Consider the following 53,046-nt stretch of genomic DNA (forward strand, 5'->3'; position numbering starts at 1 on the left):
GAAATGGAGGGTGTGGTGGGCCTGGTCGGGCAGGGGCGTGTCGAGCCCGAAGTGCATGACCAGGCAGGACGGTGAGTAGCGCGGGGTGCGCAGGCGCCAGTCGGCCGTCTTCTCGGGGAGGAGTCCGGCGTGTGCGCGCGGGAGGTCGCAGGCGACGACGACGTGGCTGGCGGGCAACCGTTCGCCCGTCTCCAGGCGGACGGCCGTCACGCCCGAGGTGTCCGTCTCCACCCGCTCGGCCATGACTCCGTATCTGAAGGTCGCGCCAGATTTCTCCGCGACGTCCGCCAGCGCCTGGGGAATGGCATGCATACCGCCATGGGAAGGGAAGAAGACGCCATTCACCGTGTCCATGTGGGCGACGATCGCATAGATGGCCAGCGCCTGATGGGGGGCCAAGCCCAAATAGAGAGATTGAAAAGTGTGTGCCTGTATAAGGCGCTCGTCGGTCAATTGGTCGGAGACCCATCGGTCCAGTCTCCGGAACCCGCCTGCGGCCGCCAGTTTCAGCAACGCGTAAGGGCGGGCCATGCTGCGCAGCCGTGTCATGTCCGCGTCGATGAACGAGGACCATTCCGCCTCGAAAAGTCTCCCGAGCCGGCGCCGGAAACGCAGGTACCGGGCGGCCTCGGCGGGGCCGCACAGCTCCCGGACGTTCCCGGCCATCCGCTCCGCGCCGGCCACCACGTCCAGCCGGGAACCGTCGGGGAACGCCAGCCGGTAGGACGGATCCAGCCGCCGGAGCGGCAGCACGCCGTCCATGTCCACGCCCGCGGCGCCGAACGTGGCGGCCAGCACGCCCGGCATGGTCAGGACGGACGGGCCGGTGTCGAACCGGTAGGGGCCGGAGGTCGCCGACCCGCAGCAGCCGCCCGGTGCGTCACGACCCTCGACGACCAGCACGTCACGGCCCCGCGCGGCCAGGTGGAGCGACGCGGACAGGCCGGCGAGGCCCGCCCCGACGACCACGACGGGATCGCGGGCCGTCATCGTCGCCACGCCGTCCTATGCCGGGAATCCACCGCTTCCTCCATGCACCGTCCTTCGAGACGTGGTGGCCGGGCGGTTGCATCCGCCCCGCGGCGCGGGCTCCGTCAGCGGGCCGCGTGTGCCTCCCGGCCGGCGACGCGCTCGTCCATGTCGTCGCGCCGCCCGAGCATGCCGATCGTCTTGTCGCGCATTTCCTCCATGCGCAGGGCGATGCCTATGGCGAAGAAGGTCGGTGCCCATTCCCCGACGAAGATTCCCCATCGGTCGGCCCGTTCCAGGCCGGCGTCCTCCAGCCGGTTGGACATCGCCCACGAGGCGAAGGCCAGCCCGATCGATCCGATACCCGCCATGTACATCATGTTCGACTTCAGGCCCCATTTGTGCAGTGTGTCGATCATTTTCCCTCCTTGGTTCGGTCGCCCCCGTACCCGGGGCCGGTGCACGCAAGCACGCCTTAACGGGATTTTGCCCGCGGTGCGGAATGTCGGGTCTCGCCCGGGTGTGGGTGTGGCATCGCGCGGGCACGGGTAGAGTCGACGCGGAAGTTCCGCCCTGTGTCCGCGGATCAGCACTGATGGCTGCCCGAGGTGACGATCTTGGCGAACGATCCCGGCACCGGTTTCTCCGGTACCGACCACAGCCTGTTCCTGGCGGGGAGACGCCTGTCCAGCGCGCTGCGCTCGATGGCGGCGATCTCGCGGGCCGACGGCGCGGCGCTGATGCTGGACGACCCGCGGGCCGGGCTACGCGCGGTGGCCGGGTCCACCGCCGAAGGGCTGGAGCTGGAGTACGCCGAGCAGTCCGAGCGGGACGGCCCCGCCCACGAGTCCGTGGCCGCCGACCACCCGGTCGCCGTGGACGACCTGGAGGGTCGCGGCGGCACCGCCTACGCGAGGCTGGCGCGCAGGGCCGCACCGGTCCGGGCCGTGCTGGCGGTGCCCGTGCACGCCGGCGGTGCGGTCATCGGGGCGCTGAACTTCTACCGGAGCACGCCTGGGGCGTGGACGAGCGACCAGATCGCGGTCGGGCAGACCCTGGCCGACACCGCGGCCGACCTTCTGGTCCGGCTCACCGTGCCTCCACCGGCGCCTGACCAGGACGGCCGCGGCGCCATGACGTCCCATTAGCGGGCATCCGAGAACGGGGAACACCGTGCAGATCGACAGCGAAGCATTGGGGGCGAGCCTGAAGCGCCTGCGCAAGGCTCCGCACGAACCCGATGTCGTGCGCGCCCTGCAGCGGGTGGTCAGCTCGGTGGACCGCCTGTTCGGCTACGACGGCGCGGGCATCATGCTCATCGACCAGGAGGAGCAGCTCCGCTACGTGGCCGCGGCCGACGAGGCCGGCCGGTCCCTGGAGGAGGCGCAGGCCCGCGCCGAGCAGGGGCCGTGCTACGACACCTACGTCGTGGGGCGCCCGGTCACCACCAAGGACGTCCGCTCGGACGCCCGGTGGCCCCAGCTCGCGGAGGTGCTCGACGAGCGGGTGCGCGCCGTGGCCGGCGTCCCGATCCTGCTGGGCGGCAGCCCGGTCGGCACCCTGAACGTCTACCAGTCCGAGCCCGCCGAATGGGACGACTCCGACATCATCGCGCTGCGCGCCTACGCCGACCTCACCGGGGAGCTCGTGGCGGCGGCGCTGGCGTCCCAGGAGCACAACGCCACCGCCGCCCAGCTCCAGTACGCGCTGGACTACCGGGTGGTCATCGAACGCGCCATCGGCTACCTGATGGCGACCCACGGCGAGGACGCCGTCGCGGCCTTCAGCCGGCTGCGCCGGCGGGCCCGGGACAGCCGCCGGCGCGTCGCCGACCTCGCCGCCGAGATCCTGAGCGGGGGCGACGCCTGAAGCTGCGCACGTGCCGACCATCCCCGACCTGATTCTCGATCTTCGCCTTCTCGATGGTCCGGCCCATGCCCCCGTCCGGCCCCGAGATTCCATGCAGCCCTTGGAGGCTCAGTGACCTCGGCCGACCGTTCGACCGCACCGCCCGCCACAGACAGCATCAGCTGCGCCGGCGGCCTGCTTCTGCTCGACATCCTCGTCCACCCCGACGAGCTCACCACCGAGCTGCGCCTCACCGGCGAGCTCGACTGCTCCACCGCCGACGACCTGCGGCACCACATCGCGGTCGCCATCGACGCGCACGACCCGCACCGGCTTCTCCTGGACCTCTCCGAACTGGCGTTCATCGACTCCAGCGGGCTGTCGGTCATGGTGCGGGCGCACCAGCTGATGGCCCGGCGAGGACGGCGGCTGTCCCTGTGCGATCCGCAGCCGCGGGTGCGCCGTATCCTCCACGTCGCCGGGCTGCACACCCGGCTCCACATCACGAACGGCAAAGCGCCTTAAACGAGATCTTTGCCATGCATCAACCTTTCTCAAAGGGGCACACCCGGAGCGCTGGACGCACCCCCCCGAGGAGGCCCCCGATGCCCTGGTTGATGATCCTGGTACTGCTGCTCGCGCTGATCCTGTTCGGGATCGGCTTCACGCTCAAGGTCCTGTGGATCGTGGCCGCCGTCGTCCTGCTGGTGTGGCTGCTGGGCTTCGTGGCCCGCGGCACGGGACCGTCCGGCCGGCGGGGCCGCTGGTACCGCTGGTGAACGACGGCTGGCGGCGCCGTCCCGTCCCACCCGGACGGGGCGGCGCCGCCGCCTCGACCGCGCGCGGACGGCGTCAGCGGCGGGCCAGGCGGCGCTCGCTCGGGCCCGCCTCGTACGGGATGTCGTAGTGGGAGAAGACCGCCGGTTCGGCGGCGGCGAACAGTTCGCCGTCGGTGTCGATCGACGGGGCGTCCCTGACGTGCTTCTTCGGGTAGGCGAGCCGGAGGTGCTCCGGGCCCAGCGTCGCGCCGTCCAGCGGCGCGAACACCAGGCGCTGCCGGGTCGGCAGCCCGACCTTCACCGTGGCGAAGAACGGCTCGTCGGTCAGCGTGTCGACGTAGATGGCCTCCAGTTGGCCGATCTTGCTCCCGGACGCGTCGATGACGTCCCTGCCGCGCCACTGCCTGATGTCCTCGATCTGAAACATGATTCCGTCCAGCTTCCGGGTCATGGTGCGTCTACCCAGCTGCCGCGACTTATGCGGCCTTACGGGTGCGTGAAGGTGCGGGTCTGACCTGGGGCGACGTAGGCGGCTCGGTCGGATGACCCGCGGCGTTCCAGTTCCCGCCGGAAATCGTCCAAAGGCGAGGTCATCACGGTGTAGTCCTCGTAGTGGATGGGCACCGCGGTCGCCGGACGGATCGTCTCGATGAGATCGGCGCCCTGGACGGCGTCCATCGTGACGAGAAGGCCGCCGGGCAGCCTGGTGCCGCCCAGATGCAGAACGGCCACATGAATGTCGCGATGGCGCCGGGCTATTTGTTCGATTCCGTCGAACATCAACGTGTCACCGGTGATGTAGAGGCGGAACTGCACGTCGCCGGTCGCGGGTCCGAATTCGAGAAGGCTGCCCATGACCGGCGGCAGCATGTACTGGACGGGGCCCGGAGCGTGCCGGCCGGGCATGGACGTGATGCGCAGCAGCGCCCCGTTCTTGACCAGCGTGTGCGACTCCCAAGTGCGCAGGCCGACGGTGTGCCGGAAGCGGTGCCAGCCCTGGAGGCGGCGCGCCGCGTGGGGCGTGGTGACGATCGGCAGGCCCCGGTCGAGCTTCGCACGCGCGACCCGGTCCCAATGATCGCCGTGCAGGTGGGACAGGACGACGGCGTCCAGGTGCGGCAGGTCGCCGATCCGCACCGCGGGATCGGTGAGCCGCCGCGTGGTCAGGCCGAATCCGAGATAGGCGCGCTGCCCCCGGTGCAGGAAGTTGGGATCCGTCAGCAGCGTGAACGGCCCGCAGCGCAGCAGCATGGTCGCATTGCCGACGAACTGCATCGTGAGCTGGCGCAGGGCGAGTTCCGGCGCAGTCTTCATATTTTCCCCCTTTCGCCTCGCCCATGCCCGGGGAACGGGAGGCGAACCCTGGACCGCCCTTGACCGAAACATCGCACGGTCAAGGGCCTTGCTTCATAATTCGTGCATCACAAGTTGCGGCAATGGAGGCGAAACGGTGAGCGGCACGGAGAAGGCTCCTCCCGGGGTGGACACCACCGTCCCCAGCCCGGCCCGGATGTACGACTACATCCTCGGCGGAACGGAGAACTACGAGGTCGACCGCAAGGCCGCGGAGGCGGTCCGGACGAACATGCCCGACCTGGAGGACGCCGCCTGGGCGAACCGCGGGTTCCTGCAGCGGTCGGTGCGCTGGCTCGCCGAGCAGGGCATCCGGCAGTTCGTCGACATCGGCGCGGGCCTGCCGACGCGGAACAACACGCACGAGGCCGCGCAGGCGGTCGCACCCGACACCCGCGTCCTGTACGCCGACAACGACCCGATGGTGGCGGCGCACGCGAAGGACCTGCTGGCCGGGTCGTCCGGGACGGCGTTCATCACGGCCGACTTCCGCGACCCGGACGGGCTGCTCGGGCACGAGGAGGCCCTCGCCCTGATCGACTTCACGAAGCCCGTGGCGCTGCTGCTGGTCGCGGTGACCCACTTCGTCCCGGACGAGGACGACCCGTGGGGCGCCGTCCAGAAGTACATGAGCCGGCTGGTGCCCGGCAGCTACCTCGCGCTGTCCTCCATCACCAGCGAGCGCCAGCCCGACAGGGCGGTCGACACGGTCGAGGAGGTGTACTCCAGGTCGTCCAGCGGCGCGGTCCGCGTCCGGGCGCGTGCCGACATCGAGCGGTTCTTCACCGGGCTGGAGATCGTCCCGCCTTATGAAGGAGGCCCGGCGCGGCTCGCCTACGTTGGGCAGTGGGGTGCCGAAGACCCTGACGCCGCCGACAGTGATGGGTCGCGGTGGGGATACTGCGCTGTGGCGAGGAAGCCGAAATGAGGAAACCCTCGGTCGAGGAACTGGGCGTCGATCCGGACGCTCTGGACTGGAAGCGGTCGGAGAGCGACGAGGGCGCCATCGAGGTGGCGTTCGTCGGGGAGTGGACGCTGCTGCGCACGTCCGGTGACCTGATCTCGGTCTTCGACGAGCACGAGTGGGCGTGCTTCCTGGACGGTGTCAGGAAGGGCGAGTTCGATCGCGCCGCTTCCTGATCCGATGGGATCTGTGATTCACAAGTTCGGAAGGCGTATGCTGATGGCGGCCGGATGTCAAGGGAGGTGGTTCCGGTGAGCGAGGCGTACGGGGCCACCATCGCCAAGCGGGGGCTGGCGCGCCGTTTGAAGGAGCTGCGCGTCGAGGCGGGATACACGGCCAACCAGGTCTGCGACCGGCTGAACTGGGGACGGGGCAAGGTCGGCCGGTTCGAGGCCAACAGCTGGGTACGGCCCGAGCTCAGTGATATCCGCGATCTGGCGCGCATCTACGAGGGCAGCGATCTCGACGAACTCGAAGAGCTCGCCGCTCGCGCGCGCCAGCGGGCCTGGTGGCGTGACTACTCGGATGTGTTCGACAACGAGTTCCCCGGGTTCGAGGGAGACGCGTCGAGCATCCGGGTGGTCATGCCGCTGGTACTCCCGGGGCTGCTGCAGACGTTGCCGTACATGCAGGCGCTCCTGTCGTCCGGCACCAGAACGCCCGAATGGCGCGAGCGCGCCTTGCGGGCCCGGCTGAGACGGCAGCAGATCCTCGACCGGGACGAGCACGCCCCGGAGCTGATCGCGGTCATCACCGAGGCGTCGCTGATGTACGAGTGGGGCGACGCCGGCGACCGGCGGGCCCAGCTCGCCCATCTGCTGACGATGTCCCGGCGTCCCAACGTGGAGCTGCGGCTGCTGCGGCTCGCCGACGGGCTGCACCCGGGCATGTCCACGCTGGTCAACATCTTCCGGTTCCCCGGCGACGAGCCGCCCATGGTCTTCCTCGAGAACGACGCGGCGATCCAGGAGATCGACACCCCCGGCGACGTGGAGGCCTATGACGCCATCTTCGACCAGATCCGCCAGGCCGCGCTCGGCCCCGCCGACACCGCGGACCATCTGCAGAAACTGATCTCAACGCTGGAGTAGACCGGTATGGATCTCTCTCAGGCACGGTGGTTCAAGGCCACCGCCAGCGCGAGCAGCAACGGAGGCTGCGTCGAGGTCGCCGACCTCGGGACGGCCACCGGGCTGCGTGACAGCAGGACCCCGGAGGCCGGGGCGCACGTCGTCGCCCGGACCGTCTTCGCCTCGTTCCTCGAAGACGTCCGCGCGGGACGCTACGACCGCTGACCGGGCCGCACACAGATCCCCCAGGGCTGCACCCCTGGGGGATCTTCATGTGTGCGGCCCTCTCTCAGGCGACGTCCACGCTACAGCGGCACGACCGCCCGGTCGCCTGTCCGCCGGTACACGCTTCAGGCGCTCCCAGGCGATGTGGTTTGGACCATTTCGGGCGCATCGGTGAACGTCTCACTTGTGGGTGAATGATCCTTGCGGTCCGCTGCCCGAGGTGGCCGGAAATGTGCGAGGCTTGGATCTGTGATTCACACATAGCGAGTCGCGAACCATGAGGACGCATGTCGCGAATGTCTGGATCCGACCGGCTCCGCTAACGACCCCTGTGAGGGTGGGCGTCATGACGAAGGCCGCAGCGATGTGCGGGATCCCCTGGAGGCTGGAGAACGGCGGCTGCGCCGCCCTCCCCCTGCCCGCGGACACCTCCATCGCCAGGGTCGCCCGCGCCCACGTCACCGGCCTCCTGCCCGCGCTCGGCCTGTCGGTCGGCGACGTCGACGACATCACGCTCATGGTCAGCGAGCTGGCCACCAACGTCCTGCAGCACGCGACGTCCCGCGACGGCTCCCCGGGAGCCGAGCTCTGGGTCTACCAGCGCGACGACGGGCACGGACGGGACGAGCTCGTCGTCAAGACCTTCGACACGCTGCGCGGATGGCGCCCGCCCGCCGGCCCCGGCGACGACGTCCTCGACCACGGCCGCGGCCTGGAGATCGTCGAGCTGCTCGCGCGGGGCCGGTGGGGCCACCACCCCACGCGGTCCCGGCTGCGGACGCCGGCCGTCCCCGGTAAGGCGACCTGGTTCGCCCTCCCGCTCCCGCACACCGTGCGCCGCCGCCATGTCTGGCGGGTGGACGGGCCGCACGCCACGCGGGACCTCCACGCCCTGATCGTCCGGCGCGGGATCGTCCACCTCACCCCCACCGAGAAGTCCGGTCAGCCCGTCCTGCACGGCCAGGGCGACCTGACCGTCTGGTGCGAGGCCGCGTCGTTCCGCTGGTGCGCCCGCTCCGGCGCGGTCGGATGCCTGCCCATCACCGACATCACCGAAGCCTGCGAACAGATCGTCCAGCTCTGCGAGACGCTGGACGACCCTGAGCGCGGGTGACCCCGCCCGGCGTCGCGTGGCCCGGCGGGGGGGGCGGGCCACGCGACCCCCGGGCGTCAGCCCGCGATCTCCTTCCGGACGCGCCGGGCCGCCGTGACGAGGTTGCGCAGGGACGCCTCCGTCTCCGGGTAGGCGCGGGTCTTCAGGCCGCAGTCGGGATTGACCCACAGCCGCGCGGGCTCCACCGCCCGGAGCGCGCGCCGCAGGTTCTCCTCCATCTCCTCCGCGGACGGGACGCGCGGGGAGTGGATGTCGTACACGCCGGGCCCGATGCCGTTCTCGTACCCGGCGGCGCGCAGGTCGCCGACCAGCTCCATGTGGGAGCGGGCCGCCTCGACGCTGGTGACGTCGGCGTCCAGCTCGCCGATCGTCCCGATGATCTCCCCGAACTCCGAGTAGCACATGTGCGTGTGGATCTGGGTGGTGTCGGCGACCCCCGAGGTGGCGAGCCGGAACGCACCGACCGCCCAGTCCAGGTAGGCGGGACGGTCGGCGGCCCGTAGCGGCAGCAGCTCGCGCAGCGCGGGCTCGTCCACCTGGATGACGCGGATCCCGGCCGCCTCCAGATCGGCGATCTCGTCCCGCAAGGCGAGGGCGACCTGGCGGGCGGTGTCGGCGAGCGGCTGGTCGTCGCGGACGAACGACCACGCCAGCATCGTCACCGGACCGGTCAGCATCCCCTTGACCGGCTTGCCCGTCAGCGACTGCGCGTACGTCGCCCACTCGACCGTCATCGGACGGGGCCGCGCTACGTCGCCGTGCAGGATCGGCGGGCGGACGTACCGCGACCCGTACGACTGCACCCACCCGTGCTCGGTCGCCGCGTACCCGTCGAGCTGCTCGGCGAAGTACTGCACCATGTCGTTGCGCTCCGGCTCGCCGTGCACGAGGACGTCCAGCCCGAGCTCCTCCTGCAACGCGATGACGCGGGCGATCTCGTCCTTCATCGCCTTCTTGTAGGCCTCCTCGCTGATGCGCCCGGCACGGCGGTCGGCGCGGATCTTGCGGATCTCGGGCGTCTGCGGGAACGAGCCGATCGTGGTCGTGGCCAGCGCGGGCAGCCCCAGCGCCTTCCGCTGGGCGGCGAACCGGGCGGCCCGGTCGCCCCGCCGCCCGTCGCCGAGCGCCTTCACGCGTTCGCGGACGGCCCTGTCGACCGCCGGCCTGGTCGCCGTGGCCTCGGCGGGCACGTCCTCGCGCAGCGCACGCCCGAGCCCGACGACCTCACCGACCTTCTGCCGGGCGAACGCGAGCCGGCTCCGGACGTCCTCCGCCAGCGACGTCTCGGCGTCCAGGTCGATCGGGACGTGCATCAGCGAACACGACGTGCTCACCACCAGCCGGTCGACCAGCCCGAGCAGCGAGGCGCAGGTCGCCCTGGCCCGCCGCTGGTCCGTCCGCCAGACGTTGCGCCCGTCGACCACGCCCGCGACGAGCGTCTTGCGAGGCAGCCCACCCACCGACGCCAGCACGTCGACGTTCTCGGGCCCCGCGACGAAGTCGAGCCCGACCGCCTCGACACGGCTCTTGGCGAGAACGCGCAACGCGTCCACGCCGACTCTGCCGAAGTAGGTGGCGACCATCAGCCGCGGCCTGCTGGTGAGGCGCCCGAGCCCCGCGTAGGCGCGGGCGAGCGCGTCGATCTCCTCGGACGTCCGGTCCTCCACGAGCGCGGGCTCGTCCAGCTGCACCCATTCCGCGCCCGCCCCGGCGAGCCGCTCCAGCACCTCGGCGTACACGTCGAGCAGCCCGTCGAGCAGGCTCAGCGGGCGGAACCCGTCCACCGCGGGCTTGGCCAGCAGCAGGTACGTCAGCGGCCCGACGAGCACGGGCCGCGTCTCGATCCCGAGCGCCTTCGCCTCCCGGTACTCGGCGAGCGGCTTGGCCGCCGCCCCCTCCGCCAGCCGGAACCGCGTCCCCGGCCCCACCTCGGGCACGATGTAGTGGTAGTTGGTGTCGTACCACTTGGTCATCTCCAGGGGCGGGACGTCCTGGACACCGCGCGCCATGGCGAAGTACCGGTCGAACCCGGTCAGGTGGCGATAGCGGTCGGGAATCGCATCGACCCACACGCTGGTGTCGAGCACGTGGTCGTAGAACGAGAACGTGTTGGACGGGACGCTGCCGAGCCCGGCGTCGCGCAGCCGCGTCCAGACGTCCGCCCGAAGGCGGGCACCGGTCTCGGTGAGCGCGCCGGCGTCGATGCGTCCGGCCCAGTGGTTCTCGGTGGCGACCTTGAGTTCCCGGTTCGGGCCTATCCGGGGATATCCGAGGATCGTGGTGTTCATGGCGGCTTCCCTCGCTCTGCCACGGGCGGACACGCGGGAAGGGCGCACGGCACGGCGTCGCCGTGGCGCGGACCGTCCCACGAGGCCGCGGACCACCGCACGCCGGCCGGCGCGCGGGCGGAGGCAGGTCTTCGGACTCGCGGGCATCGCCTCTCCGAGGCGTCCTACTGGCCGTCGCTTCCCAGGCCGCGTGGCCCAGTGCGTGATGACGGCGGTCGTTCCCGCTCACCGCTGCGGGGCAGTCCCGGACTCGCACCGGGTTCCCTCTTACGACGCTCACGCAGAACGCGAGCGAACCATCCGCACTCCCACCCTACCGACCCCCAGGCAGGTCGCCTGACCGATGATTCCTCCGCGCCGTGCCCGCGCCGAGCGTGGCAAGTCGGTCGGTGGTCCGCGTACGTTCGGCTGGCAGGAAGACCGGATCAACCTCGAACCCGAAGAGGCCGGCCTCTCCGCACCGAGAAGAACAAGGCCGAAGCTGCGGCGGACACCCGACGCAAGCGCGCTTCGACCGACATCGCCGACATCCGGCGGCGCTGGTACCTGGCTGAGGTAGACGGCGGGCTCCCGCTTTCCGTCAAGCGCACGTACGTCCGGGAAGCGTTCCACGCGGTGATCGTCCACCCGCAGGCAAGGGACGGGCGACCTTCAACCCCGACCTCCTCGAACCGGTCTGGCGGGACGACTGAGGGAAAGAGGAGAGCCCCTGTCCGCTGCTGGCTGATGGACGGGGGCTCTCTATGCCTGTGGGGGTAGCCCTATTAGGGCACGTCGTGGGCGCCGTGCTTGATGGCCTTTGCTAGCTGGCGGAAGAGCTCGGCCGGAAGCGTGATGTGGGGGCCGCTCGGGTCCTTGCTGTCGCGCACGCCGATGTTTCCAGAGAGGTTCGCAACCTCCACGCAGTCGGACTGCGCGCCCGTACCGCTGCGCTTCGACTTGCGCCACTGGGTCATGTGTACTTCTCCAATTCGGCCTCCAGGAGGGCCCGAGTCGGGCCGACCGGGGCGGCGATGTCGCTAACCAAGTCGTACCTTACTGCCACCTCTTGGACGTCGAACGGGTCCATGAGGAAGCGGCCACGCGTCGCCGCTTCGGTGTAGGCGAGATCCCGGTCTCCGACCGTGAGGATCTTGAAAGGGCCGTCAAGCCCTGGATGCGCCCCCGCGCTCTTCTCCACAACTCGGACGCTGACGTGGGGAAGCTCGCTCAGCTCGATCAAGCGGGCGAGTTGGCCGCGCATGACGTCAGCGCCCCCCACCACTTGTTCAACCGCTGCCCAGCCGAGCAAGGCCGCCACCCTCGGGGGCTTCGGCTTGTCGAACACGGCTGCCTGTCGTGCCAGTCGCCGCTCAACGGTTGCTCGGGGGTCGTCCGCCGTTCCAGCGTTCAGCGCGGCACTCGCGTACTCCGGCGTCTGGAGCAGACCGGGGACGACTGACGCCTCCCACATCCTGATCCGTGTTGCGCGAGCTTCGAACTCGGCGAGTTCCAACAGCCAGTCACCATCGTCGGCGCGCTCGGCGAACCCGATCAGGGCCGTGAACATGCCGTCCGTGTTCCACATGCGATCGATGATCTCCGCGTGCTCCCGTTTGAGCCTGAGCCGGTCGGACTCGTACCTGGAAACAGTGGAACGGTCACACCCAAGCAGGTCGGCGAGAGCCTGCCCGGACAAATGGTGCGCTTCGCGATAGCGGCGCAGGTGGACCGCAATGAAGTGCCAAAGCGACCTCGTCGAGTCGAGCGATTCCCGCGCGTGCATGACCCCTCCCACATGTTGCGGACCGTTCCGGAACGTAGCGAGCGTAGCCCGATGCGGGCACGCTTGACAGCCGAAGCAACCGGAGACGTTCCGAAGGTCGTAGCGATGTCCGCACCCGCCCCCGAAATCCCGACACTCCTTCTCGACCCCGACGACTGCGCGCCAGCACTAGCGCGAGACTTCCTCGCCGCGCAGTTCCGCGAGTGGGGTTCCACGGACGACTTCGTGGGGCGGCTGGTCGTGAGTGAGTTGGTGACCAACGCATGGCGGCACGGCGACGGTCAGATCATCGTGCGGATCTTCCGCGACGTCCGTGCGGCCTTGGCGGTAATCGAAGTGTGGGACCAGGGGGAGGGGCTCCCGGCGGTCGGCCCCGAGGACTTCGAAGCGACCTCGGGACGGGGCCTCCTACTGATGTCGCAACTCGTGCACGACTGGGGAACCCGACCGATTACGGAAGGCGGAAAGATCGTATGGGCCAAGTGCGCCCTCTGAGCGCTCAGGTTGAGCGGTACGTCTTGCGTTGGCGGACGTGCCGAGGCGGCGCTACGGGGGAAAGGTTCCTGAACCTGTTGGTCGTGGCCCTGGAGCCTCGGGGCTGGCGGCCCGTCCGGCTCTATCGCGCACAAGGGTTCACGCTGCCGCTGCTATGGGTCTACGTCAGCGGTCCAGACGATCACGTCGGGCTCGGGGTAACCGCGCTGGCTGTTCCCGGCGGCATGTGGGGCTACCACGTTGCGGAGCGCGGGCGGTGCGGCTACCTGGCGCCCTGCGGCGATGCCAAAGCGGCGGCCGATCAGGTCGAAGCCCTTCTCAGGCACCGCATGTTCCCCGGCACCTGGTAGGCCACAGGGGGACGATCCCATGGGGTGGGCTTAAGGGTCGTCCCTCGTTTCCGGCGGTGACGCGCGGCCCTGGCTGGGGAGTTCGGGCCGCCGCTCGTCACCTGCCGCCCCGCCTCTCTGTTTCGCCCCCGTGGCAGAGAGGCGGGGCCTCCTGACGATTGCCGCGCGGCTACTTGAGGGCCGCGGCCTCCCTTGAGTGCTGACCGGGTCGGGGCCGGCGGAATGGCCGCAGGCCACCCCGTAGGGGCGACCGTGAGGGAGTTCGGGCCGGCGCCGTGTCGGCAATTCCGTCTTAAGCGTCGCCCGACCTGGAAGCCGCTGCCCGACAATTCTGTGCCTGCCGTGCGCGGGGCCTGGCTCAGCTTGCGCGGTGCGGTACGTGCGGGCCGTCCACGGTGGGGCGGCCGTCCACGGTCCCGCCCTGCGGTGGACGGGCCCAACCACGCACCCGCCCCGCGCCCACATCAGAGCATGAGACCCGAAACCGTCCATGGCCCGCAGATTGAAGCTGGTCGGGTCCGGACTTGCGCGGGGGCGGGGCCTCGTAGCCTCGATCGGCGGACGGGCAGCACCTGCCTGCCCGCAAAAGCCCGTCCCGAGGCCCCGCGAGGGGCCCCCGCGCAAGTCCGGAACCGGCCAGCGGACACGAGTGTTTCTGTCCGGCTCATCTGGTCTAGCGTCACCAATTAGACTGTATTGACCGGCTAAGCTATATTCGAGAGAGGTATTGGGATGTCTTTCAAAATCTCTCAGAGCTTGATTGATAAATACTCGGCTGGACCGCCTGATTGGAAGGTGACGCAGGCGAAGAATCTACACGAGAATATTCGTAAAGCGCTCGACAATAGCGACGGGAGTAAGTTCGATACCTTCCTGCAAGGATCTTATCGAAACAATACCGCAATCAAAGAGATCAACGATGTCGATATCGTTGCACTCTATGATCCTTGGAGTTCCCCCGAGTCGGACGCTCGCTGGAACGGCTGTTTGAGCGTATTGCGACCATCATCGGTCGCAGCAACCTTGTATCAGGGCGAGTAGAATTGGGGGATAAGTGCGTCAAAGTTCTGGGACCTCTAAATGCGGATATAGTCCCTGCTATCAGCCGCACCCCATACAGTTCGAAGGACCCGATCAAAGTCTACTCCAGGCGCGAGCGTTCAGAGCGAGACAACTATCCGCGCACTCATCGCCAAAACGGCGTGACAAAGCAGTCTCGGACTGACGATACCTATAAGGCTACAGTCAGGCTGTTTAAGACCTGGGCTCGTCAATACGAGTCGATGACCGCGCCATCCTTCTATATTGAATGTGCTGTTCATAGTGTCGCAAACTCTGAATTCAACACCTATCTTCCACTTTCATTCGCCAGTGTGGCCATGCAGTTGATTGGCTATACAGCGAATACGGTCGTCCGCTCCGTAGCCGGTGACAAGGATATTCTTACGCAACAGGAGTGGCGATACACGGATTTTGCGGACTTTCAATCTCGATTGCAGGATGACGTTCCAAGGGTCCTCGCTGCTATACGCGCTGAGACACAGGCAGAAGCAAACGCTAAGTGGCGAGCGGCCTTCGGGGACTTTTAGTATATATGCTTACCTGTGTTTACATGCGCGAAACCCTCACTGTGCCATAATTTCCATCTCGATGTCTATTGGTTTCATACTGCCCACTTAGAGAGTTCTTATCCTCGGATAGTATAAGCTCCACTATGCCTGAATGTGGGGTCATGGTAGGTCGGGCGGCAGTATTTGGTTCGTTGGAATAGGCGTAGCGCAAACCCTGAGATCGCCCTAGCTCGGAACATGCCATCGCCATATTGGAGTATGACGTTGACGTTTCCGTGCTTAGTTTCACAAGAATTCGACTAGCGGTTTGCTTGATGATTATCCGACAAGGAACAGTTGTTCCGCCACTGTAATTGCTGTGCAGGCTCCCGGACCATTCGCCGGAGAAATCGATGATTCCGGAAAGTGTTCCGCCAAAAAGCGTCCAGCGCCATGCCTTCAGATCATAGATGCGCCAAGCTATCGCATAGCATCCGAAAACGGCTGGCGCGTCGAGCCACCATGGGGGACTAAAGCCTAAAGTGGTGTAAAGGACGCCGAGTAGATACGCTAGGCCGATGCCGATTAGAACGCAACCGGCAATGGCTAGACGGTGTCTTTCCAGGGTGTCTATGGAATAACTGTGCATAACATTCCTTAGTCTTCTGCGGTCAGGTGCCATTTTATGCCACCGTTGACCTCTGTAGGTGGACTCTCGTCGGGAGAAGGTCCGGGCGGACGGACGGCACACGCGGCCCGGACCGATCGACAGGCGCCCGCCGTGGCGGGCGCCCTTGACCCTGTAATGAATTTCCTCGACGCCCGAGGGCTCGGTCAGCTTGCCTTCTGGGACTCGTCACGCTCTGTGTGGTGGCTGCGGATGGCTCTGGCCTGCTGGATGCGGGTGCGGGCTTGTTCGGCCCAGAAGTGTTCGCCGTGGAGTAGGCCGCTGCCGAGGTACTTCCATTGGCCTGTGGTGACCGTCGTGCGGTCGGGGTCTGGTTCGGGTTGTCCTGCGGCTTGGCGGGCTGCTTGGGCAGCGCGGTCGGCTCGGGCCTGACGTAGCTCGGCCAGGGCGAAGCACGTCCAGATCATGCGTCGGGCGTGGTCGGAGACCTTGAGTGACTCGATCTGTGTCGCGTAGCGGATGGGGCGGTCTACGGTGCCGGAGTCCTCGGCGCCCTTGGTGGCGTACTTGGCGATGTAGCGGGAAGGAGGGGGCCGTCAGAGTCAGGAACACGCGGGGGCGGTCGTTCCCGCTCACCGCTGCGGGGCAGTCCCGGACTCGCACCGGGTTCCCTCTTACGACGCTCACGCAGAACGCGAGCGAACCATCCGCACTCCCACCCTACCGACCCGCAGGCAGGTGACCTGACCGATGATTTCTGCGCGCCGCGCCGGTCTTAACTTCCAGTACCGACTCGACAGGAGCCTGACGCGATGCGGAAACTGACCTTCGGCATGAACGTGAGCCTGGACGGCTACGTCGCCGCGCCCGGCGACGACCTCGGCTGGAGCGTGCCGAGCGACGAGCTGTTCCAGTACTGGTCCGACCGGGTGGGGGCGACCGGCCTGTCGCTGTACGGGCGCAGGCTGTGGGAGACGATGAGCTCCCACTGGCCGACCGCCGACCAGCAGCCGGGCGTCACGCCGGCGGAGGTCGAGTTCGCCCGCCGCTGGAAGGACATGCCGAAGGTGGTGTTCTCGTCGACGATCGACAAGGTCGACTGGAACACCCGCCTGGTCAGCGGCGACGCGGTCACCGAGATCGCCCGGCTCAAGGCCGAGGACGGCGGCTCCATGGACATCGGCGGCGCCACGCTCGCCGCGGCGGCGATGCGGGCGGGGCTGATCGACGAGTACGTGCTGGCCACCGCACCGGTCCTGCTGGGCGGCGGCACACCGTTCTTCACGGCCCTGGACAACTGGGTGAACCTGACCCTGGTCGAGACCCGGACGTTCCCCGACGGCGTCCTCCTGACCAGGTACGAGACCAAGCGCTGACCGCCCGGCCTCGGGCCTGCCGGCGCCGCCGGAAATTGGGTCGGATTCAGTGGTTGACGATCCGGCCTGTCCGGTGACTGTTGTTCATGGTGACTCGCTGGCCGAGTTTGGGAGCACGGATCGCGGTCACTTCGCTGGTCCCGCCTCTGCCTTGTTCTCCGTGGGCGCAGGGGCGGGATCACGCCCTTCCCTATTAGCCGGCGTGCGCCTGTGGTGTCGCGGCTTCGGCTACGCGCATTTCTTTGACTGTCTCAGCGTCGGGAAACGGCTCTTTGCCCAGAGTCTTTCACTGAGGGCGACGAACTTTCGTGCGTCTCGGCTCTCGCGGCTGAAGACGTTTCGCATGCGGCGGATCATGCAGGTCGCCGGGCTCGGTGAGACCGTCGTGTGGATCCGGCGAGAGGAAGGTGTGTGCGGTGGCTGAGTCGTATGTCGTGACCGGCGGTGGCCGGGGTGTGGGGCGCGCGATCGTCGAGCGGTTGGTGGCGGATGGCGGGCGGGTCGTCGTCATCGAGTTCGACCCGGAGGCCCTGGCGTGGACGGAGGACCATCCGGCCGTGAGCCCGGTCGTGGGCGATGCCTCCGAGGAGGCGGTCGCCGAGCGTGCGGCTGATCTCGCGCAGGAGGTGGGGACGCTGGTGGGGTGGGTGAACAACGCCGCTGCTTTTCGGGACGCCGTGAACCCGTCTGCGCGGGAACTCCTCGGGCTGGTCGCGATGAACTTCGAACCGGCGGTGGTGGGGTGTGTAACCGCCGTGCGGCGGTTCGTGGACGCCGGGACGGGTGGCGCGATCGTCAATGTCTCGTCGCATCAGGCGCAGCGGCCGGTGCGCGGGGCGCTTCCTTATGCGACGGCCAAGGCGGCCATTGAAGGTTTCAGCCGGGCCCTGGCCGTTGATCACGGGCCACACGGGATCCGCACGAATGTCGTGGCGCTCGGTTCCATCACGACCGAACGGTACGAGGCCTTTCTCGGACGGCAGGCGCCCGAGGAGGTCGCGCGGATCGAGAACGAGATGCGGTTGCTCCACCCGGTGGGGCGGGTCGGGCGGCCGGACGAGGTGGCGGCGGCCGTGGCCTTCCTGCTGTCGGACGGGGCGAGTTTCGTCAACGGGGCCGTGGTCCCCGTGGACGGCGGGCGGCACGCGGTCGGGCGGGATCCCGAAGAGGTCTGAGGCTTTTCGCGGACAAGTGCTCGTGGGGGAAGAAGGGCTCGTCCAAGTACTGCTGACCGGGCCGGACGGTGGCAGAGTTGAGGCGTGCGGGTTGGGATCCTGGGGCCGCTGGCGGTCACCGACGGCGGGCGTGACGTCGCGGTCGGCGGGGCCCGCCTGCGGGCGCTGCTGATCAGGCTGGCGCTCGAACCGGGGCGGGCGGTGACCGCCGAGTCGCTCGTCCGGGCGCTGTGGCCGGACGGCGGCCCCGGCGATCGGGTGCACGCGCTGCACGCGCTCGTCTCGCGCCTGCGGCGATGCCTGCCCGCGGGGCGGATCCGGTCGGTTCCCGGCGGTTATGTCCTGGACGCGGAGGTGGACGCGCCGGAGTTCGAGCGGCTCGCCCGGGAGGGCGGCCGGGCGCTGCGCGACGGGGACGCCCGCCGCGCCGTCGACCGGTTGCGCGAGGCGCTGGAGCTGTGGCGGGGCGACGCGCTCGCGGACGCCTCCGGGCTGCCGTTCGCGGACGCGGCGGCCGTCCGGTACGAGGCGCTCCGGCTCTCGGCCACCGAGGACCGGATCGCCGCCGACCTGGCCGCCGGTGCCGAACCGGCCGGGCTGGTCGCCGAGCTGGAGGAGCTGGCGGCGCGCCACCCGCTGCGCGAGCGGCCCAGGGCCCTGCTGGTCCAGGCCCTGCACCGGGCGGGACGGCCGGCCGAGGCGCTGGCGGTGTTCGAGCGGTTCAGGGGCGTGCTGGCCGAGGAGCTGGGGACCGATCCGGGGCGGGAGCTGCAGGACGCCTACCTGGCCGTCCTGCGGTCCGTCCCACGGGATCGGCCGCGCGGCAACCTGCGGGTACCGCCGACCAGCTTCGTCGGGCGGGAGGCCGAGTGCGCGTGGATCGCGCGGCGGCTCTGGGAGGGGCGCCTCGTCACGCTCGTCGGGCCCGGCGGGGCGGGCAAGACCCGGCTCGCGACGAAGGTCGCCGGCGACCTGGCCGGGCGGTATCCGGGCGGGGTCTGGCTGGTGGAGCTGGCGGCGATCGACGGGCCGGACGAGGTGGTCCACGCGGTCGCGGGCGTCCTCGGCCTGCGGGACGGGGCGGGCCGGCTGGTGGAGGCGCTGTCCGCCGACGAGACGCTGATCGTCCTGGACAACTGCGAGCATGTCGTCGAGGCCGCGGCCCGGCTGGTGGACGGCCTGCTCACCGCCTGCCCCGGCCTCCGCGTCCTCGCGACGAGCCGGGAACGCCTCGGCGTCGACGGCGAGGCGCTCTGCCCGGTGCCGCCGCTCGACGTCCCCGAACCGGGGGAGGACGGCCAGGCGTCGGCGGCGGTGGAGCTGTTCGCCGAGCGCGCGGCGGCCGTCCGGCCCGGGTTCACGGTGGAGGGCGACGTCGTGGGCGAGATCTGCCGCCGGCTGGACGGGCTGCCGCTGGCGATCGAGCTGGCCGCGGCGCGGCTGCGGTCCATGTCGCCCGAGCGGCTGGCCGAGCGGCTGGACGACCGGTTCCGGGTGCTGACCGGCGGGCCGAGAACCGCCCTGCCCCGGCACCGGACGCTGCGCGCCGTCGTCGCCTGGAGCTGGGATCTGCTGCCGGACGGGGAGCGCCGGTTCGCCGAGCGCCTCTCGGTGTTCCCCGGGACGATCACGCCGGAGAGCGCGGCCCGGGTGACCGGGGCCGCGCGGTCCCTGGAGCTGCTCGAATCGCTCGTGGACCGTTCGCTCCTCCAGGTCGTGGACGATTCCGAGCCGCGCTTCCGGATGCTGGAGACGATCCGCGAGTACGGGCGGGAGCGGCTGGCGGACGAGGCGGACCGCGTCCGGACCGACCATGTCCGGTGCTTCCTCGACCTGGCCGAGCGAGCGGAACCGCACCTGCGGGGCGCCGGACAACTGGAGTGGGTCCGCCTGCTCACAGCGGAGCGCGACAACCTCCATGCCGCGTTGCAGCACGCCGTGGACGCCGGCGACGCCGAGTCGGCCATCCGGCTGGGAGCCGCGCTCGCCACGTTCTGGATGATCCAGGGCGACCACGCCGAGGCGGCGCGCCGGCTGCGGCAGGTGCTGCGGGTGCCGCGGCGGTCGCCCGTCCCGGGGGAGGACGCCGCGCTGGGCGGGTACGCGTTCAACACCGTCCTGGCAGGCGGCGACGCCAGGGACGACCCGCTGCTCGGTGAACGGCCGCGGGATGCGCGCCACCCGCTGGCCGCGCTGGCCGAGCCCGCCGCCGCCCTGCTCACCGGCGACACCGCCGCCGGGGTGGCGGCGCTCGACCGGCGCCCGCCGGACGGCGACCCGTGGACGCGGGCGGCGCTGCGGCTGACGCGGGCGATGCTGAACGGCAACCGGGGCGAGATGGAGCAGGCCGGTGACGACATCGCCGCCGCCCGGCGGGCGTTCCGGGAGGCCGGAGAGCGGGGCGGGCTGGCGCTCGCGCTCACGTTCGAGGCCGAGACGCGGACCGTCGCCGGGGACTTCGCCGGGGCCGCGACCGCGCTGGAGGAGTCGATCGGGCTGCTGCGCGAACTGGGGCAGGACGACGCCGCGGGCATGCAGCGGGTGATGCTCGCCGTGGCCCGCGCCCGGTCCGGCGACGTTCGGCGCGCCCGCGACGAGCTCGCCGCGATGATCCGGCCGGGCGCCGGGACCCCGTCCCGCCATCTCGTCCCCGCCCGGCTGGCGCTCGGCGACCTCGCCCGCCACGCCGGTGACGTGGACGAGGCGCGCGAGCACTACGCCGCCGCCGGACAGGAGATCGGCCGGGTGCGGACCTATCCGCAGTACCGCTCGCTGCTGGAAACGGCGCACGCCCAGATGGCCATAGGGCGGGGCGAGCCGGACGCGGCGCGCGACCATCTGCGCAGGGCGCTCGCCCTCGCCGTCGACTCGCCCGACATGCCGATCGCCGCCGTCGCCGGATACGCGGTGGCCCGGCTGCGCGCCGCCGACGACCCGGAGGACGCGGCGGAGGTGCTCGGCGCCGCGTCCGTCCTGCGCGGCTCGCCCGACGCGCACAACCCCGACGTCGCGCAGGCGGCCGGGCACATCCGGAAGGCCCTGGGCGAGCGCGCCCACCGCGCCGCCTTCGACCGCGGCCGCAAGCTGGACGTGGCCGGCGCGCTCGCCCTGCTCGACGATCAGCTGCGCCGCCGGTAGGCGTACACGGCGAGCGGCCCGAAGACCACCAGGAAGCCCGCCGACCACAGCAGCGTCATCGTCGCCGGATGCGCGACCGGCCCGCCGAGCAGCAGCCCGCGCGCGGCGTCCACGGCCTGGCTGACCGGGTTGACCTCGACCCAGGCCCGCAGCCAGCCCGGCAGCGTTTCCGCGGGGACGACCATGGTCGTGCCGAACGCCAGCGGGAAGATCCCGAGGAACGCCACCGACTGCACCATGGCCTCCTCCCTGATCAGCACGCCGACGAGCACGTTGAGCCAGCCCAGCGAGAACCCGAGCGCGGTCGCCAGGCCGGCCGCGGCGACCGCCGACGCCGCACCGGTCTGGACGCGGAAGCCCATCACGTAGCCGGTCGCGAACAGCGCCGCGGCGGCGACGACGTACCGGAGCATGTCGCCGAGGACGATGCCGATCAGCGGCGCGGAACGCCCGATCGGCAGGCTCCGGAAACGGTCGAAGACGCCCTTCTTGATGTCGGTGTTGATGCTCAGCCCGGTCGCCAGCATCCCGGCGAGGAGCATGGTCATCACCAGCACGCCCGGGAACACGTACTGCAGGTAGGCGTGCGTGGAGCCGGACACGGCGCCGCCGAACAGGTACACGAACAGCAGCAGGAAGATGATCGGCATGAACAGCGCGTCCAGGAGCACGCCGGGGTTGCGCCGCGTCTTGGTCAGGCTGCGCCCGGCCAGCAGCAGGCTGTGCCGGACGAGCCGGTGGCGGGGCCGCGGCGCCGCGCCGACCGCGCGCCGCAGGGCGATGTCGGTCATGCCGCCTCCCTCTCCGCGTGGTGACCGGTCAGGGTGAAGAACACCTCGTCGAGGCTGGGGAGCCGCAGCGACAGCTCGGTGACGGAGATCCCGGCCGCCTCCAGGCGCCGCACGGTCTCGGTGAACGCGGCGTCCCCGGTGACCGGCACGGTGACGACGTCCCGGCGGGGCGGCTCGACCTCGCGTCCCGACACCTCCCGCAGGATGGCGGCGACCTCGGCGAGCCGGCCGGGGTCGCGCGGCCGGACGGCGATCGTCTGCCCGCCCGCGACCCGCTTCAGCTCGGCCGGTGTGCCCGCGGCGATCACGGTTCCGCGGTCGATGACGGTGATCCGGTCGGCGAGTGCGTCGGCCTCCTCCATGTACTGGGTGGTCAGCAGGACGGTCCCGCCGCCGTCGGTCATCGACCGGATCAGCCGCCAGGCCTCCTCCCGCCGGCCCGGGTCGAGTCCCGTGGTCGGCTCGTCCAGGTAGATCACGGCGGGACGTCCCATCATGCTCGCGGCCAGGTCGAGGCGGCGCCGCATGCCGCCGGAGTAGGTGGACACGCGGCGCCCGGCGTCCTCGGCCAGCTCGAAGCGGTCCAGCAGGTCGGCGGCGCGGGCCCGCGCCTCCGCCTTGCGCATGTCGAGGAGCCGCCCGATGAGGACGAGGTTCTCCGTCGCGGTGAGGTCCTCGTCCACCGACGCGTACTGGCCGGTGAGGCCGGCGAGCTCCCGCACCTTGGCCGCGTCGCGGACGACGTCGAGCCCGCAGACCTCCGCCCTGCCGCCGTCCGGCCGCAGGAGCGTGGCGAGGATCCGCACGGCGGTCGTTTTGCCTGCGCCGTTCGGGCCGAGGACGCCGAGAACCGTGCCGGGCCGTGCGGCCAAATCCACCCCGTCAAGCGCGGTCGTCTTTCCGAATCGTTTGACCAGGCCCTCCGCCTGGAATGCGTAGTCCATGGCGGTGAGGGTGCCGGGGCGCGCTCACAGACCGCTCACACGGCCGCGGCCCGTCCGCGGTCAGATCGTCCCGGCGGCCTCCAGGGCGGCGATCTGGTCGGAGGCCAGGCCGAGGCCGCCGTAGATCTCCGCGTTGTGCTGCCCGAGCGCCGGGCCGAGGGAGCGGACCTCGCCCGGCGTCTCGGACAGCTTCGGGAAGACGTTGTGCATCGGGAAGTCGCCGAACTCGGGGTGCGCCATCCGGATGATCGCCTCGCGGGCCCTGTAGTGCGGGTCGGCGAGCATGTCCTTGGCGCGGTAGGTGAGCCCGGCCGGGATGCCGTTGTCGTGGAGGAGTTCGAGGAGGGGAGCCGACTCCTGGCCGGCCGTCCAGGCGCCGATGAGGTCGTCCAGTTCCTCGGCGTTGGCGCCGCGGGCTCCGTGCGTGGCGTAGCGCTCGTCGTCGGCCAGTTCGGGACGTCCCATGAGCGCGGCGAGCCGGCACCAGATGGTGTCCCGGTTCGCGGCGATGAGGACGGGTCCGTCCTTCGTCGGGTAGACGTTGCTGGGCGCGACGTTCGGCAGCACGGAACCGGTGCGCTCCCGCTGGTAGCCGGCGATCTCCCATTCCGGGACGAGCGACTCCATCATCGCCAGCACCGCCTCGTACAGGGCGGAGTCGACGATCTGGCCGCGTCCGGTGCGGTGCCGGGCGTGCAGCGCGACGAGGGTGCCGAGGGCGGCGAACGTGCCGGCCAGCTCGTCCCCGAGGGAGATGCCCGCGCGGGACGGCGGCCGGTCCGGATCGCCGGTCACGTACCGGATGCCGCCCATCGCCTCGCCGATCGAGCCGAACCCGGCGCGCGGCGCGTACGGGCCGTCCTGCCCGTAGCCGGTGACGCGGGTGATGATCAGCCGCGGGTTCTCGGCGTGGAGGTCGGCGGGCGCGAGGCCCCAGCGTTCGAGGGTCCCGGGACGGAAGTTCTCCACCAGGACGTCGGCCTGCGAGATGAGCCGGCGGGCGAGCGCCTGCCCGTCCGGCGTGCGCAGGTTCAGCGTCACCGACTTCTTGTTCCGTGCGAGGATCGGCCACCACAGCGACATGCCGTGGGGCTTCTCCCGCCCCCACTCGCGCATCGGGTCGCCGGCGCCGGGCGGTTCGATCTTGACGATCTCGGCGCCGAAGTCGCCGAGCAGCTGGCCGCAAAGCGGCCCGGCCAGCAGCTGCCCCATCTCCACGACCCGCAGATCGCCGAGCGCGTCGGTGCTCATCATCCTCCTCGCCGGGGCGGAGCGTCGGCTCTCTCCGAGGCTGGTTGCATGCAATATAGTGCCCACAACGGACAATGCCGCAAGAAGCGAGTCAGATTGCATACAACTGTCCTGGAGGTCGGCCCGCGCGACGGCCTGCAGAACGAGGACCGCGTGCTCTCGCCGGACGACCGGATCGCCTTCATCACGCGCTGCGTGGACGCGGGCGTGCGCCGCGTCGAGGCCGTCTCGTTCGTCAGCCCCAGGCGCGTCCCGCAGATGGCGGGCGCCGAGGAGGTCATGGCGGGCGTGCCCCGCCGCGAGGGCGTGTCCTACAGCGGGCTGGTCCTCAACCGCCGCGGCCTCGACCGCGCGCTGGAGGCCAGCGTGGACGAGATCAACGTGGCCATACCGGCGTCCGACACCTTCTGCGTCCGCAACCAGGGGTGCGCCACGTCCGACATGCTGGACGCCTGGGACGGCATCGCCGCGGCCGCCGCCGACGCCGGAGTCCCCGCCGGGATGACCATCGCGACCGCCTTCGGCTGCCCCTTCGAGGGCGACACGCCGCCCGGCCGCGTGGCGGAGATCGCCCGCCGCGCCGCCGCGTCCGGCGCCGCCGAGATCGCCCTCGCCGACACGATCGGGGTCGGCGTCCCGTCCGAGGTCCGCGACCTGTCCCGCCGCGTCCGCGACGCCGCCCCCGGCACGCCGCTGCGCTTCCACTTCCACAACACCCGGAACACCGGATACGCGAACGCGCTCACCGCTCTCGACGAGGGCGCCGCCACGCTGGACGCGAGCACCGGCGGCTTCGGCGGCTGCCCCTTCGCGCCGGCGGCCACGGGGAACATCGCCACCGAAGACCTTCTCTACGCCCTCCACCGCACCGGCGTCGAAACCGGGATCGACCTGGTGCGGGTATCAGAAACGGGCCTGTGGCTTGCCGAACTGCTCGGCAAGCCCGCATCGGCCCTGCTGGGACGTGCCGGCCCGTTCTAGGGGCCGTGGTACGCCTCGTGCTCCCACTCGTCCCGCTCCTGCGTGTGGAGCCGCCAGTAGTGCTCCGCGATGTCGTCCGGGTCGAAGTCCGTCCCCGGCGCGACCGCGCCCGCCACGGTGACGCTGGCGACGTGCACGCCGGACGGCCCGTACTCCTGGTGGAGCAGCTCGACCAGCGTCCGCACCCCCGCCTTGCCCAGCGACAGGCTCACGTACTGGCGCTTCGGCTCCGGCATCCCGCCGGTGATGAGGAACGTTCCACGTCCCCGTTCGGCCATCGCGGGCGCGACGTGGGCGGCGGCGACGGCCGCGCCGGCCACGTTCACCGCCCAGGCCTCCATGTGGCCCTTGACCGTCAGGTCTCCGGGGCCGTCGGGCCTGATGAGCGCCGCGTTGTACACGACGACGTCCGGCGTGCCGTGCTTGCCGGCGATCTCGTCGAGCGCGGCGCGCAGCGCGACCTCGTCGGTCGCGTCCGCGGGTCGCGCGACCACGTCCGCTCCGCCGGTCGCGACCGCCCGGGCCTCGTCGTGCAGCGCCCCCTCGTTCCGCGCGACGAGCCCGACCGGCAGCCCCTCCCGGGCGAACCTGAAGGCCACCGCACGTCCGATGCCCGGACCGGCACCGATGATCACTGCTCCTGCCATCCCCGCCTCCTTCGGCCGGGGACGACGTTACGCCCTCACACCGATGTGAGGGTCAAAGGGTCAGCTCAGGTCGAACTTGACCTTCTCCCCCTCGATCGACGTGATCTTGATCGTGACCGGACCCACCTGCGCGGTGTTCCCGTTCTGGATGGTGGCGGGCGCCGAACCCCCGGCGGAGACGGTCGCCCCCTGCGCGGAGATCTGCGAGACGGTGACGTCCACGTCGTTGACCTCCACGGTCTGACCGGCGCCGTTCACCGTCACATGGCATTTCCCGTTGACGCATGTGTGCGAGTTGCTCTGGCAGCCGGTGATCAGCAATGCGCCGCCCACCGCGAGCACCGAGAGGACCGATGCGGAACGCTTCACCTTCTACCCCCTGATGAGAAGTTTCAGAGGTACAGATGCGCAGAATCAACGCACGGTTCCATCAAAGGGGCATCAGACCCAGATCGCGCAGGTCAGGCCGTCCCCGACCCTCGGCGTGAGTACTGTAGCCCCTCGAAGGTCAGCCGGGGAGGGAGAGGTGGCGTGGACTGGCCACCGTGAGTTTGTCGATCACTGTGGCGCGGACGGTGGCGATCACCTCGTCCGTCCGGTCGTCGAGGGCGCCGTCACGGATGGCCTTCGCGAGCGCGAGGTCGGATTCGCAGTCCAGGGCTTTCAGGCGGTTCTCGTGGGCGGCCCGGTGGGTTTCGGCCAGCAGGATTTCCCGGCGGGCTATGCGGAGTGCGGCGGCGGCGACGCGGGCGTGGAAGCGCAGGCGGTCGTCGGGCTGCTCGGCCGCGGCCAGGAAACCGCCGACGGCGTCGATGAGGGCGTGCGCGTCCGGCTGGTCGTGGGGTGGCGCATCGAGCGTCCGCGCATCCGACAAGGGATCTTGGACGGTCACCGGTTCCGTCAGGCCCATCACGAGAAGGAGATCGTGTTCCTGCTCGCAGACCCGCCGCCCCAGGACGGCGTACTCGATCGACCGGTCGGAGCCGCTGAGGTAGCGCTCGGCCTGGTGCCGGCACAGGATCAGCCAGCGGAGCGTCCCGTACACCTCCCACCAGTGGAGTTCCTCGGGGGCGGGCGGGGTGCCGCCGGCGGCGGCGTACCCGGCGAGGAGGTCGTCGCGGGGACCGAACCCGCCGACGGGTTGCGGGGACCCGAAGCGCCACGCCTTCACGCAGAGCCAGCCGAGATCCTCGGCCGGGTCGCCGAGGTGGGCGAGCTCCCAGTCCAGGACACCCGTCACGCCGCCCGTGTCGATCATCAGGTTGCCGTTGCGGAAGTCGCCGTGCACGACCGTCCGGCGGCCCGACGAGGGCGGACGGTGGTCGTCCAGCCAGCGCAGGGCCAGCTCGACGGCGGGCCGCATCTCGAACTCCGAGTACAGGGCCTTGAGCGTGGTGAGGGGGTCGTCGTCCGGCAGGCCGGGGACGGGTTCCATCGTGTGCAGCCGGGCGAGGATGCCGCCCAGCTCGCGGGCGAGGCCGGGGCGGACGGCGGCGAAGCGGTCGTCGCGCAGGAGCCGGCGGGGGATCGTCTCGCCCTCCAGCCGCTCCATGATCAGGTAGGCCGTGCCCTCCAGGTCGTCGCCGTGGCCGACGAGGCGGGGGACGGGGACGCCGGCGTCGGCGGCGGAGACGAGCAGCGCGGCCTCGCGCGCCATCGCGGTGGGGTCGAGGACCGCGGGCGGGTCGCGGCGCAGGATCAGCGCGCGGCCGCCCGCGTCGAACGACCACGTCTCGCGGCTCGCCCCGCCCGACAGCCGCTGGAGCCCGGTGACCCGTGCGCCCAGCCGCCCGGCGAGCGCGGTCTCCAGGGTGCTCATGCGCGGGCCGCGTGCTGGGCGGCGGCGGAGGTGATGGCGGTCATGAAGCGGTCGGCGGGTTCCACGGGTCTCCTAGCTGGGACGACAGGCCCAGAGCGCGGATGCTGAGGGTGTCGAGGGTGTCGAGGAGGCGTTCGGTGCCGGGCGGATCGTCGCTCTGGACGAGCCACAGGTACAGCGAGTGGTCGACCATGGCACCGAGGGCGCGGGCGGCCATCTCCGGGTCCAGGTCGGAGGGGACGAGCCCCTCGCGCTGCCAGCGTGCGATCGCCCGCGCGGACCGTCCCACCTGAGTGGCCCGGTGCTTGCGCCGCAGCCGCTGGAACTCCTCGTTGAAGGTCGCGACCTGCTCGACGATCGCCATCATCTTCGCGTTGCGCCGGTACGCCTCGTAGTAGGCGCGGTTGGCGCGGCGGATGCGGGCGGCGGGGGACGGACCGGCGGACGGGACGAGGTCCTTGCGCGTCATCTCCTCGAACAGCCGGTCGGCGACCTCCAGGAACACCGCTTCCTTGGACGGGAAGTAGGTGTAGAAGGACCCGTACGCGACGCCCGCGTGCCGGGTGATGTGCGCGACGCGGGTCTCCGGGAAGCCGCGCTCCTCGAACACCTCGCGTGCCGCGGCCACGAGGCGCTCCCGGGTCCGCGCGCCGCGGTCGGTGAGCGGCGGGCCGCCGGGGTCGTCGCGGCTCGGCATCGCCGTGGTTCCTCTCGCCGGGGGTTGACAGCCCGATGTTCGCGGGAACAGGATCCGAGCATCGAGCAACTTGATATGACTGTCAAGTCAACTCCTGGGGCGCACCGCCGTCCTGTCGAGGAGGTCCCATGAACACCGAGTTCGAACTCGGCGGCATCAACCATCTGGCGCTGGTGTCGTCCGACATGAAACGCACCATCGACTTCTACTCAGGCGTCCTCGGAATGCCGCTCATCAAGACGCTCGACCTCCCGGGCGGAATGGGCCAGCACTTCTTCTTCGACTGCGGCGGCGGCGACTGCCTGGCGTTCTTCTGGTTCCCGGACGCGCCGGACGGCGTCCCCGGCGTCTCCGCTCCGGCGGGCCGTCCCGAGCAGGGCGAACTGCTCAGCGCGGTCGGCTCGATGAACCATGTGGCGTTCCACGTCCCCGTCGACAAGTTCGAGGACTACCGGCGGCGGCTGAAGGAGAAGGGCGTCACCGTCAGCCCGATCCTGAACCACGACGACAGCCCGGCCGGCGTCTCCCGCGACGTCCACGACGGCGTCTTCGTCCGGTCGTTCTACTTCCAGGACCCGGACGGGATCCTCCTCGAATTCGCCTGCTGGACGCGGACGTTCGACGAGTCCGACGTCTCCCACGAACCCAAGACCGGCGCCGACCGGACCGTCCGGAAGGAAGAGCATGCCGCGACTGCGTGAGGTTCCGCGCGCCGAAGTCACCGACGAGCGCATCCTCTTCTTCTACGACCACCTGTTCGCCCCCGACCGCGACCCGGCCGTCGACCACGGCACCGCGACCGGCTCGCCCGGCGACTGGTGGACGGTGTTCGCCCAGTCCCCGGAGGTGTTCCGGCACGCGGTCCGCGGCTTCGCGCTGTACCGGAACGCCGACCTCGACCCCGTCCTGCGCGAGCTGGGCCAGTGCCGGGCGGGCTGGGCGCGCGGCAGCCAGTTCGTCTTCTCCCAGCACTGCAAGCAGATGCGGGCGCTCGGCATGCCCGAGGAGAAGATCGAGTCGATCCCGCACTGGCAGACGGCCGACTGTTACACGCCCCTGGAACGCGCCGTCCTCGCCTACACCGACTGCCTCGTCCTGGACGGCGGCCGGACGCCCGACGCCGTCTTCGACGTGCTGAAGAAGCACCTCCCCGACAACGAGATCCTCCAGCTCACCTACATCACCTGCATGTACGACATGCACGCGACGATGTCGCGGGCGCTGCGGCTGGAATTCGACGACCGTCCCGAGCCGGTCGTCGAGGTCGCCGCGCCGGAGGGCTACGGGAACCGCGACATCTCCGCCGACCTGACCGGGGCGGGCTGATGCTGTTCCCCGTGCCGGACCGTGTCAGGGACGTCCGCGACGCCGTCCACGCCTTCATGACCGAGCGCGTCGAGCCGGCGGAGCCCGCCCTCAACGCCGGCGACCGCGACCTGCTCCGCAAGCTGCAGGACGAGGCCAAGGCCGAGGGCCTGTGGGCGCTCGGCCACCCCGCCGAACTGGGCGGCGGCGGCATGCCCTTCCTCGACTACGTGTACGTCAACGAGGTCCAGGGACGCAGCGAGTGGGGCCAGCTCGTCCTCGGCACGTTCACCCTCCAGGACTCGCTGATGCTCCACAAGTACGCGAGCCCCGAATGGCGTGAGCGGTACCTCGCCCCCTTGGTCGCGGCCGAGGTCTCCCCGAGCTTCGCGATGACCGAGCCCGACTACGCGGGATCTGACCCCACCCGGTTGCAGACGAGGGGCGTCCTGGACGGTGACCACTGGGTCATCAGCGGCCGGAAGTGGTTCACCACGGGCGCCGCCCAGGCCGCCTACACCACGGTCATGTGCCGCACCGAGCCCGAGGGGACGCCCCCGCACCTGTCCTTCAGCATGATCGTCGTGCCGACGGACACGCCGGGGTACCGGATCGTCCGGGAGACGCCCGTCCTCGGCCTGAACGGCGGCCACTACGAGGTCGCCTACGACGACGTCCGCGTCCCGGCCGAGAACCTGCTCGGCCCGCGCGGGCACGGCTTCGTCATCGCCCAGGAGCGCCTCGGCCCCGGCCGCATCTTCCACTGCATGCGCTGGCTCGGCCAGGCCCAGCGCGCCTTCGAGCTGATGTGCGACCGCCTCGGCACCCGCGTCGCCTTCGGCGAGCCGCTCGCGGCGAAGCAGCTCATGCAGCAGCACGTCTTCGACTCCTACACCGAGATCCAGGCGTCCCGCCTGCTCACCCTCCAGGCCGCCGAGCAGATCGACAAGGGCGACCAAGCCCGCATCGAGATCGGCGCGATCAAGGTCGTCGGCGCCCGCATGCTCCACGACGTCATCGACCGCGCCATCCAGGTGCACGGCGCCGCCGGCCTCACCGACGACACCCCGCTCTCCCGCATGTACCGCCACGCCCGCGAGGCCCGCGTCTACGACGGCCCCGACGAGGTCCACATCCAAAGCACCGCCAAACGAATCCTCCGCCGCACCCACAACACCTAATGGGACCTACGACCTGCCGCCGCCCCCCGGCGGCAGGGCGAGGGTTACTTGGGCGCCGCCTTGTGGGGGGTTGGTGAGGGTCAGGGTGGCGCCCAGGACGGCTGCCTGGCCCATGGCGATGGTGAGGCCCAGGCCGTGGCCGCCTGGGGTTTGGTCGGAGCCCTTGCGGAAGCGGGTCGGACCCTCCTGGAGGAGGTCGTCGGGGAAGCCCGGGCCGTGGTCGCGGATCCTGATCAGTGGGCCGTCCACCTCCACCTCGATCGGGTGGGCGCCGTGGCGGGTCGCGTTGGCCAGGACGTTGGTCAGGATGCGTTCGAGGCGCAGGGGGTCGGTCGCGACGACCGTGTCGGTGCGCACGGTGACCTCGGCGCCGGGGGCCAGGGCCTGGACACGGCGGGACGTGAACGCGCCGAGGGGCACCTCGGACAGGTCGGCGCGCTCGGTGGCGGTGTCGAGGCGGGCGACCTCCAGGACGTCCTCGACCAGGCCGCGGAGTGCGCCGACGCGATCCCGCACCAGTTCGGCGGGGCGGCTCGGGGGGAGGAGCTCCGCGGCGGTGGTGAGGCCGGTCAGGGGGGTGCGGAGTTCGTGCGCGATGTCGGCGGTGACGCGGAGCTCGGCGTCCAGGCGGGCCTGGAGGGCGGTGGCCATCGCGTCCACCGCGCGGGCGAGGTCGGCGGTCTCGTCGCGGGCCCGGTCGCCGACGGCGTCGCCGACCCGGGTACCGTGCTCGCCGTCCGCGACCTGGCGGGCCGCCGCGGCGGCGCGGCGGAGGCGGGACGAGAGCCGCGCGCCGATCAGGACGCCGGCGCCCGTCCCGCAGGCGACGACGGCGAGGGAGCCGAGGACCAGGACCCGGTCGAGGGACGCGAGCTGGGCGCGGCGGCCCTCATAGGTGGACCCGAGGGAGATCACGCTGCCGCCGGCCGGGGCCGCCGCCCAGATCGTGTCGCCGTCCAGGAGCGTGGCGTGGTTGCCGCGGGCGGCGGCCCTGCGGAGTTCCGGGGGGAGGCGCGGGTCGTCGAGGGTGCCGCCGAAGGCCGGGGAGCCGGTGCGCGCGTACTCGCGCAGGACGAGGTCGAGCCGTTCGGTTTGGAGGCGGCGCGCCTCGTCGGCCTGGCGGCGAGCGAACGCGACGTGCACGGTCAGGCTGAGGGCCACCGCCGCGGCCGTGCTGACCAGGGCGATCACCGCGGAGATCTTCCAGCGCAGGCTCATTCCGGGTTCCGCAGCTTGTAGCCGAACCCCCGGACGGTCTCGATGCGGTCGGCGCCGATCTTGTTGCGGAGGCGCTGGACGTGCACGTCGACGAGGCGCGTGTCGCCGCCCGCCTCGTACTCCCAGACGCTCGCGAGGAGGACGTCCCGGGTCAGGACCGTGCCGGGGGACTCGGCGAACCGGAGCATGACCTTCATCTCGGTGGGGGTCAGCGCGACGACCTTCCCGGCGCGGCGGACCTGCACGCCGTCCGGGTCGATCTCGACGTCGCCGAAGCGGAGGACTCCGGTCGGCCGGCTCGGTTGCGCCGCGCGCCGGAGCTGGGCGCGGATGCGGGCGGTCAGGACGGCGCCGTCGAACGGCTTGGTGACGTAGTCGTCGGCGCCCGCCTCCAGGCCCACGATGATGTCCACCGGGTCGTCCCGCGCGGACACCATGATCACCGGGATGAGGCTCGCCTCGCGGATGCGGCGGCACAGGCTCACGCCGTTGAGGCCCGGGAGCATCACGTCGAGGAGGGCGAGGTCGGGACGTTCGGCGTGGAAGGCGTCCAGGGCCGCGCGGCCGTCGGCGGAGGCGGTCACGCGGAACCCGTCGCGTTCCAGGGTGAGCTGGGTCGTCTCCCTGATCACGTCGTCGTCCTCGACGAGGAGCACGTGGCTCACCGGCCGGCCTCCGCGAACCGGGCGCCGTCCCAGCGCAGCGGTGTCGCCCGGGTCGCGCTCGGGCAGGGCTCGTCGTCGCCGGGGTTGAACACCGGACGTTCCAGGCGCAGGCCGGTGCCTTCCGCCGTGACCCGGCTGCCCGCCTCCTCGGTGCCGAAGACCCGCTCGGGGCGCCCCTCGTCCAGGCGGTAGACGAACGCTCCCAGCGTGCCGCCGCAGGCGGTGTGGTCCTCGCAGCCGGCGACGTCGATCAGCACGACCGTGCCCGCGCCGCCGACCGTCGCGTAGCGCGTGTACACCGGGTACCAGCCGCGGAACGCGCCGTTCGAGCAGGGGCGGGCCACCGCGGCCTTGACGCGGTGGCCGACGCCCGGGTCGTCGCGGAGCACGCGGACCTCGTCGACCGTGGGGCTGCCGTCCGCCACCGGGGGCGGGGACGCCCGCACGTCCTCGGCGCGGCCCTCGACGCGCAGCCCGGCCCCGGGCGTCCCGCATCCGGTCAGGGCCAGCCCGGCGAGCACGGCCGTGAGCGTTCTCCTCATGATGCGGCGATGCTATCCGCCGGGCCGGGACGCGCCGGACGCGGTTACACAACCTACGGAAAACCGCCGGGTAGCCGAGGGAAAGGCGTGAATGGCCCGAGGGTTCCGCTTTCTAGCGTGACCGCCATGATGACCAAGAAATGGCTCGCGATCGTGTCACTTCCCCTTTTCGCGCTCGCCTGCGGCGCGGAGAGCTTCACGGTGAGACCGGCCGCCGGTCCCCCTCCGGACAGGACCGTCTACGGGGTGCGGACGACTGATCGGGTCGCCTTCCTGACCATCGACGACGGGGTCACCCGCGACCCCGGAATGGTCAAGGCGCTGCGCGACGCGAAGATCAAGGCAACCTTCTTCCTCACCGCCCAGTACGTCCGCGCCGACCCCGGATTCTTCGCCCGGCTGGCTCGCGAGACCGGGTCCGTCGTCGAGAACCACACCCTCACCCATCCGAATCTGGAGGGCATGCCGCGCGATGCGCAGCGCCACGAGATCTGCGGCGCCTCCGACGACCTCGCCAAGGATTTCGGCCGCCGCCCGACACTGCTGCGTCCGCCTTATGGCGCCCGGGACGAGGCCACCGCCGACGCCGCCGCCGAATGCGGCATCACGCACATCGTGAACTGGAGCGCCGAAATAGCCGGCGGCAGGACGACCTTCGCCGTGGGGAACCGGCTCAAGCCCGGTGACATCGTCCTCGCGCACTTCCGGCGGACGTTCGCCGCGGACGTGGCCGAATTCGTCCGGCAGGCCGAGCGGGCGGACCTGAAGCCCGCTCTGTTGGAGGACTATCTCGATTGATCAGGGCTGGAGGAGAAAGAGTTTCCGGTCGACGCGGTCCAGGGCGCCGCCGCGGCCGAAGACGAGACCGGTGGCGAAGTCGACCAGCCGTTTGGCGTCGCCGTCCGTGAGGTCCGTCAGGTCCATGAGCACGGGGACGCCCTTGCGGAAGAAGTGCCCGACGTACAGGACCTCGTTGTAGTTCTGGGGACGCAGTGACTTGACCACCGCACCAGTCTGCCCGTCCGGCGCCCCCGGTCAAGGGACCCGCGCCCGAGAAAGTTCGTCAAGAGGGCTTGACGTCAGGGTGGCTTGACGCGCAGACTCGCGGCATGGTCACTCCAGATGCGATAGAGCGGGACATCACGCTGACGAGCGCGGCGGCCAGGTACGACGAGCTGTGGGTGCGGGACGCCGTCGGGGAGTCGCCGCTCGGGCGCGAGGAGGTGCTCGAAATGCTCGCGCTCGGCGAGGTGATCGCGCGGAAGGCGGTCTACGGGCGGCAGCTCGCCGTCCGGTCGGCGCGGCGGGCCGGGGCGTCATGGGCGCAGATCGGCGCGGCGACCGGGGTCAGCAAGCAGGCCGCCTGGGAGGCGCACGGCAAATGGATCGACGACCAGGCCGAGCAGCACCGGAAGCGTGACTACCAGGGGCTGGACGAGGAACAGGTGGCGGCCGCCCGGCGGCTGGCGGGCCGCGCCGACGAGTAGCGTTGCGCAGCGCCCGGCGTTCCAATAATGGCGCTTCCGGTCATCTCTTTTTCCGGTGGCTGGAGTTTCCCATCAGGATCAAGGGGAAATCTGCCAGTCGAGGGAACGGAGGCGATTGGCATGGAGGTCGTTCTCGAAATGACCCTGCCGAGGAACGCCGAGAGTGCACCGCTGGTGCGGCACACGCTCGACGCCTCCCTCCGCGGGCTCGGAGTGGGTTCCGAGATCCGTGCCGATATCGCGCTCGCGCTGGGCGAGGCGTGCGCGAACGTCATTCAGCACGCGGCGGCCGGAATGGAGTACGAGGTCCGGGCGCGGATGGACGGGGCGCGATGCGTCGTGGACGTCATCGACGGGGGCACGGACGACGCGGCGGAAGGGGTCAACGGCTGGGAGGGCGTGCAGGCGCCGCCGCTGGCCGAGCACGGGCGGGGGCTGCGGCTGATGCGGGCGTTCACGGAGGACCTGCGGATCGCTGCGGGGGATCGGACCAGTGGCTCGGTCGTGCATTTCGAGAAATCGCTGGCGGGCTGACCGGAATGGAGACGGCCCGGCGGGCTGTTGCCCACCGGGCCGCGCATCGGGCACCGGTCAGCCGGTGACGGGCAGGTCGTGCTCGACCGGGGTCGGGGCGGGCGCCTCGGCCGGGGCGGTCGCGCGCCCGCAGGTGGCGGACGCGACCCGGACGGAGCCCTTGCCGCCGGGCAGGTTCAGCTCCATGGCGGTGACGGCGAGCCGGCCGTCGGCCGTGCGCTGCTGCTTGTTGAGGACGAGGGACGTCCGGCCGAGGCCGTCCACGTCGACGGGGACGGTGGTGTTCGGCGGCGGCGAGGCGTCCAGCCGGCGGCCGGCGAGGACGGCGTGCGCGAGGTGCGCCGAGCCGCGCCCGGCGGTGCACTTCGCGGAGACCGCGCTGGCCAGCAGCTTGGCCTTCGGGACGGCCACCCGCGCGACGGTCGAGCTGGCGCGGGCGGCGGAGGCCTTCACGTCCAGCGCGGACGCCGAGACGAGCCCGGTGCGGTTCTCCCGCAGCAGGCTCTTGCTGACCGTGCCCGTGCGGGACGCGACGGCGGGCACCGGCGGGACGGCCACCGGCCCGGTGACCGTCAGCCCGTACGCGGAGCCCTCGCCCCCGGGCGCCGCGGCGAGGTCGGGGGCCGAGGCGAGGGCGGGTGCGGCGGGCGCGGCGAGGCCGGCGGCCAGCAGTCCGGTCGTGGCGAGGCGCTTGGCGAGATGGGTGTGACGCATGAACGTACTCCGATTCTTGAGAGAGCTGGGGGTGCGTCGCGGCCGGTCAGGCCGTGATGAGCACCAGTGATCCGAGCGGGACGCGGGACAGGGCCTTCAGCGCGTCCGCGGGCACCCGGACGCAGCCGTGCGTGACGGCCTGGCCGAACACCGAGGCGTCGGGCCAGCCGTGCAGCGCGACGGTGCCGGGGCCGCCGCCGAAGGTGTCGAGGGTCGCCGAGTGGGCGCCGAGCGGCAGGACGGTCGGGCTCGGCGTCTTCTTGGCCGGGGCGAGGTTCGCCATGACGAACGTCCGCCCCCGCGGTGTCGGGGTCTTCGCGCCGCCGACCGCGACCTTCCACCGGCCGACCGCGCGCTCGGCCCTGCGCAGGGTGAGGCGCCTCTGGGCGAGCTCGACCTGGACGGTGTAGGGCGTGTGCGCCGTCTTCAGCCCGGTGGCGGAGATCCATCCGCTCGCCTGGTTGGGACGGCTCGGCAGCAGCACCCGGCGCCAGTCGCCGGAGCTCTCCACCACGGGCACCCAGGTGGGGCCGCCCAGTTCGGTGGTGGGGAGGGTGGCGATCCGGCGCCCGCCCGGACGGTCGAACACCGCCGCCGCCGTGGCCGGGTGCGCGACCAGGCCGTCGGTGGTGTCGTCGGGCGCGTCGTCCTTGGGGGCGCCGGAGATCGTGGTGAACGTGGTCGCCTCGGGGACCTTGGCGGCTCCCGCCGCCCCCGGGCCGCCGCTCCGCCCTCCGCCCGCGGACGCCGTGTTCTGCCGGGACGCCTCGCCGCAGCCGGCGAGCGACAGCACCAGGACGGCGGTGAGCCCGCCCGCCGTGAGGGCGCGGGCGGAATGCCGCGGGGCCATTGTTGTCGCCATGGCCCGCGATGTTAGTAGTGGTGAAGGCGTCCGTAGCGGTAATGGCGAAAAACGCGCCGGAACTCGCGAATGTAAATGTCGATAAGCCTTGATTTTATTGGCTCTTTGTGGAGCGTCGCGACTAAGCCGGGAAAAGCGGATTCATGGGACAGGTCAGACGAGCATGGAGACCGAGCCGTCCTCGCCGTCGCGCCTGGAGGCCGCGTCGTGGAATTCGGCGAGCCCCCACAGCAGCGCGGCCCGCGCGGGCGCCGGCATCGCGGCCAGCACGCGGGTGAGGTCCGCGCGGCGGCGCAGCCGGAGCCGGTCGAGGAGCGCCTGCCCCTCCGGGCTCAGCCGGACGGTCACCTCGCGGCGGTCGCGCCCCGGGTCTCGGGTCAGCAGGCCGGCGGCCTCCAGCCGGTCGCACAGCCGGCTCGCCGACGACACCAGGGCGCCCAGCGTGCCCGCGAGGTGGCTGATGTTGACCGGGCCGCGCTCCAGCACGAACAGCGCGCGCAACTGCGCGGAGGGAACGGGCACGTCCGCGGCGTTGTGGGCGCGCGACCAGACGTCCATCAGGGTGGAGGCCGCGTCGTCGAGCGCGGCGGCGGAGTCCTCGGCTTGCTCACCCGGCGTGTCCACCATGCCCTCCACTGTTACACACGACGCCGTCCGCGGCATACCGGGACCCTGGGGTCCGGCCGCCGGGACGGGCACGTGGGGGCGCCGGTGAGGCGGGCGTCAGCGCGGGAGCTTGACCACGGTGACGAAGAAGTCGTCGATGCGGCGGACGACGGAGATGAACTGGTCGAAGTCGACCGGCTTGGTGACGTAGGCGTTGGCGTGCAGGTGGTAGCTGCGCAGGATGTCCTCGTCCGCCTCGGACGTGGTGAGGACGACGACCGGGATCCGGCGCAGCTCGTCGTCGTCCTTGACCTCCTGGAGCACCTCGCGGCCGTCCTTGCGCGGCAGGTTCAGGTCGAGCAGCATCAGGTCCGGGCGCGGGGCGTCCGCGTACTCGCCCTCCCGGCGCAGGAAGGCCATCGCCTGCTCGCCGTCGTTGACGACGTGCAGCGAGTTGTTGACCTTGTTGTGCTCGAAGGCCTCGACCGTCAGCAGGACGTCGCCGGGGTCGTCCTCGACCAGCAGGACCTCGATGGGGCGCGGGCCTTCATTCATCCGTGTCTCCGTTGTCGGCGTTGTCAGCGTTGTCGGCGGACGGCCGCGCGGGCAGCGTCCAGTGGAAGGTCGTGCCGGGGGTGTCGTCCGGACCGTCGGTGCCGAGCCAGATCCGGCCGCCGTGGTACTCGACGATCTTCTTGCAGAGCGCCAGGCCGATGCCCGTCCCGGTGTACTCGTCGCGCGGGTGGAGCCGCTGAAAGATCAGGAAGATGCGGTCGGCGTACCGGGGCTCGATCCCGATGCCGTTGTCGGTGCAGTGGAACACCCACTCGTCGCCGTCGCGGTCGACGCCGATCGCGACCCGGGGCGGCGCGTCCGGGCGCCGGAACTTGATCGCGTTGCCGACGAGGTTCTGGAAGAGCTGGACGAGCTGCGTGCGGTCGCCGGGCACCTCCGGCAGCTCGGCGACGTCCACCTCGGCGCCGGTCTCCTCGCGGAGGGTCGCCAGGTTGTCCAGTGCCTGCCGGGCGACCTCGTCCAGGGCGACGGCCTCCTCCGGCCGCGCCATCCGCCCCACCCTGGAGAAGCTCAGCAGGTCGTTGATGAGGGCCTGCATGCGCTTGGCACCGTCGACGGCGAACGCGATGTACTGCCGCCCGCGCTCGTCGAGCTGGTCGCCGTACCGGCGCTCGATCATCTGGCAGAAGCTCGCGACCTTGCGCAGCGGCTCCTGGAGGTCGTGGCTCGCGACGTAGGCGAACTGCTCCAGCTCGGCGTTGGAGCGGCGCAGTTCCTCGGTCTGCTCGTTCAGCGCCTCCGTCTGCTCGTTCAGCCGGCGGGTCTTGTCCTCGCTGGCCCGCCACTCGTCGATGATCCGGGCGCGCATCGCGTCGATGATCGCCGCCAGCTCGTTGATCTCCGCCGGGCCCGGGACGTCGGCGAGCCGGTGCCCGAAGTCGCCCTGGGACACGGCCCGGACGCGGCCGGTCAGCATGGAGACCGGTGTCAGCACGGTCCGGCTGAACAGCAGGGCCAGCAGCAGCGCCGCCACGACGACCATGACGAGCGCGGCCACCATCGAGTACTGGGCCGTGCGCGCGCGGGACCGAAGGTCATCGGCGGCTTGCCCGTGGACCTTGACGATGGCGGCCTGCAGTGGCGTCATGTCGCCGCGCGCCTGGTTGAGCAGCCGCCGCGCCCGCTTGCTCTCGTCCGGGTCCAGGTTCCCGCCGCCGGGCCCGGCCGCGATCGGGTCGGCGAACTCGACCCGCCACGTCCGCGAGTCGTCGGTGGTCCTGGCGAGGAGGCGGTCGACGTCCTCGTGGCCCGGCACGCCGCTGAGGAGCCGGCGCATCCGCGCGGCCGACTCCGCCTCGCTGCGGACGGCGGACCGGTACAGCGCGACGTGCTCGGCGCCGCCGTCCTGTGCGTAGTCGCGGATCGCCGTGTCCTGGGTGGTGACGGCCGTCGACAGGCGGAACTGCTCCAGCGTCGCCGGGTCGACCTTGTTGATGAGGACGTCCCGCGCCCGGGTGTTCCCGTTCAGCGCGAGCCCGGCCTGGACGAACGCGGCCAGCAGCAGCACTCCCAGGACGAGCGCGCCGATCCGGTAGATCTGGACGAGCCGGACCCGGCCGAGCCCGTGCCCCTCCGGGATGCCGGCACTGGGCAGCACGACCCCCGGCCCGGCGGTCCGCGGTTCCCGCCCGGTCTCGCCGTCCCGGCTCTCCTCGGTCATCGGCCGGCCCCCCGGGTCAGCAGCAGCACGGCGAGGTCGTCGGCGAGGACGTCGCCGTTCAGGCGCTCGGCCTCGGCGATGAGCCCGTCGACGAGCGCCTCGCCGCGCCGCCCGGCCGCGTGCGCGGGACGGGCCAGCTCGACCAGGCCGGCGAGGTCGAGGTAGTCGCCGAGGTCGCCCGCGTGGCCCTCGATCAGCCCGTCGGTGTAGAGCATCAGGCCCCACGAGTCGCCGAGCTCCAGGTCGAGGGCGGGCCAGTCGGCGTCGGGGAACAGCCCGAGCGCCGGGCCGCGCGGCTCGTCCGGGACGGGGTCGACGCCGTCCGGGCCGAAGAACAGCGGGCGCGGGTGCCCGGCCCGGTGCAGCCGCGCGCTGCGCCGGTCGGGCGCGATCGTCGCCATGCAGACGGTCGTGAAGATCTCCTCGCTCCACCGCTCGTGCCGGAGCACCGCGTCGAGCGTGCTCAGCAGTCGCGGGGCGGTGTGCCCGGCGAGGACGAGCGTACGCCACGCCATGCGGAGCCGGACCCCGAGGGACGCCTCGTCGGCGCCGTGCCCGCTCACGTCGCCGATCACGGCGTGCACGGTGCCGTCCGCGGTCTCCACGGTGTCGTGGAAGTCGCCTCCGAGCAGGGCGCGGTAGCGGCCCGGCCGGTACCGGGTGTGGTGCCCGAGCGAACGGTCGTGCAGGATCGGGACGGGCAGCAGCCCGCGCTCCAGCCGGGCGTTCTCCTGGCTCAGCGCCCGCGCCTCGACGAGCTGGCGCTCGGTCTCGTCGGCGCGCTTGCGCTCGATCGCGTAGCTGATCGCGCGGGTGAGTAGGGCGCCGTCCACGTCCTGCTTGACGAGGTAGTCCTGGGCGCCGGCGGCGACGGCCTCCACACCGACGTGCGCGTCGGCGAGCCCGGTCAGCACGAGGACGGCGGTGGACGGGGCGTGCCTGCGCATCTGGTGGAGCGCGTCGAGGTCCTGCGCGTCCGGGAGGGACAGGTCGACGATGACGCACTGGATGTCGGCGCGCAGCGCGGCGAGCGCCTCGGCCAGCGTGGTCGCGACGGTGATCCGCAGGCTGGGCTGCGCCTCGGTCAGCAGCTCCTCGAACAGGAAGGCGTCGCCGGGCGGCGGAACCGGCGGGGACGGCCCGCGGCCGGGGAGCGGCGGCGGCCCGGCCGTCGCGCTCGACGCCCGGACCGTCCTGCTCGCGGCGGCCGGCCAGGCCGACGGGCAGGCCGAGCGGATGCGGGCGTACTGGCACCAGGTGACGATCTCGTCCAGCACCTTCACGGCGGGGAAGGGCGGCGACCGGTACGCCGTCACGCTGCGGAGCAGGTCGGAGAGCTGGACGCCGAGCAGGCCGGGCGGCAAGGCGTGGGGCGCCGAGCAGAACCTCGGCGTGAGGCCCGCGACGAAGGCGGACGAGGCGGCCTGGCGGAAGGCCGGGTCACCGGACGAGTTCTGGGTCGAGGTTCCCGTCGCGCCGGGCGGCAAGGGACGGGTCAAGGGGTTCATGGCGACGACCGCGCCGGGCGAGCGCCACGTCAGCGGCTCGCCGCTGGTCGACGGCGACAAGGTGTTCTGGCTGGGCCGGAACGTGACGATGAAGGACCTGCGCTCGCTGCCGTCCGACCCCGCGCGGCTCAAGGCGGAACTGCTGCGCTGGTACAAGGGCCACGACACCGAGTCGGGCCGGCCGATGGACTCCGGCGAGTGGCTCTACACCGTGGCGCGCGGCCTGGTGATGGACATGCCGGTGAAGCCCGCCGTGCGCGCGGCCGCGTTCCGGATGCTGGCCGGGCTGCCGGAGGTGCGGTCGCTCGGGAAGGTCACCGATCCGGAGGGGCGGACGGGGGACGCCACCGCGCTGGACGAGAAGACGCGGGCCGGCGTGATCCGGCATGAGCTGATCATCGATGTGCCCACCGGTACGGCGCTGGCCAGCCGGAACGTGATGGTGAAGCCGGCGGCCGGGGCGGCGCTCCCCGCCGGTTCGACGATGAATTCCACGGTCACGCTCACGACCGGCTGGACCGATTCGCGGCCGCGCTGACGCCACTGGCGGAGGGACGGTGCCGCCTGCCGGTGCCGTCCCTTCTCCCGGTGTTAGTGGCCGGGATGTGATCAGGCGCTTTTCGGGGTGCGGCGGGCGGCTTTCTGCGCGGCCCTGCGCTGCGCGGCGGCGGCCCTGGCGCGGTTCATGCTGTCGCGGACCTTGGCGGCGCCGCGGGCGGCGGTCCTGGTGTCCTTGGCGCGCCCGGCGTAAACGGCGAGAACCTCGGCGACGGGCGGCGGCTGCCATTCCTCCTTCGGCACGATCGGCAGGACGGGGGCGGGTGCGGCGGCGGCGGAGTTTCCGGACACGGGGACGAGCGCGAGATGCGATTGGCAGTGCGGGCACTGCACCCCGGGATGGGTGTCTCTGCTCATAACAAGAATCATTACCCAGGGGTCTGACAAAACGACCCCGCGACCTTTCGAGAGGCCGCCGTTATCTGCCCGTGCCCGGCCGTGCCCGGCCATGCCCGTGCAGATCATGTGCTCGTGCAGATCATGTGCCAGTGCAGATCATGTGCGATGGGCGGGCTGGCGCCACGCGGTGGTGGGCGCCCGGCCGCTGGCGTGCCGCGGCCTCCCCTCGTGGCGGGCGAGTGACACGCCCGAGCAGACGAGCGCCGCGATGACCACGATCCACACGACGGCGCGGCCGGCGCGCAGCCCGTAGCCGCAGGTCAGCCAGAGGATGTGCAGGCCCGCGCGGCGCCAGGGGTCGCGCTCGCCGCGCCGCCGCACCTCGTGGGCGTTGTAGCGGAAGTCCCTGGCCAGCCGGCCCTCGTCCAGGTCGTCGGCGGCGCGGGCCAGCGCCAGGTAGAGGGGCCGCAGCCGGATGTCGCGGGAGCCGCCCGCGCCGTGGGCGAGATCTTCGGCGAGCACCGCCCGCGGGGCGCCGCGCCACGGGCCGAGGTGCCGCCCGGGGACGGTCGCGAACGAGCAGCCGCGCCCGATCTTCAGCGTGTCCGGCCGCCGGAGCCCGAGGAACCCGCAGCGGCTCAGGTCGACGCCGGCGAGGGCGAGCCGGGCCGTGTCCGCCCGGCGCAGCGAGACGAGCCGGACGGCGGCCGGGCCGCCCCACGGCGGTTCGGTGAGCCCCTGGATCGGGTGGGGCAGGGACCGGACGGTCGCCGGGCCCTCGAACACGACCTCCTCCAGGTCGAGTTCCGCGTGCCGCAGCCGGAACACCGCGTCTCCGTGGACGGTCGCGCCGCGGACCGTGACGAGCCGCGCCGCCGCGTGCACCCGCAGGGCGCCGTGGACGGCCGCGTCCGTCAGCCCGATCAGGCCGCCCGCCACCAGCGGGCCGAGGCACATGCCGTGCCGGAACCGCGTCCGCTCGAAGTGGGCGTGCCGGGTCACCTGGACGCGCTTGAAGGACACCGGGCCGCCGAAGCAGGCCGCCTGCATCGCCGCGTCCCGTCCGAAGCGCGCGCGGTCGAAGCTGGCCGCGCCCATGAAAACGGCGCGCCGGAACGCGGCGTCGGCGTGCCATCTCGTCTCGCCGAACACGGCGTCGCCGCTGAAGACGACCTCTTCGAACGAGGCGTGCCGGTGGAAGCGGGCCTCGTGGAAGGAGACGTTGCGTCCGAAACGGGCGTCGCGGAACGAGACGTTGCCGAAGAAGCGCGCGTCGTAGAACGACACGCCGCCGAGGAAGCACGCGCCGTCGAAGGAGCTGTCGCCCTCGACGCAGCAGCCGCGCATGCCCGCGTCCGACGTCAGGACGGCGCCGTCGAAGCGCGTCCGGCCGAGGTGGGGGCGCCCGTCCGGGCCGGTGACGGCGTCCAGGACGGCGTTCAGCAGCCAGGCGGTGACGGTGACGCCGCGCAGGTCGAGGTCGGCGCCGGGACGCAGCGCGCCCACGAACTTCTCGAACTCGCGGGGGCGCAGGTGAGCGGCGCAGCCTCCCGTCTCTCCGGCCGCCCGTCCGGTGCAGCCGTGGACGGCCCGGCAGCGTGGCCAGAACACCGTCGGCAGGGAAGGCTCGTGATGGGTCACGACTCTTCTTTTACCCACACGTGAAGGTTCCGTGAACCCTCTTTGTAGTCAGGTCGTTACAACCCGCAGGCCAGGTCCCGCTCGGTCGGGGAAGCCGGAGTGATCTGCGGGAACCGCGGGCATGATCGACGTATCTGATACGTCGGAGAAGGCCGCTAGTTCCACTGTCGTTCACCTTAACCAGGGAAAATTACGGCATGACCGTTAATCCGGGACAACACCTCCCCCAGCAGTCCGAAGCGCTGCCCGATGACCGCTTCCTCGACCGGGAGGAGAGCTGGCTGAGATTCAACCAGCGCGTCCTGGAGCTGGCCGAGGACCCGGACCTCCCGCTGCTCGAACGCGTCCGCTTCCTTTCGATCTTCTCCAGCAACCTGGACGAGTTCTTCATGGTGCGCGTCGCCGGCCTCGCCCGCCGGATGGCGACCGGGCTCGCCGTGCAGTCCGCGAGCGGCCGGCAGCCCCGCGAGGTGCTGGCCCGCACCGGGGAGGTCGCGCACGAGCTGATGCTGCGGCAGGCGGCCTGCTTCCGCCACGAGGTCGCGCCCGCGCTCACCGACGAGGGCATCGACATCCTGCGCTGGGACGAGCTGGCCGAGACCGAGCAGGAGCGGTTGCGGCGCCTCTTCCGCGACCGGATCTACCCCGTCCTCACCCCGCTCGTCGTCGACTCGGCGCACCCGTTCCCCTACATCTCGGGCCTGTCGCTGAACCTCGCGGTGATCGTCCGCGACCCGGAGACGGACGCCACGATGTTCGCCCGGGTCAAGGTGCCGCCGCTGCTGCCGCGCTTCATCGAGGCGTCCCCGGACCGGTTCACGCCGCTGGAGGACGTCATCGCCGCGCACCTCGGGCAGCTGTTCGTCGGCATGGAGGTCGTCGAGCACCACGCGTTCCGCGTCACCCGCAACCAGGACCTGGAGATCGACGACGACATCAGCGAGGGCCTCCTGCAGGCCCTGGAGCGCGAGCTGCTGCGCCGCCGGTTCGGCCCGGTCGTCCGCCTGGAGGTCGAGGAGTCGATCTCCGAGGGGGTGCTGGAGCTGCTCACCTCCGAGCTGGCGGTGGACGAGGGGCAGATCTACCGTGTCGCCGGGCCGCTCGACCTCGGCGGGCTCGCGGCCATCGCCGACCTCGACCGGCCGGAGCTGAAGTACCCCCCTTTCGTCCCGTCCAAGGAGGCGCTTCCTGAGGACGCGAGCATCTTCAGCGCCATCCGCGAGCGCGACGTCCTCGTCCACCACCCGTACGACTCGTTCACCACGACCGTCCAGCGGCTGATCGAGGACGCGGCGACCGACCCGCGCGTCCTCGCGATCAAGCAGACGCTGTACCGGACGAGCGGCGACTCCCCGATCGTGGACGCGCTGATGAGCGCCGCCGAGGCGGGCAAGCAGGTGGTGGTCGTCGTCGAGCTGAAGGCCCGGTTCGACGAGCGCGCCAACATCGCGTGGGCGCGCAAGCTGGAGACGGCCGGCTGCCACGTCGTCTACGGGTTCGTCGGGCTGAAGACGCACTGCAAGCTCGCACTCGTCGTCCGGCAGGACGACGAGGGCCAGCTGCGCCGCTACTGCCACATCGGCACCGGCAACTACCACCCGAAGACCGCCCGCCTGTACGAGGACTTCGGGCTGCTCACCGCCGACCCCGAGGTGGGCGAGGACGTCAGCGCCCTGTTCAACCACCTCACCGGCTACTCGCGGCAGAGCTCCTACAACCGGCTGCTCGTCGCGCCGAACAACCTGCGGTCCGGGCTCGTCCAGCGGATCGAGCACGAGATCGACAACCGGCGGGCCGGACACCCCGCGCGGGTGCGGATCAAGTGCAACTCGCTGGTGGACGAGGTGATCATCGACGCGCTGTACCGGGCGTCGCGGGCCGGGGTGCCGGTGGACGTCTGGGTCCGCGGCATCTGCGCGCTGCGTCCCGGCGTGCCCGGCCTGTCGGACCTGGTCCGGGCGCGCAGCGTCCTCGGCCGGTTCCTGGAGCACTCCCGCGTGTTCGCGTTCGAGAACGGCGGCGAGCCCGAGGTGTGGATCGGCAGCGCCGACCTGATGCACCGCAACCTGGACCGCCGCGTCGAGGCGCTCGTCACCGTCACCGACCGGGCGCAGCGCGACGACCTGCTCGCCCTGCTCGACCGGGCCATGGACGACGGCACCCACGCGTGGACGCTCGCCGGCGACGGCACCTGGACGCGGAACCGGCCCCGCCCCGGCGAGACCCTGCTCGACATCCAGACCCATCTCGTCAAGACCCGCCGCTGGAGGACGATCGATGGCTGACCCCGGGCCCGGCGTCATCCAGGCGGCGGGCGCCCTGCTGTGGCGCGACGGACCGGAGGTCGCGCTGATCCACCGCCCCAGGTACGACGACTGGTCGTTCCCGAAGGGCAAGGCCGACCGCGGCGAGCACCTGCTGCGGGCCGCCGTCCGCGAGACCGAGGAGGAGACGGGCATCGTCCCGCGCCTCGGGCGCCGGCTGCCGACCATCACCTACCCGGTCGGGGACCGCGTGAAGGAGGTCGAGTACTGGGCCGCCCGCCCGGCGGCCGAGAGCGCGTTCACCCCCAACGACGAGGTGGACGAGCTGGTCTGGCTGCCCCCTGACGAGGCGGAGGCCAGGCTCAGCTACCGGCACGACGTCGACCTGCTGCGCGGATTCCTGAGCGGCCCCGCCCGCACGTCGCCGCTCGTGATCCTGCGGCACGCGAGCGCGGGGGAGAAGCAGGCGTGGCGGGAGGCCGACGAGCTGCGCCCGCTGGACGAGACGGGCCGCGCGGAGGCGGCCGGCCTCGCCGCCCTGCTGCACTCCTACGGGCCCATGCGGGTGGTCAGCTCCACGACGGCGCGCTGCCTGGAGACCGTGCTGCCCTACGCGCGCCTGGCCCGCACGTCCATCGTGACGGAGCCGGCGTTCACGGTCGGCGACACGAACCCGGAGCAGGCCGTGGAGCGGCTGCTCGCCCTGGCCGGGGAACCGACGGTCGTCTGCACGCACGGCGAGATCGTCTCCGAGCTCGTCGGCGGGCTGTGCAGGAAGCTGGGCGAGGACGTGCCGGAGAACCCGGAGCTGCGGAAGGGCGAGTTCTGGACCGCCCACCTGGCGGGCGGCTCGATGGCCGCCCTGGAGCGGCACGGGCCCTAGAACGAGGGCCCGAGCGTCTGGGACCACGTGGTCGCGAGCCGGTCCCGGGCGGCCTCGGCCTGGCACTTCTCCTTGCCGTAGAGGGCGCCGAGCGTGAACGCCTCCCCGGTCGTCCTCGCGCGCCCGGCGGCGTTCTCCAGGTGCTCCATCGCGATCACGCCGTCCTGGTAGTCGCCGAGGACCTCCTGGATGCGCTTGGCGTCCTTCACGACCCGCTTCGCCGCCACCCCCAGCACCGGGACCGCCAGCTCGGCGGCGTACCGGGCGCGCTTGGCGGCCTTGCGGGTCTCGTGCCGCGCGTAGTCGGGGTCGCGGGCCGTCCTGATCGACCCGTACTCCTTCGCCATCCGGTCCCACGCGCGGGTGACGAGCCCGGGGAGCTCCTTGCGGGCCTTGCGCTCCGCCCCCATCGCGAACGGCGGGTCGGCGACGAGCCGGTCGAGTTCGTCGAGGAGCGTGAAGTACCGCTCATCCTTCAGGGCCGCGTTCATCCGCCGGTACGCGGCGGCCTCCCGCCGCCGCAGGTCGTCCAGCAGGAAGGCCGGGGCGTCCCGGAACCGCATGCGCAGCACCTCGAGGTCGCGCACCTCGCCGAGGACCTGCGCCAGCCACCGCAGCTCGGGCCCGAGCTCCACCGTCCGCTCGGTGTCGAGGACGGGGCGGTAGCTGCGCAGGGCGCTCCGCGTCCGGCGGACCGCCACCCGCATCCGGTGGACGGCGTCCTCCTCGCCGAGCCGCGCCTTCGGGTCGTACCGGAGGATCGCCTCGACCTGCTCGGCGAGGTAGGCCAGCACGACGTCGCCCGTGGTGATCGACGGCGCCTTCCCGTTGGAGGTGGCCGCGGTGAGGCGCGACCTGGCCGCGGCGCGCTGCGCCGCCGCCTCCGACGGCACGATGGCGGCACCGAGGAGCCGCCCCAGCTTCGAGGACGACGTGGCCTTCTTCGCGCCGGCCTTCCGCAGCCGCTTGCCGGCAGCCTTCAGCAGCTCGGGCGTCCCGCCCGGCCCCAGCTCGACCTCGATCTCCCGCCAGTGCCGCGGCTCGTCGTCCTGCTCGCCGCGCCCGGTCACCAGGTCGTCGGCGACCTCGGCGAGCAGCTCGCCGTCCGGGCCGAGGAGCCGGACGACCGTTCGCCGTGTCTCCAGCGTCGCGACGGGGCGCAGCTCCGCCCCGCGCGTGTGCGCCGCGACCAGCCCCGCCAGCCGCGCCGGGACGACCGACGGCCGGCCGAGCGGAGCCCGCAGCTCCTCCTTGCTGTCCGGCCCGACCTGCACCTTCAGGTGCCATCCGGCGTCCTGCCCGCCCCGCCGCCGGCGCAGCGCGATCTTCGCGGCGGCGAGCCGCAGGTCCCCGGTGTCGAAGTAGGTGGCGTGCAGCTCCTGGACCTCGGGCTCCGCGATCGTCGCCACGCCCGGCAGCCCGTCCAGGTCCGGCAGGGCGAAGGCGGCCGCGGCGTCGTACTTCTGCTCGATCTCCAGATGCCTGTCGGTCACGCTCTACTCCTCCGGGCTGATCGACGACGCGGCGTGCACACCCAAGTGACCAGCATTTCACGCCGAGATGAACGGCAAAAGAAACCTTCCGTACGCTTGACCGTCACACCGCGTGCAGATCATCCGGGGAGGACGGCGCGGCAGGTATGGGCGATCAGGTCGTCCACCGACGCCGGCGGGGGGCGCCTGGCGAGCAGGTGGCGTCGGACGGCGCCGTAGGGCACGTCGACCGTGGCGAACAGGAGCCGGTCGCGGTCGATGCCGCGGTGGCGGGCGTGGGAGGCCAGGGCGTCCGCCGCCCGGGTGTTCAGGGTCTCCAGGTCCGCGGCGAGTTCGGTGGGCCACGCGGCGGCGAGGTCCTGGCGGCGGTGGAGCAGGAGGACCGCGGCCTCGTCCGGGTGCGCGCGGCACCAGCGGGGCGTGTGGAGGGCGGCGGCCACGGCGTCACCGTCCGCCAGGGCCGTGACGAACCCCTCCTGGAAGCGGCGGACGCAGCGGATCCACAGGGCGGCGAGCAGCAGGTCGCGGGAGCCGAAGCGGTGGTAGAGGGAGCCGGACGGGGCACCGAGGCGGGCGGCGATGGCGGCGATGGTCGCGGACGCCGGGCCGTGCTCGGCCGCCACCGCCAGGGCGGCGTCGAGGATCTGGTCCTCGGTGAACTTGGCCGGTCTTCCCATGGCTCCCCTTCGGTGATAGTAGTGAGTTCATTCTAGAACAGATCCTCTAAAAAAGGAGGCGCCATGACGGCGACCGAGATCGTCCGGGGGTTCTACACCGCGACCCAGGCGGGGGACGGGGTGGCGCTCCTCGCGCTGCTCCATCCCGACTTCGAGGCGCACACGGCGCCGGGCCTGCCCTGCGATGCGGGCGGAGCCTTCCACGGGCCCCGGGAGACCCTGGAGCGGGTCTGGGGGCCGGTCTTCGCGGCCTATGACACGGCGCCCTACGCCGAGACCTGGCACGAGACCGCCGACGGGCTCGTCGTGGTGACCGGGCACTACAGGGGCAAGGCGCGGGCCACCGGGCGTCCCTACGACGCCGAGTTCGCCCACCTGTGGCGCGTCACCGACGGCAGGATCTCCTGGCTGCACCAGTACACCGACACGGCGCGCTGGCAGGAGGCCCTCAGGTGAGGTGGTACTTCATGCCCATGTGGGACGGGCGGAAGCCGATCTTCTGGTAGAAGCGGATCGCGTCGGGGCGCTGGCGGTCGGTGGTGAGCTGGACGACGCGGCAGCCGCGGGCGCGGGCCCGGTCGATGGCCCAGTTGATCATCTGCTGGCCGAGGCCGGCGCCGCGGTACTCGGCCGCGACGCGGACGCCCTCGATCTGCGCGCGCTCGCCGCCGGTGTAGGTGAGGCCGGGGATGAAGGTGAGCTGGAGCGTGCCGGCGACCCGCCCGGCGGCCACCGCGACGACGACGGTGTTGTTGGGGTCCTTGTCGATCGCGGCGAAGGCGGAGAAATAGGCCTCCGGAATCTCCTCTCCCGGTGTTTCGCGCGTGGCGCCCAGGGGATCGTCGGCGAGTAGCCGGACGATCTGGGGCAGATCGTCCACGGTCGCCTCGCGGAAGGTCACTTCTTGATCACGCTGCACACTCCCAGGTTATCCAGGCGCTAATTTGCAACGTTCACCCATGTCTTGTAGTACTACGAGTTGTAGTACTACGCTGAGTGGAGACCACCTCCGGACTCCACGGTGGTCTCGTCGCCGCGCAGGGAGATCCAATGCACAACAACGAGAACGAGGAACACTGGACCGACCACGCCATCTGCCGCGGCGCCGATCCCGACCTGTTCTTCCCGATCGGGTACTCCGCTCCGGTGCTCCAGGCGCAGGAGGACGCCGCCAAGGCGATCTGCGCCAACTGCCCGGTGAAGGCCGACTGCCTCGCGTGGGCCCTGAAGGTCGGCGAGCCCGACGGCGTCTGGGGCGGGACGACCCCCGAGGAGCGCCGCTACCTGCGCCGGACCGCCGACGCCCCCGCGCGGCGCCCGCTGCCCGTCATCGTGGTCCGCGGCGACGCCTCGGAGCCCGAGCACGCCTCGGCCGCCTAGTGTCATCCACCTGCGCTGACCACGTACGTTCACCGGGTTGTCGATGGGCTGGATGACCGGCCGGTCCTGAGCGGGTCACGAACCGGATCTCGCGCTGGGGCAACGTGCCGCCGCCTTTCAGATGACGGTCGCCGGTTGCTTTCGGGGCAGGGGCCGCAGGCGCACCACGGTGGGGATCGACCCGCGTTCGAGAGCCGTGCAGAGTCGGGGGATGGCCTCGTCCTGGATGCGCCGCCGCAGCTCGGCGGGGTCAGCGTCCTGTCCGTAGGCGATGTTCAGGTGCAGCTCGGACCGCTTCGACGAACCGATCAGCCCTGCCCGCACCTTGTGTACACCCGGGTACTCGCCTATCTCGGCTTCCAGCGCGCCCGCGATGGCCCTGGCCTCCACCCGTGTCGTGCCGGCCTCGACGTCCGGCTCCAGTGCCAGGCCCCGCAACCGGCCGGAGCGGACGTGCTGGAGCAGCCAGGCCACTCCCAGCAGGACCATGACGACGGCCGCCGCGGCGACGGCCGGCCAGAACCAGCCGTGCTCGTTGCTGAAGCGGCGTGCCTCTCCGAGCACCGGGGCGGAGGCTCGGGCGTCTCCGAAGGCGCCCAGGCCACGGGCGAGGCCACCGCCCCCGGCGGCGGCGAGGACGATGCCGAGCAGGAGCAGGCCGGTGCGGTTGACGTGCGCGGGACGGCGGTCCATCATCCCTCCCGGTGCAGCATTCGCACCGCGACCGAGCGGGTGGGCAGCGGCCCAAGCTGGTCGAGCCGCTCGCGCACGGCCTCGGCGACCCCTTCGTCCAGTCCGGCAGGGGCATGCACGGGTGTCTCCGCGACCACCTTCACCTGCCGGCGGCGCAGCCGCACCCTCCGGACGCCCGACACGCCCGGCGCCCCTTCGGCCGCGGCGGAGACGACGCGCTTGAGCCCGCGCCTGCTCACCCCCATGATCAGGCTCGGGTCCCGTCCGTGGAGTGGAACGATTCGGGACGTGCCCGGCAGCAGCGCGGCCAGCACGAAGCAGACACCGATCAGCGCCAGGGCCGCGAAGATCGCGAGCGCGTACCAGTCGTTCCAGTCCGCGTCCTGCACCCACCTGTACGGGAAGATGTGCGCCTGGCGGTCCAGCGACGCCGAGATGACCTCGATCGCCGTCAGCGTGCCGGTCGCCGCCATCAGCAAGGCCCCGGCGAGGGCCGGCAGCACCCGGCGCGCGCGGAACGCGTGCTTGGCGGCCCGGTCGGCCTTACGCGCACCGGTCGCGCGCGTGCGCGGCTCCGTGGCGGGCCGGGCGCCGGCGCGCGCGGTCACAGCACGGTCCTCTCGCCCGCCGCCGGATGGCTCAACTCGGCCACGTCGACGTCCACCTGCCGGACGGTGAGTCCGGTCAGCCGCGTCACCTGATCGCGGACGCTCTGGCGCACCCGGCGGGCGACGGTGCGCACCGGCATCGGGTACGTCACCGACAGCGTGACCCTGGCCGTGACGATGTCGCCGTTCACCCGCACCTCGGTGCGGGCGGGGCGCCGCCCGGGGACCGTCACGCCGGCGATCGTCCGGCCGAGGCCGCCGGACGCCTCGACGTCCTGGGCGGCCTTGACGACGATGCGCGCGACGGCCTGGTCGCGGATCGTCGTCCTGCCGCGCTCGGTGATCGTCATCGCGGCCGCCGTCTCGCGCTGCCCGGGGAGAAGATCTCCCTGAGGTCGAGACTGCCCTCGATGACGCGGCCGACGACGAAGCCGAGCGCGCCGAGGAACAGCACGAGGAAGAACGGGCCGGCGCCGCCGAACGCTCCGGCGAATCCCAGGGCCACCCCGAAGGCCAGTCCGACCAGAGGCCACAGCATTTTCACATCCATCTGGATCTCCCACTTGGCTCCGCGGGACGCTCACCCGTCTTCGGCCACGCCCCCGATCAGCACATCCACCTTCCGCCGACCGGCCAGCGGACGTACCAGACGCCGGACGTCTTCGGCGATCTCGGCGAAGGGGCGTCCGTACCGGACGACCACCCCCACCTCGATCACCGCCTCGTGAACGGCGACCCCCGCGAACGGGGGGCCGGCACGGTAGGTCACGATCCAGCCGCGTGGACCGGCCGTCAGCCCCAGTACGTCCGGGCATGTCATGGCCGTCTCCGCGACCTGCTCGGCTAGTTCCGCGAGCGGCTCCGGGCCGCCGGCCGCCACCCATGAGCGGGTGGCCGCCGCGCCGGTTCCGCCGACGGCCCCTGACCAGGGCCGGTGGGACGCGCCCACCGCGTCCGCCGGGGTGATCATCGAACTCGGGACTCCTCGGGCCGCGGTTCCGGCTCGTCGCCGGGCACGTGGACGTCGTCCACGGTGATGTTCACCTCGACGACCTCCAGACCGCACATGTGCTCGATCTCGTTGACGACGTTGGTCCGGACGGCTGCGGCCAGGTCGGGGATGGACAGCCCGTAGTCCACGACCAGGTCGATGTCGACGGCTGCCTGACGCTCACCGACCTGCACGGCCACGCCCTGCGTGGTGTCAGCCGCCACGCCCGGCAGACGCTCCCTGACCGATCCGAGCGTCCGGGACATGCCCGCGCCCATCTCGTGCACGCCGCCGACCTGCCTGGCGGCCATGGTGGCGATCTTCGCGACGACGTCGTCGGCGATCCTGGTATTGCCGCCGGAGGTGACGAGTTCGCTCGACCCTCCGTCGGCTCCTCGCTTGCGCATCGTCCCAGCCGCGCCCTGTCCGGCGCCCTGCCTGTCA

General features: G+C 71.5%; 61 protein-coding genes, 1 pseudogene and 2 riboswitches (1 of these 64 cut by a window edge). Of the genes and pseudogenes, 27 read left to right on the plus strand and 35 right to left on the minus strand.

Annotated elements, in window-relative coordinates; genetic code table 11:
- Positions 1-990 carry the 5' portion of a phytoene desaturase family protein gene (gene crtI, locus ABGB11_RS31105; protein WP_347638799.1) on the minus strand. The gene continues 432 nt to the left of window position 1, outside the view, so 990 of the gene's 1,422 nt are visible here — the first part of the coding sequence; its start codon is at positions 988-990; its stop codon lies off the left edge, out of view.
- Positions 991-1,094: 104 nt separating this feature from the next.
- On the minus strand, positions 1,095-1,388 hold the full coding sequence (locus ABGB11_RS31110; protein ID WP_347638645.1) for a hypothetical protein: 294 nt from the start codon (positions 1,386-1,388) through the stop codon (positions 1,095-1,097).
- Positions 1,389-1,586: 198 nt separating this feature from the next.
- On the opposite strand from ABGB11_RS31110, the gene ABGB11_RS31115 reads away from it, so the two are divergent.
- The 4 genes from ABGB11_RS31115 (at position 1,587) to ABGB11_RS31130 (ending at position 3,596) form a co-directional block, all read left to right on the plus strand.
- Positions 1,587-2,117, plus strand: a complete 531-nt coding sequence (locus ABGB11_RS31115; protein ID WP_347638647.1) for a GAF domain-containing protein — start codon at positions 1,587-1,589, stop codon at positions 2,115-2,117.
- 25 nt (positions 2,118-2,142) lie between these two features.
- Positions 2,143-2,838 carry a GAF and ANTAR domain-containing protein gene (locus tag ABGB11_RS31120; RefSeq protein WP_347638649.1) on the plus strand — a complete coding sequence of 232 codons (696 nt, stop codon included), beginning with the start codon at positions 2,143-2,145 and terminating at the stop codon, positions 2,836-2,838.
- 111 nt (positions 2,839-2,949) lie between these two features.
- Positions 2,950-3,342, plus strand: a complete 393-nt coding sequence (locus ABGB11_RS31125) for an STAS domain-containing protein (protein WP_347638651.1) — start codon at positions 2,950-2,952, stop codon at positions 3,340-3,342.
- Positions 3,343-3,422: 80 nt separating this feature from the next.
- Positions 3,423-3,596: a hydrophobic protein gene (locus ABGB11_RS31130; protein WP_347638653.1), complete on the plus strand. Its 174-nt coding sequence runs from the start codon at positions 3,423-3,425 to the stop codon at positions 3,594-3,596.
- Positions 3,597-3,669: 73 nt separating this feature from the next.
- Here ABGB11_RS31130 and ABGB11_RS31135 read toward each other — a convergent pair whose 3' ends face one another.
- The gene (locus tag ABGB11_RS31135) at positions 3,670-4,023 is read right to left on the minus strand and encodes a PRC-barrel domain-containing protein (protein WP_347638655.1); all 354 of its coding nucleotides are present in this window, start codon (positions 4,021-4,023) and stop codon (positions 3,670-3,672) included.
- Positions 4,024-4,082: 59 nt separating this feature from the next.
- On the minus strand, positions 4,083-4,910 hold the full coding sequence (locus ABGB11_RS31140) for an MBL fold metallo-hydrolase (RefSeq protein ID WP_347638657.1): 828 nt from the start codon (positions 4,908-4,910) through the stop codon (positions 4,083-4,085).
- Positions 4,911-5,046: 136 nt separating this feature from the next.
- Between ABGB11_RS31140 and ABGB11_RS31145 the strand changes: the two genes are divergently transcribed.
- From ABGB11_RS31145 to ABGB11_RS31165, 5 genes are all read left to right on the plus strand, one after another.
- Positions 5,047-5,877 carry an SAM-dependent methyltransferase gene (locus tag ABGB11_RS31145; RefSeq protein WP_347638659.1) on the plus strand — a complete coding sequence of 277 codons (831 nt, stop codon included), beginning with the start codon at positions 5,047-5,049 and terminating at the stop codon, positions 5,875-5,877.
- The gene (locus ABGB11_RS31150; protein ID WP_347638661.1) at positions 5,874-6,089 is read left to right on the plus strand and encodes a DUF397 domain-containing protein; all 216 of its coding nucleotides are present in this window, start codon (positions 5,874-5,876) and stop codon (positions 6,087-6,089) included. Before ABGB11_RS31145 ends, ABGB11_RS31150 begins: the two co-directional genes overlap by 4 nt.
- Before the next feature lie 75 nt (positions 6,090-6,164).
- On the plus strand, positions 6,165-7,004 hold the full coding sequence (locus ABGB11_RS31155) for a helix-turn-helix transcriptional regulator (protein ID WP_347638663.1): 840 nt from the start codon (positions 6,165-6,167) through the stop codon (positions 7,002-7,004).
- A 6-nt stretch (positions 7,005-7,010) separates the two neighbouring features.
- Positions 7,011-7,208, plus strand: coding sequence for a DUF397 domain-containing protein (locus ABGB11_RS31160; protein ID WP_347638665.1), 198 nt, complete (start codon positions 7,011-7,013; stop codon positions 7,206-7,208).
- A gap of 346 nt (positions 7,209-7,554) precedes the next feature.
- A complete protein-coding gene (locus ABGB11_RS31165) occupies positions 7,555-8,322 on the plus strand; it encodes an ATP-binding protein (protein ID WP_347638667.1) in 768 nt (255 codons plus the stop codon).
- Positions 8,323-8,378: 56 nt separating this feature from the next.
- Here the strand turns inward: ABGB11_RS31165 and metE are convergent, their stop codons facing one another.
- From metE to ABGB11_RS31180, 3 genes are all read right to left on the minus strand, one after another.
- Positions 8,379-10,610, minus strand: a complete 2,232-nt coding sequence (metE, locus tag ABGB11_RS31170) for a 5-methyltetrahydropteroyltriglutamate--homocysteine S-methyltransferase (protein ID WP_347638669.1) — start codon at positions 10,608-10,610, stop codon at positions 8,379-8,381.
- A gap of 121 nt (positions 10,611-10,731) precedes the next feature.
- A riboswitch (cobalamin riboswitch) is annotated at positions 10,732-10,909 on the minus strand.
- Positions 10,910-11,374: 465 nt separating this feature from the next.
- Positions 11,375-11,566 (minus strand): DUF397 domain-containing protein, encoded by a 192-nt coding sequence (locus ABGB11_RS31175; RefSeq protein ID WP_347638671.1) that lies wholly within the window; start codon positions 11,564-11,566, stop codon positions 11,375-11,377.
- Positions 11,563-12,375, minus strand: a complete 813-nt coding sequence (locus ABGB11_RS31180; RefSeq protein ID WP_347638672.1) for a helix-turn-helix transcriptional regulator — start codon at positions 12,373-12,375, stop codon at positions 11,563-11,565. The genes ABGB11_RS31175 and ABGB11_RS31180 overlap by 4 nt, the downstream gene beginning before the upstream one ends.
- A gap of 105 nt (positions 12,376-12,480) precedes the next feature.
- Between ABGB11_RS31180 and ABGB11_RS31185 the strand changes: the two genes are divergently transcribed.
- From ABGB11_RS31185 to ABGB11_RS31210, 6 genes are all read left to right on the plus strand, one after another.
- Complete coding sequence (locus ABGB11_RS31185) at positions 12,481-12,870, plus strand: ATP-binding protein (protein ID WP_347638674.1); 390 nt, start codon at positions 12,481-12,483, stop codon at positions 12,868-12,870.
- An 83-nt stretch (positions 12,871-12,953) separates the two neighbouring features.
- On the plus strand, positions 12,954-13,220 hold the full coding sequence (locus ABGB11_RS31190) for a hypothetical protein (protein WP_347638676.1): 267 nt from the start codon (positions 12,954-12,956) through the stop codon (positions 13,218-13,220).
- Between the two features lie 732 nt (positions 13,221-13,952).
- Positions 13,953-14,261: a nucleotidyltransferase domain-containing protein gene (locus ABGB11_RS31195; protein ID WP_347638678.1), complete on the plus strand. Its 309-nt coding sequence runs from the start codon at positions 13,953-13,955 to the stop codon at positions 14,259-14,261.
- 1,640 nt (positions 14,262-15,901) lie between these two features.
- A riboswitch (cobalamin riboswitch) is annotated at positions 15,902-16,121 on the minus strand.
- 89 nt (positions 16,122-16,210) lie between these two features.
- Positions 16,211-16,774, plus strand: a complete 564-nt coding sequence (locus ABGB11_RS31200; protein WP_347638680.1) for a dihydrofolate reductase family protein — start codon at positions 16,211-16,213, stop codon at positions 16,772-16,774.
- A gap of 434 nt (positions 16,775-17,208) precedes the next feature.
- Positions 17,209-17,949, plus strand: a complete 741-nt coding sequence (locus ABGB11_RS31205) for an SDR family oxidoreductase (RefSeq protein ID WP_347638682.1) — start codon at positions 17,209-17,211, stop codon at positions 17,947-17,949.
- An 84-nt stretch (positions 17,950-18,033) separates the two neighbouring features.
- Positions 18,034-21,087 carry a BTAD domain-containing putative transcriptional regulator gene (locus ABGB11_RS31210; protein WP_347638684.1) on the plus strand — a complete coding sequence of 1,018 codons (3,054 nt, stop codon included), beginning with the start codon at positions 18,034-18,036 and terminating at the stop codon, positions 21,085-21,087.
- Here the strand turns inward: ABGB11_RS31210 and ABGB11_RS31215 are convergent.
- From ABGB11_RS31215 to ABGB11_RS31225, 3 genes are read right to left on the minus strand one after another with little or no spacing between them, the layout of a single operon-like run.
- Positions 21,069-21,878, minus strand: a complete 810-nt coding sequence (locus ABGB11_RS31215; protein WP_347638686.1) for an ABC transporter permease — start codon at positions 21,876-21,878, stop codon at positions 21,069-21,071. The genes ABGB11_RS31210 and ABGB11_RS31215 overlap by 19 nt on opposite strands.
- The gene (locus tag ABGB11_RS31220; RefSeq protein ID WP_347638688.1) at positions 21,875-22,822 is read right to left on the minus strand and encodes an ATP-binding cassette domain-containing protein; all 948 of its coding nucleotides are present in this window, start codon (positions 22,820-22,822) and stop codon (positions 21,875-21,877) included. The genes ABGB11_RS31215 and ABGB11_RS31220 overlap by 4 nt, the downstream gene beginning before the upstream one ends.
- Before the next feature lie 60 nt (positions 22,823-22,882).
- The gene (locus tag ABGB11_RS31225) at positions 22,883-24,073 is read right to left on the minus strand and encodes a CoA transferase (protein ID WP_347638690.1); all 1,191 of its coding nucleotides are present in this window, start codon (positions 24,071-24,073) and stop codon (positions 22,883-22,885) included.
- A 96-nt stretch (positions 24,074-24,169) separates the two neighbouring features.
- On the opposite strand from ABGB11_RS31225, the gene ABGB11_RS31230 reads away from it, so the two are divergent.
- The gene (locus ABGB11_RS31230) at positions 24,170-25,054 is read left to right on the plus strand and encodes a hydroxymethylglutaryl-CoA lyase (protein WP_347638692.1); all 885 of its coding nucleotides are present in this window, start codon (positions 24,170-24,172) and stop codon (positions 25,052-25,054) included.
- Here the strand turns inward: ABGB11_RS31230 and ABGB11_RS31235 are convergent.
- The 4 genes from ABGB11_RS31235 to ABGB11_RS31250 all read right to left on the minus strand — a co-directional run bounded on the left by ABGB11_RS31235 (position 25,051) and on the right by ABGB11_RS31250 (position 28,217).
- A complete protein-coding gene (locus ABGB11_RS31235; RefSeq protein ID WP_347638694.1) occupies positions 25,051-25,701 on the minus strand; it encodes an SDR family NAD(P)-dependent oxidoreductase in 651 nt (216 codons plus the stop codon). The two genes, ABGB11_RS31230 and ABGB11_RS31235, sit on opposite strands and share 4 nt — an antisense overlap.
- Positions 25,702-25,761: 60 nt before the next feature.
- A complete protein-coding gene (locus ABGB11_RS31240; protein WP_347638696.1) occupies positions 25,762-26,070 on the minus strand; it encodes a hypothetical protein in 309 nt (102 codons plus the stop codon).
- A 139-nt stretch (positions 26,071-26,209) separates the two neighbouring features.
- A complete protein-coding gene (locus tag ABGB11_RS31245) occupies positions 26,210-27,520 on the minus strand; it encodes a phosphotransferase (protein WP_347638698.1) in 1,311 nt (436 codons plus the stop codon).
- A gap of 40 nt (positions 27,521-27,560) precedes the next feature.
- Entirely contained in the window at positions 27,561-28,217 is a 657-nt protein-coding gene (locus ABGB11_RS31250) for a TetR/AcrR family transcriptional regulator (RefSeq protein ID WP_347638700.1), read from the minus strand.
- Positions 28,218-28,345: 128 nt separating this feature from the next.
- Here ABGB11_RS31250 and ABGB11_RS31255 point away from each other — a divergent pair, with 128 nt between their 5' ends.
- Genes ABGB11_RS31255 through ABGB11_RS31265 form a run of 3 tightly spaced genes read left to right on the plus strand, consistent with a single transcriptional unit; the run spans position 28,346 to position 30,703 of the window.
- Positions 28,346-28,918, plus strand: coding sequence for a VOC family protein (locus ABGB11_RS31255; RefSeq protein WP_347638702.1), 573 nt, complete (start codon positions 28,346-28,348; stop codon positions 28,916-28,918).
- Positions 28,902-29,543, plus strand: coding sequence for a carboxymuconolactone decarboxylase family protein (locus tag ABGB11_RS31260; RefSeq protein ID WP_347638704.1), 642 nt, complete (start codon positions 28,902-28,904; stop codon positions 29,541-29,543). The genes ABGB11_RS31255 and ABGB11_RS31260 overlap by 17 nt, the downstream gene beginning before the upstream one ends.
- Before the next feature lie 11 nt (positions 29,544-29,554).
- Positions 29,555-30,703, plus strand: a complete 1,149-nt coding sequence (locus tag ABGB11_RS31265; RefSeq protein ID WP_347638706.1) for an acyl-CoA dehydrogenase family protein — start codon at positions 29,555-29,557, stop codon at positions 30,701-30,703.
- Between the two features lie 6 nt (positions 30,704-30,709).
- On the opposite strand, the gene ABGB11_RS31270 is transcribed toward ABGB11_RS31265, so the two are convergent.
- From ABGB11_RS31270 to ABGB11_RS31280, 3 genes are read right to left on the minus strand one after another with little or no spacing between them, the layout of a single operon-like run.
- Positions 30,710-31,921 carry a HAMP domain-containing sensor histidine kinase gene (locus ABGB11_RS31270; protein ID WP_347638708.1) on the minus strand — a complete coding sequence of 404 codons (1,212 nt, stop codon included), beginning with the start codon at positions 31,919-31,921 and terminating at the stop codon, positions 30,710-30,712.
- A complete protein-coding gene (gene cseB / locus ABGB11_RS31275; protein WP_347638710.1) occupies positions 31,918-32,586 on the minus strand; it encodes a two-component system response regulator CseB in 669 nt (222 codons plus the stop codon). Before cseB ends, ABGB11_RS31270 begins: the two co-directional genes overlap by 4 nt.
- Positions 32,583-33,128, minus strand: coding sequence for a hypothetical protein (locus tag ABGB11_RS31280; protein ID WP_347638712.1), 546 nt, complete (start codon positions 33,126-33,128; stop codon positions 32,583-32,585). Before ABGB11_RS31280 ends, cseB begins: the two co-directional genes overlap by 4 nt.
- A 126-nt stretch (positions 33,129-33,254) precedes the next feature.
- Here ABGB11_RS31280 and ABGB11_RS31285 point away from each other — a divergent pair, with 126 nt between their 5' ends.
- Positions 33,255-33,926: a polysaccharide deacetylase family protein gene (locus tag ABGB11_RS31285; RefSeq protein ID WP_347638714.1), complete on the plus strand. Its 672-nt coding sequence runs from the start codon at positions 33,255-33,257 to the stop codon at positions 33,924-33,926.
- On the opposite strand, the gene ABGB11_RS31290 is transcribed toward ABGB11_RS31285, so the two are convergent.
- Complete coding sequence (locus tag ABGB11_RS31290) at positions 33,927-34,133, minus strand: cell division protein SepF (RefSeq protein ID WP_021598327.1); 207 nt, start codon at positions 34,131-34,133, stop codon at positions 33,927-33,929.
- Positions 34,134-34,237: 104 nt separating this feature from the next.
- Between ABGB11_RS31290 and ABGB11_RS31295 the strand changes: the two genes are divergently transcribed.
- Both ABGB11_RS31295 and ABGB11_RS31300 read left to right on the plus strand, forming a co-directional pair.
- The gene (locus ABGB11_RS31295; RefSeq protein WP_347638717.1) at positions 34,238-34,615 is read left to right on the plus strand and encodes a hypothetical protein; all 378 of its coding nucleotides are present in this window, start codon (positions 34,238-34,240) and stop codon (positions 34,613-34,615) included.
- Positions 34,616-34,735: 120 nt separating this feature from the next.
- On the plus strand, positions 34,736-35,149 hold the full coding sequence (locus tag ABGB11_RS31300) for an ATP-binding protein (RefSeq protein WP_347638719.1): 414 nt from the start codon (positions 34,736-34,738) through the stop codon (positions 35,147-35,149).
- A gap of 57 nt (positions 35,150-35,206) precedes the next feature.
- Here the strand turns inward: ABGB11_RS31300 and ABGB11_RS31305 are convergent, their stop codons facing one another.
- The 6 genes from ABGB11_RS31305 to ABGB11_RS31330 form a co-directional block, all read right to left on the minus strand.
- Positions 35,207-35,863 carry a choice-of-anchor P family protein gene (locus ABGB11_RS31305; RefSeq protein ID WP_347638721.1) on the minus strand — a complete coding sequence of 219 codons (657 nt, stop codon included), beginning with the start codon at positions 35,861-35,863 and terminating at the stop codon, positions 35,207-35,209.
- 46 nt (positions 35,864-35,909) lie between these two features.
- Positions 35,910-36,725, minus strand: a complete 816-nt coding sequence (locus tag ABGB11_RS31310) for a L,D-transpeptidase (protein WP_347638723.1) — start codon at positions 36,723-36,725, stop codon at positions 35,910-35,912.
- A gap of 153 nt (positions 36,726-36,878) precedes the next feature.
- Positions 36,879-37,352 carry a MarR family transcriptional regulator gene (locus ABGB11_RS31315; RefSeq protein WP_347638725.1) on the minus strand — a complete coding sequence of 158 codons (474 nt, stop codon included), beginning with the start codon at positions 37,350-37,352 and terminating at the stop codon, positions 36,879-36,881.
- A 96-nt stretch (positions 37,353-37,448) separates the two neighbouring features.
- Entirely contained in the window at positions 37,449-37,886 is a 438-nt protein-coding gene (locus ABGB11_RS31320) for a response regulator (protein ID WP_347638727.1), read from the minus strand.
- Positions 37,879-39,567: an ATP-binding protein gene (locus tag ABGB11_RS31325; RefSeq protein WP_347638729.1), complete on the minus strand. Its 1,689-nt coding sequence runs from the start codon at positions 39,565-39,567 to the stop codon at positions 37,879-37,881. The genes ABGB11_RS31320 and ABGB11_RS31325 overlap by 8 nt, the downstream gene beginning before the upstream one ends.
- Positions 39,564-40,805: a SpoIIE family protein phosphatase gene (locus ABGB11_RS31330; RefSeq protein WP_347638801.1), complete on the minus strand. Its 1,242-nt coding sequence runs from the start codon at positions 40,803-40,805 to the stop codon at positions 39,564-39,566. The genes ABGB11_RS31325 and ABGB11_RS31330 overlap by 4 nt, the downstream gene beginning before the upstream one ends.
- Between ABGB11_RS31330 and ABGB11_RS31335 the strand changes: the two are divergent.
- Positions 40,687-41,613, plus strand: a pseudogene (locus ABGB11_RS31335) (CU044_5270 family protein); the annotation flags it as partial. The gene ABGB11_RS31330 and the pseudogene ABGB11_RS31335 overlap by 119 nt on opposite strands.
- A 71-nt stretch (positions 41,614-41,684) precedes the next feature.
- On the opposite strand, the gene ABGB11_RS31340 reads toward ABGB11_RS31335, so the two are convergent.
- Positions 41,685-41,990, minus strand: a complete 306-nt coding sequence (locus ABGB11_RS31340) for a hypothetical protein (protein WP_347638731.1) — start codon at positions 41,988-41,990, stop codon at positions 41,685-41,687.
- 138 nt (positions 41,991-42,128) lie between these two features.
- Positions 42,129-43,613, minus strand: a complete 1,485-nt coding sequence (locus tag ABGB11_RS31345; RefSeq protein ID WP_347638732.1) for a pentapeptide repeat-containing protein — start codon at positions 43,611-43,613, stop codon at positions 42,129-42,131.
- Positions 43,614-43,810: 197 nt separating this feature from the next.
- Here ABGB11_RS31345 and ABGB11_RS31350 point away from each other — a divergent pair, with 197 nt between their 5' ends.
- Both ABGB11_RS31350 and ABGB11_RS31355 read left to right on the plus strand, forming a co-directional pair.
- The gene (locus ABGB11_RS31350; protein ID WP_347638734.1) at positions 43,811-45,898 is read left to right on the plus strand and encodes an RNA degradosome polyphosphate kinase; all 2,088 of its coding nucleotides are present in this window, start codon (positions 43,811-43,813) and stop codon (positions 45,896-45,898) included.
- A complete protein-coding gene (locus tag ABGB11_RS31355) occupies positions 45,891-46,760 on the plus strand; it encodes an NUDIX domain-containing protein (RefSeq protein ID WP_347638736.1) in 870 nt (289 codons plus the stop codon). The genes ABGB11_RS31350 and ABGB11_RS31355 overlap by 8 nt, the downstream gene beginning before the upstream one ends.
- Here ABGB11_RS31355 and ABGB11_RS31360 read toward each other — a convergent pair.
- Together ABGB11_RS31360 and ABGB11_RS31365 are read right to left on the minus strand one after the other, a co-directional pair.
- Positions 46,757-48,253, minus strand: a complete 1,497-nt coding sequence (locus ABGB11_RS31360; RefSeq protein WP_347638738.1) for a CYTH and CHAD domain-containing protein — start codon at positions 48,251-48,253, stop codon at positions 46,757-46,759. The genes ABGB11_RS31355 and ABGB11_RS31360 overlap by 4 nt on opposite strands.
- Positions 48,254-48,372: 119 nt before the next feature.
- Positions 48,373-48,930, minus strand: coding sequence for a TetR/AcrR family transcriptional regulator (locus ABGB11_RS31365; protein ID WP_347638740.1), 558 nt, complete (start codon positions 48,928-48,930; stop codon positions 48,373-48,375).
- 63 nt (positions 48,931-48,993) lie between these two features.
- Here ABGB11_RS31365 and ABGB11_RS31370 point away from each other — a divergent pair, with 63 nt between their 5' ends.
- Complete coding sequence (locus ABGB11_RS31370; RefSeq protein ID WP_347638742.1) at positions 48,994-49,386, plus strand: nuclear transport factor 2 family protein; 393 nt, start codon at positions 48,994-48,996, stop codon at positions 49,384-49,386.
- On the opposite strand, the gene ABGB11_RS31375 is transcribed toward ABGB11_RS31370, so the two are convergent.
- Positions 49,379-49,831: a GNAT family N-acetyltransferase gene (locus ABGB11_RS31375; protein ID WP_347638803.1), complete on the minus strand. Its 453-nt coding sequence runs from the start codon at positions 49,829-49,831 to the stop codon at positions 49,379-49,381. The two genes, ABGB11_RS31370 and ABGB11_RS31375, sit on opposite strands and share 8 nt — an antisense overlap.
- 149 nt (positions 49,832-49,980) lie before the next feature.
- On the opposite strand from ABGB11_RS31375, the gene ABGB11_RS31380 reads away from it, so the two are divergent.
- Complete coding sequence (locus ABGB11_RS31380; protein ID WP_347638744.1) at positions 49,981-50,310, plus strand: WhiB family transcriptional regulator; 330 nt, start codon at positions 49,981-49,983, stop codon at positions 50,308-50,310.
- 117 nt (positions 50,311-50,427) lie between these two features.
- Here the strand turns inward: ABGB11_RS31380 and ABGB11_RS31385 are convergent, their stop codons facing one another.
- From ABGB11_RS31385 to ABGB11_RS31410, 6 genes are read right to left on the minus strand one after another with little or no spacing between them, the layout of a single operon-like run.
- Positions 50,428-51,003, minus strand: coding sequence for an alkaline shock response membrane anchor protein AmaP (locus tag ABGB11_RS31385; protein WP_347638746.1), 576 nt, complete (start codon positions 51,001-51,003; stop codon positions 50,428-50,430).
- Entirely contained in the window at positions 51,003-51,611 is a 609-nt protein-coding gene (locus ABGB11_RS31390; protein ID WP_347638748.1) for a DUF6286 domain-containing protein, read from the minus strand. The genes ABGB11_RS31385 and ABGB11_RS31390 overlap by 1 nt, the downstream gene beginning before the upstream one ends.
- Positions 51,608-51,961 carry an Asp23/Gls24 family envelope stress response protein gene (locus ABGB11_RS31395; RefSeq protein WP_347638750.1) on the minus strand — a complete coding sequence of 118 codons (354 nt, stop codon included), beginning with the start codon at positions 51,959-51,961 and terminating at the stop codon, positions 51,608-51,610. Before ABGB11_RS31395 ends, ABGB11_RS31390 begins: the two co-directional genes overlap by 4 nt.
- Positions 51,958-52,146, minus strand: coding sequence for a hypothetical protein (locus ABGB11_RS31400; RefSeq protein WP_250362735.1), 189 nt, complete (start codon positions 52,144-52,146; stop codon positions 51,958-51,960). Before ABGB11_RS31400 ends, ABGB11_RS31395 begins: the two co-directional genes overlap by 4 nt.
- A gap of 45 nt (positions 52,147-52,191) precedes the next feature.
- Positions 52,192-52,581, minus strand: coding sequence for a hypothetical protein (locus ABGB11_RS31405; protein ID WP_347638752.1), 390 nt, complete (start codon positions 52,579-52,581; stop codon positions 52,192-52,194).
- The gene (locus tag ABGB11_RS31410) at positions 52,578-53,009 is read right to left on the minus strand and encodes an Asp23/Gls24 family envelope stress response protein (protein WP_250362734.1); all 432 of its coding nucleotides are present in this window, start codon (positions 53,007-53,009) and stop codon (positions 52,578-52,580) included. The genes ABGB11_RS31405 and ABGB11_RS31410 overlap by 4 nt, the downstream gene beginning before the upstream one ends.
- Positions 53,010-53,046 lie beyond the last annotated feature (37 nt).

This window comes from Actinomadura sp. B10D3 (assembly GCF_039871695.1).
Taxonomy (GTDB): domain Bacteria; phylum Actinomycetota; class Actinomycetes; order Streptosporangiales; family Streptosporangiaceae; genus Spirillospora; species Spirillospora madurae.

What these genes read in the sequence shown, in the direction of transcription:
- ABGB11_RS31215 (WP_347638686.1), bottom strand. Translation starts at nt 21,878, where the DNA reads ATGACCGACATCGCCCTGCGGCGCGCGGTCGGCGCGGCGCCGCGGCCC.
- ABGB11_RS31110 (WP_347638645.1), bottom strand. Translation starts at nt 1,388, where the DNA reads ATGATCGACACACTGCACAAATGGGGCCTGAAGTCGAACATGATGTAC.
- ABGB11_RS31250 (WP_347638700.1), bottom strand. Translation starts at nt 28,217, where the DNA reads ATGCCGAGCCGCGACGACCCCGGCGGCCCGCCGCTCACCGACCGCGGC.
- ABGB11_RS31380 (WP_347638744.1), top strand. Translation starts at nt 49,981, where the DNA reads ATGCACAACAACGAGAACGAGGAACACTGGACCGACCACGCCATCTGC.
- ABGB11_RS31135 (WP_347638655.1), bottom strand. Translation starts at nt 4,023, where the DNA reads ATGTTTCAGATCGAGGACATCAGGCAGTGGCGCGGCAGGGACGTCATC.
- ABGB11_RS31285 (WP_347638714.1), top strand. Translation starts at nt 33,255, where the DNA reads ATGATGACCAAGAAATGGCTCGCGATCGTGTCACTTCCCCTTTTCGCG.
- metE (WP_347638669.1), bottom strand. Translation starts at nt 10,610, where the DNA reads ATGAACACCACGATCCTCGGATATCCCCGGATAGGCCCGAACCGGGAA.
- ABGB11_RS31255 (WP_347638702.1), top strand. Translation starts at nt 28,346, where the DNA reads ATGAACACCGAGTTCGAACTCGGCGGCATCAACCATCTGGCGCTGGTG.
- ABGB11_RS31305 (WP_347638721.1), bottom strand. Translation starts at nt 35,863, where the DNA reads ATGCGTCACACCCATCTCGCCAAGCGCCTCGCCACGACCGGACTGCTG.
- ABGB11_RS31160 (WP_347638665.1), top strand. Translation starts at nt 7,011, where the DNA reads ATGGATCTCTCTCAGGCACGGTGGTTCAAGGCCACCGCCAGCGCGAGC.
- ABGB11_RS31405 (WP_347638752.1), bottom strand. Translation starts at nt 52,581, where the DNA reads ATGATCACCCCGGCGGACGCGGTGGGCGCGTCCCACCGGCCCTGGTCA.
- ABGB11_RS31130 (WP_347638653.1), top strand. Translation starts at nt 3,423, where the DNA reads ATGCCCTGGTTGATGATCCTGGTACTGCTGCTCGCGCTGATCCTGTTC.
- ABGB11_RS31175 (WP_347638671.1), bottom strand. Translation starts at nt 11,566, where the DNA reads ATGACCCAGTGGCGCAAGTCGAAGCGCAGCGGTACGGGCGCGCAGTCC.
- ABGB11_RS31320 (WP_347638727.1), bottom strand. Translation starts at nt 37,886, where the DNA reads ATGAATGAAGGCCCGCGCCCCATCGAGGTCCTGCTGGTCGAGGACGAC.
- ABGB11_RS31340 (WP_347638731.1), bottom strand. Translation starts at nt 41,990, where the DNA reads ATGAGCAGAGACACCCATCCCGGGGTGCAGTGCCCGCACTGCCAATCG.
- ABGB11_RS31200 (WP_347638680.1), top strand. Translation starts at nt 16,211, where the DNA reads ATGCGGAAACTGACCTTCGGCATGAACGTGAGCCTGGACGGCTACGTC.
- ABGB11_RS31185 (WP_347638674.1), top strand. Translation starts at nt 12,481, where the DNA reads ATGTCCGCACCCGCCCCCGAAATCCCGACACTCCTTCTCGACCCCGAC.
- ABGB11_RS31165 (WP_347638667.1), top strand. Translation starts at nt 7,555, where the DNA reads ATGACGAAGGCCGCAGCGATGTGCGGGATCCCCTGGAGGCTGGAGAAC.
- ABGB11_RS31225 (WP_347638690.1), bottom strand. Translation starts at nt 24,073, where the DNA reads ATGAGCACCGACGCGCTCGGCGATCTGCGGGTCGTGGAGATGGGGCAG.
- ABGB11_RS31220 (WP_347638688.1), bottom strand. Translation starts at nt 22,822, where the DNA reads ATGGACTACGCATTCCAGGCGGAGGGCCTGGTCAAACGATTCGGAAAG.
- ABGB11_RS31410 (WP_250362734.1), bottom strand. Translation starts at nt 53,009, where the DNA reads ATGCGCAAGCGAGGAGCCGACGGAGGGTCGAGCGAACTCGTCACCTCC.
- ABGB11_RS31395 (WP_347638750.1), bottom strand. Translation starts at nt 51,961, where the DNA reads ATGACGATCACCGAGCGCGGCAGGACGACGATCCGCGACCAGGCCGTC.
- ABGB11_RS31295 (WP_347638717.1), top strand. Translation starts at nt 34,238, where the DNA reads ATGGTCACTCCAGATGCGATAGAGCGGGACATCACGCTGACGAGCGCG.
- ABGB11_RS31140 (WP_347638657.1), bottom strand. Translation starts at nt 4,910, where the DNA reads ATGAAGACTGCGCCGGAACTCGCCCTGCGCCAGCTCACGATGCAGTTC.
- ABGB11_RS31280 (WP_347638712.1), bottom strand. Translation starts at nt 33,128, where the DNA reads ATGAGGAGAACGCTCACGGCCGTGCTCGCCGGGCTGGCCCTGACCGGA.
- ABGB11_RS31315 (WP_347638725.1), bottom strand. Translation starts at nt 37,352, where the DNA reads ATGGTGGACACGCCGGGTGAGCAAGCCGAGGACTCCGCCGCCGCGCTC.
- ABGB11_RS31270 (WP_347638708.1), bottom strand. Translation starts at nt 31,921, where the DNA reads ATGAGCCTGCGCTGGAAGATCTCCGCGGTGATCGCCCTGGTCAGCACG.
- ABGB11_RS31195 (WP_347638678.1), top strand. Translation starts at nt 13,953, where the DNA reads ATGTCTTTCAAAATCTCTCAGAGCTTGATTGATAAATACTCGGCTGGA.
- ABGB11_RS31355 (WP_347638736.1), top strand. Translation starts at nt 45,891, where the DNA reads ATGGCTGACCCCGGGCCCGGCGTCATCCAGGCGGCGGGCGCCCTGCTG.
- ABGB11_RS31235 (WP_347638694.1), bottom strand. Translation starts at nt 25,701, where the DNA reads ATGGCAGGAGCAGTGATCATCGGTGCCGGTCCGGGCATCGGACGTGCG.
- ABGB11_RS31150 (WP_347638661.1), top strand. Translation starts at nt 5,874, where the DNA reads ATGAGGAAACCCTCGGTCGAGGAACTGGGCGTCGATCCGGACGCTCTG.
- ABGB11_RS31385 (WP_347638746.1), bottom strand. Translation starts at nt 51,003, where the DNA reads ATGGACCGCCGTCCCGCGCACGTCAACCGCACCGGCCTGCTCCTGCTC.
- ABGB11_RS31325 (WP_347638729.1), bottom strand. Translation starts at nt 39,567, where the DNA reads ATGACCGAGGAGAGCCGGGACGGCGAGACCGGGCGGGAACCGCGGACC.
- ABGB11_RS31365 (WP_347638740.1), bottom strand. Translation starts at nt 48,930, where the DNA reads ATGGGAAGACCGGCCAAGTTCACCGAGGACCAGATCCTCGACGCCGCC.
- ABGB11_RS31350 (WP_347638734.1), top strand. Translation starts at nt 43,811, where the DNA reads ATGACCGTTAATCCGGGACAACACCTCCCCCAGCAGTCCGAAGCGCTG.
- ABGB11_RS31310 (WP_347638723.1), bottom strand. Translation starts at nt 36,725, where the DNA reads ATGGCGACAACAATGGCCCCGCGGCATTCCGCCCGCGCCCTCACGGCG.
- ABGB11_RS31260 (WP_347638704.1), top strand. Translation starts at nt 28,902, where the DNA reads ATGCCGCGACTGCGTGAGGTTCCGCGCGCCGAAGTCACCGACGAGCGC.
- ABGB11_RS31300 (WP_347638719.1), top strand. Translation starts at nt 34,736, where the DNA reads ATGGAGGTCGTTCTCGAAATGACCCTGCCGAGGAACGCCGAGAGTGCA.
- ABGB11_RS31245 (WP_347638698.1), bottom strand. Translation starts at nt 27,520, where the DNA reads ATGAGCACCCTGGAGACCGCGCTCGCCGGGCGGCTGGGCGCACGGGTC.
- ABGB11_RS31370 (WP_347638742.1), top strand. Translation starts at nt 48,994, where the DNA reads ATGACGGCGACCGAGATCGTCCGGGGGTTCTACACCGCGACCCAGGCG.
- ABGB11_RS31180 (WP_347638672.1), bottom strand. Translation starts at nt 12,375, where the DNA reads ATGCACGCGCGGGAATCGCTCGACTCGACGAGGTCGCTTTGGCACTTC.